We start from the raw sequence: 55556 nt of genomic DNA, 5'->3' as shown, positions 1-55556 counted from the left end.
GCTGGAAGTGCCGGGCGATGCGGATCCGCAGTCGCTGCATCCGCTGCTGCGTTTCGTCTGCGGGCCTGCCGCCCAGTACCTCACGGGGCAAACCCTCGTTGGCCGGAGCGTCGCTCCAAGGGAATCGCCATGAGCATGCCGGACAGTGCGGCCGATGCCGAGCGCGCGCAGATCAAGGAGTTCTTCATCGCCGAGCGCGGCTACTGGCGCCCATGGACCGAGACCCTGCTGCAGGCCTGCCCCGGCTTCGTGCAGCACTACGCACGCTATGCCGGCTACCCCGCGCGCACGGGGCCGCTGACGCAGCGCATGGTCGAGCTCATCTACGTGGCGCTCGACACCTCCTCGTCCCATCTCTTCGAGTCCGGCCTGCACACTCACATGAAGCGAGCACTCGAAGTGGGGGCCACACAGGCCGATATTGTCGATGTGCTGCATCTGGTGGCCGTGCAAGGCGTCGCGAGCGTCTGCCAGGCCGCCGACATCCTGGCCGAGTTCACCGACTTGACCCAGGTGGCGGCCATCGACGGGAAACTCCAGGCCCGCATCGACAGGCTCGGCCCCGCGCATGCCCTCGCCCTGACTTCCGTGGCGCGGCTCGACGCCGGCTTTGCCGAGGTGCTTCTCGACTTCGTCGAACAAGGCCGCCCCGGCGCGGGCCTGACGCCGGCAGAGCGCAGCCTGGTACAGCTGGCGTTGCATGCATGCTTCACGGCTTTCAACCCCGGCGCGATACGGCAGATCGTGGCCACCGCATTGGCGCAAGGGCTGACACCGGCCGAGCTGCTGCAAGCCATTCAGTTGGGCGCTCATCTGGCGGTCCATGGCACCGCGCTGGGCGTCAATGTATGGCGCACCATCGAGACCTCGACGGTGCAGACACACGCGCCGCTCAGCGGTTGCCGATCCGCGTCGCAAGGAAATCAAGCAAAGCCCTGAGTGCGGCGCTGTTGCGGCGGCGCTGCCGACCTTCGCGCTACAGCACCTGCTGCGCCATCTCCAGCATGCCGCCCATGCCGAAGGCCTCGCGATAGTGGCTGGGCGTCATGCCCGACATCCTCGTGAACAGGCTGCGAAAGTGCGCCACGTCGCCGTAGCCCACCAAGCCCGCGACCTCGTCCACGCCGTGCACGGTGGAGTCCAGCAAGTGCCGGGCGCGCTGCATGCGCACCTCCTGCAGGTACGCGAGTGGCGAGTAGCCGGTCGCGGCCCGGAAGCGACGCTCGAAGGTGCGGCGCGTCATGCCTGCTTTTTCCATCGCATCCATCAGCACGTCGGCATCGCCGAAGTTGCCGGCGATGGCGCGCTGGGCGCGCAACACCTGGGCATCGCCGTGGTCGCTGGGTGGCACGAAACCAGGACAGCAACGCTTGCCCTGATCGGCCAGGGACTGGGTCGAGAACAGGCGCGCCAGTTCGATCGACTGCTGCGCGCCGGCGAACCTTGCGACCAGCAGCAGCACGAGGGATTGCCAGGCCGTGCCCGCCGCGGTGGTCACCAGCCGGGAACCGGGTCCGGCGGACTGCAGGCCGTTGTGGTGCACGAACTCGATGCGGCGGTAGTTGGCCGCCATGGCTTCCATCATCGCCCAGTGCGTGGTCGCCTTGTGGCCGTCCAGCAGCGAGGTTTCCGCCAGCAGGGCGACGCCGGTGGAAATCGCCGCCACGAAGGCACCGCGCGCATGGCGCACCTTGATCCATTCGACGAAGGGGCGCCACGGCGTGGACCATCCGGAACGGCCGAAGCGCACCGACTCCTCGAACAGCGCGGGCACGAGGATGACGTCGGGCTCGTACCCCGCGTCGTCGAGCCCTGTTTCCGGCATCAGCCGCATGCCCTGGAAGCAGACCACCGGTTGGCCCGAGCGGCCGACGATGGCCACCTCGAAACGGTTCACCACACCCGATTCGCCCTGCAGCGAAGACCAGAGTGTTCCCGCGCTGTTGAGCATGTCGGCCGGGCCCATGATGGTCCAGCCCAATGCGTGTTCGGGCGCCAGGATCGCCACCCGGACGCGCCGGCCCGAGGGTGCCACGTCCGGCGTCATTGCCAGCGCAGAAGGCGTCTTTCGAGAGCCGTCATCGACCAGATCACGCCCATGCCCAGCAGCGACAGCACCAGCAGCACACCCATCACGCCGTTCATGTTGAAGGTGGAGCCGAGATAGGCCAGCGTCTGACCCAGTCCGTGTTCGGCCGCGATGATCTCGCCGCCGACCACGCCCAGCATCGCGTAGATCAGGCCCAGCCGCAGACCCGAGAAGATCACCGGCACCGCCCCCGGCAAAGTGACGAAGACGAACATCTGCGATGGCCGTGCGCCCAGCGTGCGCGTGAGGGTCAGGTGGTCCTGGTTGAGGCCGCGCATGCCGGCCACCGTGCTGGACAGCACGATGAAGAAGACCAGCGAGAAGCCGATCGCGATCTTGGAGGAAACGCCCAGCCCGAACCACAGGATGAACAGCGGCGCCAGCGCAATGCGCGGCATGGCGTTGATGGCCGACAGGTAGGGATCGACGAAGCGCTCCAGGCGCGGCATCGAGACGAAGAGCAGCCCCGTGAACAGGGCAGCGACGCTGCCCAGCACGAAGGAGGCGAAGGTGCCCAGCAGCGTCCAGCCGAGTTCGATCCAGAGCTTGGGTGACACCACCACGTTGGACCACAGGAACTGTGCGATGCCCGAGGGCTGGCCGACGAAGGTGGCATCGACCCAGCCGTGGCGCGCCGCGTATTCCCATAGCCCCAGCAGCACGGCCAGCAGGCTGCCGTGCTGGACCAGGCGAGCGAGCGTCGTCGTGCCGGTCGCGGGTCGGGTCTCATGTGTCATCGGAGTGCCTCCATCCTTGTTCGAGGGTCTGCCAGATCCTGGCGTAGAGCTCGTGAAAGTGCGGTTCCTTCTGCAACTCGCGAACACTGCGCGGGCGAGGCAGGTCGATCGCCAGATCGGCCACGATGCGGCCCGGGCGCGCGCTCATCACGATCACACGGTCGGAGATGGCGATGGCCTCGGCCAGGTCGTGGGTGATGAAGACGACGGTGCGCCGCTCCTGTTGCCACAGGTCGACCAGCAGTTCTTCCAGCTGCAGCTTGGTTTGCGCGTCCAGCGCGCCGAAGGGTTCGTCCATCAGCAGAAAGGGCGAATCCAGCGCGAAGGTGCGCGCCAGCGCGCAGCGCTGGCGCATGCCGTGCGAGAGATGCTTGGGATAGATGTCCTCGAACCCGGCCAGGCCCACGCGCTTGAGCAAATCGCGCGCGCGGGCTTCGCGCGCCTTCGGCGGCACGCCGCGGATCTGCATGCCGTAGCTGGCGTTCTGCAGCGCGGTGCGCCATGGCAGCAGCGAGTCGCGGGCCAGCATGTAGGCGATGCGATCGTCGCCCAGGCGGGGCGAGGTGCCGTCCAACCGCAGCGTACCCAGGTAGGGCGCGTCGATCAGGCCGGCCAGCAGGTTGAGGAGGGTGGTCTTGCCGCAGCCGCTCGGCCCGACGATGGACAGGAACTGCCCTTCGGGAATGTCGAGGGACACGCCGTCGATCACCTTGCGCTCGCCGAAGGCGAGTTCGAGCTTGTGCACTTCGATGGCGGTTCTTGGCATGGGGAGTTCCGTTTCCGTGGCCGGCGCTTCAGGCGCGTGGACGGCGGGAAACCGCGAGATGGGATGGACCGTGGCCATGGGAGGATGCCCGTGCGCGCTCAGAACAGGCGGGCGGCGTCGAAGCTCTTGTCGAGCTGGCCCGTCTGCTGCAGGTAATCGGCCGCGGCCTGCACGGCCGGCTTCTTCACTTTCACGATCATGTTGGCGCGAAAGCGGTCGAGCGAGCTCTTGAGGATCTCGTCGCCCTTGGGCATCTCGATGCGGTAGTACTTCAACGTGATCTGCAGCAGCTCGGCGCCATTGGCCGGGTCCGCGGTGAAGCGCTCGGCCTCGTTCAGCGCCTTGACGAAGGCCTCGACCGTGGCCGGGTTCTTCTGCGTGTAGTCGCGCCGCATCACGTAGAGGCCGCCTGCACCATTGAGGTCGGTCAGCACCTTGGGCCCCTCGCCCTTGGCCGGCAGCACGGCGATGCGGCAGGTCTTGAGCACGTCGCAGAAGCCATCGAAGGGAATGAAGCTCATCACCGCATCGACCTGCTTGTTCAGCAGCGCGGGATAGCCGGTGTTGGGCGAACCGACCGCCACGAAGGTGACGTCGTCCTCCTTCAGCCCGGCCTGCAGCAGCATGGACTTGATCTGGAACTCCGGCGCCGCGCCGCGCGAGGTGACGCCGATCTTCTTGCCCTTGAGGTCTTGCATGATCGCGGGATAGCCTTTGCCGGCGCTGGCGAGCAGGCCCGGACCCACGATCAGCATGAAAGGGCTGGCATCGAACATGCCGCCCACGATCTTGAGGTCGGCGCCCTTGGCTGCCGACTGGATCGCGACTTCCGACGGCGGCAGGGCCACCTCGATGCCGCCCGCCATCAGCGTCTGCACGCCGAGCGGCGCAGCCGGGATGGTGGTGAGCGTGCACTGAATGCCGTTCTTTGCGCAGTAGCCCTTCTCGACGGCCACGCGCGCCAGCGTGCCGATGATGCCGGGGTAGTCCTGGATGCGCAGGGTGGGGGTCTGTGCCTCGGCGGTGGCGCAGAGGGCGAGAGGCAACGCGGCGGTCAGCAACCAGCGCGGCAGCGAACGAATCATCAGTGTCTCCTGTAGATCGCCGGTTCGATTTTTGACCGGCGTTGCGTTCAGTGTAGGCACGGGCTTGCGATGCGCCTATTGCATTTTATTTTGCATTTTCATGCGCTTTCTGCACAATCTTCGGACCCCTTCAACTGCTTCGGCCCTCGCATGAATCTCCGCAAGTTCGCCCACTTCCTGGCCGTGGTGGAAAACCGCAGCTTCCGCAAGGCCTCCGAGGCCGTGCACCTCTCGCAGCCGGCCTTGAGCCGCAGCCTGAAATCGCTGGAGGACGAATTGGGCATTCCGCTGCTCGACCGCGCCTATGGCCGCCTCGTGCCCACCGCCTACAGCAAGCCCATCATCGACCACATCCGCCGCATGACGGCGGAGGACCGCGCGCTGAAGGATTCGGTGCGCCGCATCAAGGGCCTGGAAGAAGGCGAGATCCGCATCGGCTTCGGGCCTTTCGCGGCAGCGACGGCGCTGCCGTCCGTCATGCGCGACATGGTGTCGCGCTACCCGAAGCTGCGCGTGCGCATCGAGATCGCCAACTCCGGCCTGCTGCTCGAACTCCTCAAGCAGGACCGGCTGGACCTCGTGGTCGGCGACTCGCGCTATTCGGCCGACCTGGGCGAGGTCACGGTCATCCAGTTGTCCAAGCAGCAGATCGCCGTGGTGGCCAGCCGCAACCACGAGCTCGCGCGGCGCGCGGGCCGGCTGACGCTGGCCGACCTGAAAGACCGCTCCACCGGCGCACCGACGCTGCCGCCCGAACTGCTGCAGAGCTTCAAGGACCATGGCCTCGTCGACTTCCCCACGCTGACTTGCGACGACATGCGCGTGCTGGCCGAGCTGGCCGAGAACACGCAATTGATCGCGCTGGTGCCGCAGCTGGTCGTCGACGAACTGGCCGGACGCAACACGCTGGCGGTGCTGCGCGTGTCGACGCCCTTCGACCGCTTTGCCTACCCTTGCATCATGCACACGCGCGGGCGCACGCTGGGGCCGGCGGCCACGCTGGCGATCGAGCTGGTGAGCGAATGGTTCGGCGTGCCGCGCGCGAAGAAGCGCATCGGCTGAGCGCCGCTCACACCGTCTTCAGCGCGCGCCATTGCGCGAGCAACGCCGCCAGGCCAGCCGCACCTGCAAAAACCGCAAAGCGGAAGGCGAGGCCATAGTCTCCCGCGGCATCGCGCAGCAGCCCGCCCACCCAGGTGCCGGCACCGGCGGCGACGAAGCCGAGGAAGTAGATCTCGGCAATGCGCCGGCCGGCCTGACTCACGGGAAACAGTTCGCGTGCGAGCACGGCATAGCTGGGCAGATAGGCGCCGAAGCCCAGGCCGATCAGCGCCACGCCGATCGCCGTGGCGGCATAGCTGCCACTGAACGACAACCAGAGCAGGCCCGCCACATGCAGCACCGATGCGGCGACCAGCACGCGGTAGCGGCCGAGGCGCAGGCCCCATTGCGCCGTGCCGAGACGCGTGACGAGGCTGGCGCCGAGCATGACGGACAGCAGCGCTGCGGCGGCCGCCGGCGTCGCGCCCAACTCCTCGCCAGCGGCGGTGATGTGGCCCATCACCAGAAAGGTCGCCACGTTGAACAGTCCCAGGCATGCGCCCAGGCTCATGAGCAGGGCATGCGGTTCGCGGCCGATGCGCATCCGGTGGGTAAGGGAAGCCCACTCCTGTACGACGACGGCGCGATGCTGCTGCGCGCCGGCTGGCGGCATCCGGCGGAACGCGAGAGCGCAGGCCAGCAGTACACCCCCGGCCACGATGCCGAAGCCGAGCAATGCGGCGCGCCAACCGAGGTCGCGTGCCGCGATGCGCAGCAGCGGCGGAAACAGCAGACCGCCCGCACTCTGGCCGGTGGCAGCGCTGGCGATCGCCAGCGGCCGGTGACGATCGAACCACTGGCTGAGCGCTGCCGTCAGCGGACTGAAGAAGATGCCCTGGCCGCACGCGCCCACCAGCAGGCCGAAGGCCAGGTGCAGATCGCCGATGCCTTGCGCGAACGACGCCGCGATCAGGCCCGAGGCCGTGGCCAGCGCGCCGATCACGGCCAGCGGAAAGAAGCCGAAGCGGTCATGCATGCGGCCGAACACCAGGCCACCGAAGCCCGCGCCCACCAGCATGAAGGTATGGGCCAGCGCCAGAGCCGCCGTGCTCGCACCCCATTCCCGTGACAGCGGCTTGAGCAGGATCGGCACGCAGGTTGCCGCGCCGAATCCGATGGAGGCGATCAGCAGTGTCAGGGCTGCGAGCCACCAGCTGTAGGCGGTCTCGATCGAAGGCAGGGTTTCGCGTTGCATCGGGATGCCTTGGCGGCGTGAGGGATGCATCGACTGTGGCAGAGCAAAGGGCCGCGCGGTACGCAGCGGCCGCGTGCCGTGGCGCAAATGCCCCTGTGCATGCGGTGTCCGTGCCGTGTCCGCATCACGCCGCGCCTCGCTCGCAGGAATGCAACGCGATGGCGCAATCACCCCTCACGGCGCGTGCCTCGCGCTCCCCACAATCGACTCGACCCCCAGGCGCTTCGTCGACCTGCGAAGCACAGCAACAGGAAGCAATGCAATGAAGTACCGGCATATCGAAGTGACACGGATGACGCCCACCATCGGCGCTGTCATCTCCGGCGTGGACCTGAACGCGGTGAAGAGCCCTGCGGTCTATGACGAGATCCGCAGCGCGCTCTGGGACAACAAGGTGATCTTCTTCCGCAAGCAGCCGCTGACGCCGCAGGCGCATCTGGCGCTGGGCCGCTCCTTCGGCGAGATGGAAAGGCACGAGTTCTTTCCGCACGTGGAAGGCCACCCCGAGATCCAGACCATCGCCAACACCGGCAGGAAGTCGCCCGACACCGATCGCTGGCACGCGGACTGCACCTTCCGCGAAAAGCCCAATGCGGTGTCGATCCTGCGGGCCGTCGAGATCCCGCCCGATGGCGGCGATACCCTGTGGGCCTGCATGAACACCGCCTACGAGGCGCTGGACGAGCCGATGAAGAAGATGCTGCTCGAGCTCGATGCGGAGCACGACATCTCCTACGCCTTCCGCCGCATGGGCTACACCGGCGAAGCGCGGCAGCTCGATGCCGGCAACCCGCCCTATATCCATCCCGCGGTGATCAACCATCCGGTGACGGGCAAGCTGTGCCTGTTCGTGAATTCGATCTGGACCAAGCGCTTTACCAACCTCGTCGACCGCTACGGCGAGAACCTGCTCAAGCTGCTCAACGAGTGGATCATGAAGCCCGACTTCCACGTGCGCTTTCGCTGGGAGCAGGATTCCATCGCGATCTGGGACAACATGGCGACGCAGCACTACGCGGTGTTCGACTATGCCGGCCATACGCGGCGCATGCACCGCGTGACCTGCGAGCCGACCAAGGTGCGGCTCGATGCGCGCCCCGAAGCCTCGCGCCCGGCACCGATCGAGCGCTTTGGCGAAGCGCCGATGATGATGATGGATGTCAGGCTGCCTTCACCTCAGGAGCCGATGCAGGCCAACGGCGCCGGCGCGCAGGCGCAGCGCGGTCCGGGCATGTTGGACGAGGCGCGCATGCAGCGCCTGTCGGACACCGAGCGCCGCGCGGTGAAGGCCGTCTTCGACGCCATCAGCTCGCTCGACCTGAACGATATCGCTCGCCGCAGCGCGAACGTCTGAGGGGCATCGCGTGAACCCCGCTCTCGACGACGACCTGGCCGCGCTGCAGGAGGCGCGCACGCTGGTGGCACGTGCCGTGCCTGCGGCCCAGGCCTTCGCGCGGTTCGAGCCGGCCGAGGCCTGGCGCATCGCCGAGCGCGTCTGCCGCGCCTGCGAGGACCGTGCCGAGCACTATGCGCGGCTGGCGGTGGAAGAGACCCGCATCGGCCGCGTGGAAGACAAGCTGTTCAAGAACCTGCTGGCCAGCCGCGACCTGATGGCCTTCCACCGCCGCAGCGTGCTCGGCGGCGTGCAGGTCGATGAAGAACGCAGGATGCTGCTGATCGGCCGGCCCGCAGGCGTGGTGATGGGCCTCGTGGCATCGACCAGTCCGATCGCCACGCTCTACTTCAAGGTGCTGTCCTGCCTGATGACGCGCAACGCCATCATCCTGAGTCCGCATCCGCTGGCGCTGCGCTGCTCCATCGACGCGGCGGAGTACCTGCGCGACGTGGCACGCGAGGCCGGTGCCCCCGCGGACGCGATCCAGATCCAGGCCGCGCCGACGCTGGACGCCACGCACGCGATGATGCGCAACCCGGGCGTGAACCTGATCCTCGCCACCGGCGGCACGCCCATGGTGCGGGCTGCCTACAGCTCGGGCACGCCTTCCCTGGGCGTGGGACCGGGCAATGTCCCCGTGTACGTGGATGCCAGCGCCGACCTGGCGATCGCCGTGGACGAGACCATGGCGGCCAAGGCCTTCGACCACGGTTCGGCCTGCTCCACGCCCTCGGCGGTGTTCGTGCATCGCGATGCCGAGCGCGTCTTCACCGAGCGCATGAAGCGCGCGGGCGCCTTCTATTGCAACGCCGAACAGCAGCAACGCCTGGAGGCGTTCGCCTTCCCCGAGGGCCGTCTGAATCCGAAGATCGTCGGCCGTTCGGCCGCATGGATCGCCGAGCAGGCGGGTCTGTCCGGCGCGAGTCAGGCCAAGGTGCTGGTCGGGATGTTGAACGAGGTCTCGCGCGCCTCGCCCATGGCCAAGGAAAAGCTCTCTCCCATCCTCGGCGTCAAGCGCGTGGACGATCGGGAGCACGCGATCCGCGAGGCGCGAGCCATGCTGGCCGTCTCGGGCGCGGGACACACCTCGGGCATCTTCGCGGAAGACCTCGAGACCATCGCACTGTGGGGCAGCGCGCTGGACGTGAACCGCACGATCGTGAACAAGGGCACGTCCATGGGCGTGATCGGCGCCGGCACCGGCCTGGCGCCCACCTTCACCATCGGCACCGGCTTCGCGGGCCGCAGCTCCATCGCGGAGAACGTGGGGCCCGAGCATCTGATCAACTGGAAAAAGATCGCCTTCCCGATCGGCGCGGCCGCCGCGCGCGGCGAGGCAGCGGCGCCATCGCAACGCACCAGCGATGCGCAGGACGACCCCATTCGCGACACCGTCCGGGCCATCCTGGCCCTGGCCCTCGAATCCCGGACCCTCCCATGACCACACTGCGCTCTTTCGATTTCCTGGACCGCCTGCAGCCCCAGACCATGTGCTTTCTCGGCAGCATGATGCGCGGATTTCTGCCGCGGGCGAACGACGCGGCGATGATCGTCGAGATCGCGCCCGGCCTGGACGTCGAGTGGCTGACCGACATCGTTCTCAAGGAAGTCGACGTCAAGCCGGGCGTGCTCATGGTGGAGCGGCAGTTCGGCTATCTGGAGTTCCACGCGCGCCATGCTGCGTCGGTGAAGGCGGCAGGCGCTGCGATCCTGCAGGCCCTGGGGCTGTCGTCGCCGGAGCTGCCGCCGCGGCAGATCCTTGCATCGCGCCAGATCGATCGCGTCGACAGCCTCCACTCCTTCCTGGTCAATCGCAACAAGTCGGGCTCGATGCTGCTGCCGGGCCAGTCGCTGTTCCTGCTCGAAACCACGCCCGCCGCCGGCGCGCTGCTGGCGGCCAACGAAGCCGAGAAGGCGGCCGCCATCACGCTGGTGGACTGTCGCTTCATGGGTGCCAGCGGCCGCCTGTACGTGAGCGGCACCGAGTCCGCCGTGCGCGCCGCGAGCGAGGCCGCGATCGCGGCCCTGACGCCGGAGAACAGAAGATGAACACCTCGCCATCGCCCGAGCTCGAAGGCCTCGTCAGCGAGGCGGTGCGCGGCTTCATGCAGACGCGCCGGCCCGCTGCGGCGCCTGCGCGGGCCGTGCGGCTTCCGCTGGCGGTTCGCAATGACGAGGACCTGGCCGAACTGCTGCGCTGGTTCAAGCTGCTGTGTGCGAGCGAGGTTTTGCGCGAGCGCTTCCTGAGCGGCACGATCGAGCTCGACCTGAAGCTGGCGGCGCCCGCGTCCATGTCGGCGACCCGCCACGATGCGCCGGCACAGCCACCCGCGGAATCGCTGCGTTGCAGCGTCGCCATGACGCTCGACGAAGCGGTGGTCACCGAAGCCGTCCTGCGGCGGCATCGCGCCAGCGGCCAGGTCGTGCGCTTGAAACGGAGCGCCGTCATCACGCCGGCGGCGCGCGATTACGCCAGGACGGCGGGCCTACGAATGGAGCGCAGCGAATGAAGATAGGTACGGTGACCGGTCGCATCTGGGCGACCAAGCGGCATGAACTGCTTCCGCCGGGCGCCCTGGTGCGCCTGGAGATGGACGGCGGTGGATCGCTCATTGCACTCGACGGCTTCGGCGTGGGCATCGGCGACGACGCGCTGGTGATCCAGGGCTCGGTGGCGGCGCACTACTGCGGCAGTCCGGTCGATGCCATGGTGGTCGGGATCGTCGATCCCAGCGGCGAGCGCTAGGCGCCGCGCATTTTTTGATCGTAGTTTTTTGACAGGAGAGACGACATGTCCCAAGCAGTTGGTTTGATCGAGACGGTTGGCTACGTGGCGGCATACGCTGCCGCGGATGCCATGGTGAAAGCGGCGAACGTGACCATGGTCGGTCGCGAGCAGGTGGGTGCGGGGCTGGTGGCGATCACCGTGACCGGCGACGTCGGGGCCGTCAAGGCCGCCACCGATGCCGGCGCCGAGGCGGCGCGGCAGGTGGGCGAGGTCAGGTCCTGCCACGTGATCCCGCGACCGCACGTCGACGTGCTCAAGTATTTCGAAGCTGCCAAGAAGTGAGCGTCGTCCTTCGGGACGTGCCGCGAAAGCCACTATGCAGAACGAACTACGTGTCTATCTGACGCTCGATCGCCTCGAGCGACAGTTCGCCGCCTACCTGAGCTCGCCCACCGGCGGACGCGGCTACGTTCCGCTGGAAGGCATGAGCTCGCTGATCCTGGAGATTGCACCGGGACTCGCCATCGAGCGCGTGACCGACACGGCGCTGAAGGCGGCGCCCGAACTGGAACCCGGCCTGCTGGTCGTCGAGCGGCAATTCGGCGTGCTGGAAGTGCACGCCGACCAGCCGGCCGATCTGGCCCGCGCAGGCGAGGCGATCCTGGCATCGCTGGGCTTGCGTGCCGAGGACCAGCTCAAGCCGGAGATCCTGGTGATGGACGTGGTGGAGGACATCACCGATCGGCACGCCGTCATCATCAACCGCAACAAGCAGGCATCGATGGTGCTTCCCGGCGAGAGCATGCTTCTGCTCGAACTGGTGCCGGCGCTGTTCGCGTCCTATGCGGCGAACGAGGCCGAGAAGGCGGTGCCCGGCATCCGTCTTGTCGACCTGCGGATGATCGGCGCCACCGGGCGGCTCTATCTTTCCGGCTCGCGCGACGATGTGCTCGCAGCGGCTGAACACATCAAGGTGAAGCTCGCGGCGATTCCGGGGCGGGGACCGCGCGCGCAGAAGAGCCGATAGGGGATACGGCCGTAGCGCTGCACGTGCCTGGCAGGATGCGCGCGCTGCCGTCGGTCCCCTTATCGCGCCGCCGTCTTGAGCGCTTGCGCCAGCGCGGCCAGCGAAGCCAGCACGGTCTGCACCGACCGTGCCGCCTTGGCATCCTGGAGGCCGCCGGCCTCGTCGAAGGCCTCGTGCGCGCGGGCCAGGGCGAACTGCTGGGGCACGACCAGCATCGCGAAGGCCATCTGCAGGTACTGGCGCATGAAATTCATCGAACGCAGCGCGCCTCCGGGTCCGGGCGATGCGGACAGAAGGCCCACCGGCTTGTTGGCGGTGACGGCCAGGCCCGCGGGTCGCGATGGCGTCGCCGCGATCCGTGACAGCCAGTCGAAGGCATTGACGACCAGCGGCGTCGGGAATCCGTTGTACTCCGGCGTGACGAACAGGAGGCCATCGCTTTCGCGGATCGCCTGCGCCAGTTCATGGGCGCCTTCCGGCACGCCCGACGAAGCCTCGAGGTCGCCGTCGTAGAGCGGCAGCTTCAAGGCGCGAAGGTCCAGTTCGCGAACCCGCAGGCCCGCGTCGCTGGCGCTGCGTGCGGCAAAGGCGGCCAGCCTGCGATTGAGCGAGCCTGCGCGCGCGCTGCCGGGAATGATGAGGATGTCGAGCGCGTCCACGCGGTGTCTTTCGATTCGGGAATGCGCACCGAGAAGAACACAAGCCCGGTCCGTTGTCCAGCGGCGAGCTCGCGCATCAGACCGTTGGCACCGCCGCCGCTTCGCCACAGAAGACGATGCCTCGACGGACGAGTGCATCGAGCTCGGCACTGTCGACATCGGCGAAGGTTGACAGCACCTCGCGCGTATCCTGGCCGACCCGATGGCCGGACCAGCGGACGCTGCCCGGCGTGCCCGACATGAGCGGCACCACGCCGGCGAGCGTGACGGGGCCGATGTCCTCGTCGTCCACGACCTGCAGCATGTTTCGCGCACGGTATTGCGGATCCTGGAAGACGTCGGCCATCGTGAACACGCGGCTCGCGGGAACGTCCGCCGCCTGCAGGATGCGCTCGAGCTCGGCCAGATCCCGGGTCGAAGTCCATGCGCTCACGATGCCGTCCAGGGCATCTTCATGGGCATTGCGCGATGCCTGGTCCGCGAAGCGCGCGTCGATGGCCAGATCCGGTTGCGCCATCGCCGCCGCGAGCCGGCGGAAGATCGGGTTGGCCAGCGCGGCGATCAGGATGTGGCTGTGGTCGCGCGTGGGGTACAGGTTGTTCGGTGCGCTGTTGGGCAGACGGGAGCCCGTGCGCGATCCGATCTTGCCGAGCTTGTCGAACGCGGGCACGAAACTCTCCATGAAGCTGAATGCGGCCTCGGTGAGTGCCACGTCGATGGACTGTCCTTCGCTGGTTCGTTCCCGGTGCAGCAAGGCCATGACCGTGCTGAACGCGGCGTAGAGCCCGGCGATGTAATCGGTGAGCGGCACCGCGGCGCGCGAAGGCGGCCGGTCCGGTTCTCCGATCATGTGGCGCAGGCCGCTGACCGCTTCGCCGATGACGCCGTAGCCGGGCCGATGGCGGTACGGTCCGGTCTGTCCATAGCCGCTGATTCGCGTCAGGATCAGACCGGGCCGGACGCGGCTGAGTTCTTCATAGGACAGGCCCCAGCGCTCCAGGGTGCCGGGCCGGAAGTTCTCGACCACCGCGTCGAAGGCCGGCAGCATCTTCAGGATCAGCGCACGTCCTTCGGGGCGGCGCAGGTCGATCGATGCGATGTGCTTGTTGCGGGCGATGCTGGCTGCGTAGAGCGATTTCCCGTTGACGGTCTCGCCGAGATGGCGGATCGGATCGCCTTCCTCGGATTCGATCTTGATCACCTCGGCACCGAAGTCTCCGAGCAGCCGGGCGCAGAACGGCCCGGCAGCGGTAGATCCGAGCTCGAGCACGCGGTATCCGTTGAGCGGCCCCACGGATCAGGTCTCGATTCTGGCGACGACCTGGCCTTCGGACACCGACTCGCCCTCGGCAACCAGGAGCTCCTTGAGGATCCCGGATGCATCCGCGATCACGGGGATTTCCATCTTCATGGATTCGAGGATCATGAGGGGGTCATCCTCGGCGACGCGGTCGCCGGGCGCCTTCAACACTTTCCAAAGCGAGCCGGTGATTTCGGACTTGATTTCACGTAGGGTCATGCTGACGTCTCCTGGGTCTTGTCGAGATGGTTGTCGAAATTCAAATGACGCCGCGGCTGCGCAGCGAGGCGATGGTGTCGCGGCCGAAACCCAGTTCGCCGAGCACGGTGTCGGTGTGCTCGCCCTGGCGCGGCGAGGCCTTGGGGGCCGAAGGCGCCAACTCGCTGACGACGAAAGGCAGCCCGAGGCTCATCGCGGCGTCCGCGGCCGGTGCACGCACGGTTCCGCGCGATCGGAAATCCGGGTCCCTCAGCGCTTCCTCGAAGGACCGGACGGCCGTGACGCAGCAATCGAGCGGCTCGAGGACCGATAGCCAGTCCGCGGCGTCGCGGGTGGCAAAGGCGCGGCGCAACAGCCGCTCCACGTCGGGCGCCTGCGCGTCGTCCGGGCTGTGCAAGGGCTTGAGCTCGGGCAGTTCGAGCGCGTCGCAGAGCAGGTCCCAGAATTTCTTTTCCTGTGCGCCGACGGCGAGAAAGCGCCCGTCCCGGGCGGCATAGGTCTTGTAGCGCGCAGCCCCACCCGTGTGCGAGCCGGTGCCGCGCGCATGCACCGAACCCGATTCGTTGTACTCGGCCAGCGGCAGCACGTTGTGCGCCATGACGGCATCGGTCATGCTGACGTCGATGAACCGGCCTCGGCCGGTCTGACGCGCCTCGACCAGGGCGGCGAGGATGCCGGTCGCCGCGCTCAAGGTGCCTCCCAGGATGTCCGAGATCAGGAAGCCCGGGATGACCGGCGGGCCGCCCGCTTCGCCCGTCATGTCCAGAACGCCCGAGCGGGAGAGGTAGTTGATGTCATGGCCGGCGGCATGCCGCCGGGCACCGGATTGGCCGTAGCCGGAGATGGCGCAATACACCAGCGACGGCCGCCTGCGCGAGAGCTCGGCGTAGTCCAGGCCCAGGCGCTGCATCACCCCCGGGCGGAATCCCTCCAGCACGACATCGGCATTCGCCAGCAGCTGAAAGAAGATCTCGCGCCCTTCATCGCACTTGAGGTTGAGCGTCAACCCGATCTTGCCGCGATTCACCAACTGCCTCATCGCGGGGCGGGCATAGTCGCCCGCGCCGGGATCCTCGATCTTGATCACCGTGGCGCCCAGTTCGCACAGGTGCTGCGCACACAGAGGGCCCGGCAGCAGGCGGGACAGATCGAGCACCCGCACGCCGGCCAGCGGCGGCGGGCGAGGGGGGTCGCATGTCGGCAGGACGGTCATGGGCTCACAGCACGTAGTGCTGGAAACGCTTCAAGGTGACCACCGCACTGCGGATGTTCTGGCGGCGCAGCTGCTCGGCCTTTTCCGCATCGCCTTCGCGCATGGCCGCAACGAAAGCGCGCTGCTCGACCAGTCCCATGGCCGCGCGGCCGGGCAGGATCTGCACGCGGCGCATGATGACGCGCGTCTTTTCGAAGATGCTGTCCAGCATGCCGGCGAGCACCGCATTGTTGGCGGCCGCAATCAGCTCGCCGCGGAGCCGTTCGTAGTTCGAGAAGTAGCCTTCGATATCGCCGGACTCGATGAGCTTCTCCAAAGGGCCGCCGACCTTCAGTTGATCGACCCAGGACTGCCAGTACTCCGGCGGCTTGTTGAGCGTCGCCAGCCTCACGATCATTCCCTCCAGTCCTTCGCGCGCGTCGTAGATCTCGAAGACCTCGCTCAGCTGCAGGCGGGAAACGATCGCGCCCCGATTGGGCTCGCGCTTGATCAGGCCGCGCAGCTCCAGCTCGGTGAGCACCTCACGCACGCGGGTGCGCGATACCCCGAACTCCTCCGCGAGCTCGCCTTCGAGCAGCTTGGCGCCGGGCGGGATCTGGTGGAGGGAAATGCGATCTCGCAGGACCTGAACGATGTCTTGCTCCACCCGGGCGCTGCCGCGCTTCGGGCTCTCCGGTTTGACAGTTTTCTTCGCTTTCACTTCTTCGTCCTTTCGTGCGTGAGCTTCGCGCCGACGCACATGCCGGCATCGACCTGTTGCGTTGCGCTTCAAGAAACGCAGCTTAGCGGTATCGAATCGCGTCGATTGTAATAAACAAGATTGTGGACATTAAAAATTATCAGACTAGCGTTTTCAATGTTGACATAGTTGTCGACGATCTCGTACATTGAATTCACGACCACGGTGCTGCATGCCTGCGAGCAGGCAGCGCGCTGCAACGGAGACAAAAAACGCATGACGGACAAGAAGAGCGGCGGCCCCCTTGCGGGCGTTCGCGTGCTGGAGCTCGGCTCCAGCGTTGCAGGGCCTTTTTGCGGCCGCTTGCTGGCCGACTTCGGCGCCGAGGTCATCAAGGTGGAGGTGGCCGAGGGCGACGCGGTCCGCAGCATGGGCAAGCGGGCCAGCGGCAAGTCCCTCTATGCCGCGAGCATCTTCCGCAACAAGCGGATGATCTCCGTCGACCTGAAGAGCGACGAAGGCCGTTCGATCGTCGCGCGCCTGGCCGAGCGCTCCGACATCGTGATCGAGAACTTCCGGCCCGGCACGATGGAGCGCCTCGGGCTGGGCTACGACACGCTGAGCCGAAGCAATCCGGGTCTGGTCATGATCCGGATCAGCGGCTTCGGCCAGACCGGGCCCTATGCGCAGCGGGCCGGCTACGGCGCCATCGGCGAGGCCCTCAGCGGATTGCGCTACCTCACCGGCGACCCCGACCGCGCGCCGGCGCGGATCGCGGCATCCGTCACGGACGAGGTGACGGGCCTCTACGGGGCGCTCGGCGGCATGATGGCCCTCTTTGCGCGCGGCCGCACGGGGCGCGGGCAGGTCGTCGATGCGACCTTGTACGAATCGGCTTTCAGCCTGATCGAGCCGCACGTGCCGACCTACGATCAGCTGGGCGTGATCGCCGAACGCGCGGGCGCCCGGCTGCCGGACTCCGCGCCGAACAACACCTACGTCACGCGCGACGAGCGCCACATCCACATCACCGCGATGGGCGACGCGGTGTTCGCGCGGCTGGCGACGGCCATGGGGCAATCCGAGCTCGCCGACGACGACCGCTATCGGACGCAGCTGGCACGCTCTGCCAACGAAGAAGTGCTCGACGACATCATCGCCGGCTGGGTGCGGACCCACGTGCTCGACGACGTGGTGGCGGCGCTGAACGAGGGCGGCGTGCCGTCCGCCCCGATCTATTCGGTCGCCGACATCTTCAAGGACGCGCATTTCGAGGCGAGGGACATGCTGCTGCGCGTACCCGACGACACCTTGGGCACGGTCGTCCTCGCCGGTGTCGTTCCCAAGCTGTCCGAGACGCCCGGGGCCGTCAGGCACACCGGCCATGGCGTGGGCGAAGACACGGCGGACGTGCTGGCCGAGATCCTCGGCCTTGGCGCCGCCGAGATCGCCGAACTGAAGCGCGACCGGATCATCGTCGCGTCGCCCACCACCCCCTCCATCATCGAGAAAGAAGTGTCATGAGCAGCAGTTCTGCCAGTCCGTCGGAGTTCAAGAAGAGCCTGGACCAGGAGTTCGAGAGGCGCCGCGCCATCGCTTTGGCCATGGGCGGCGCAGCGAAGATCGAGAAGCGGCAGCTGGCCGGCGTCATGAACGCACGCTCCAGAATCGACCGGCTGTTCGATGCCGGCACCTTCTCGGAATCCGGCCTGTTCGCAACCTCGACCCATTCGCGCGAAGACGAGGACCGCACGCCGGCGGACGGCAAGATCACCGGCTACGGCAAGATCGACGGCCGTTGGGCGGCCGTGGTCTCCAACGACTTCACCGTGCTGGGTGCGTCGAGCGGCGCCACCAATGTGCGCAAGGTGGCGCACATGAAGCGCGTCGCGACGCAGCGCGGCATGCCGATCGTGTTCCTGGGCGAGTCCTCGGGCGCGCGCATGCCCGACACGATGGGCGCCCGCGGAATGGGCCTCGGCCTGGGCAACGATCCGGCGCAATACCAGCGCATGCGCGAAACGCCGTGGGCCGCATCGGTGCTCGGCTATTGCTACGGCTCCTCCTTTCTCTACACCTGCTGCTCGGACTTCAGCGTCATCCGCAAAGGCGCGGTGATGGCGGTCTCGAGCCCGCGCCTGATCGAGCTCGCGACCAACCAGAAGGTCGATGCGGAAGACCTCGGCGGCTGGCAGATCCACACCGAGCTCACCGGCCTGATCGACATGGTCGTGGACCGCGATGAAGACGCGATCGACGCGACGAAGCGCTTCCTCTCCTACCTGCCCTCGCACCACAACCAATGCCCGCCGGAGCAGCCGATCCCTGCAGGATCGGGCCGCAGGATGGCCGAGATCATGGATCTGGTGCCGCCGAATCGCGCCCAGGTCTACGACATGAGGAAGCTCATCGCCTCGATCGTGGATCTGGACTCGGTGTTCGAGCTGAAGCCGAAGTACGGCAAGACCCTGGTCACGGCGCTGGCCCGCATCGGCGGCAAGTCGGTGGGCATCCTGGCCAACAACCCCTTCTTCAAGGGCGGCGTGCTCGACGCGGATGCGGCCGACAAGGCCATCGCCTTCATGGTGATGTGCGATTCCTTCAATGTGCCGCTGGTGCTGCTTGTCGACACCCCGGGCTTCGTCATCGGCATCGAGGCCGAGAAGAAGAAGGCGACCGGGAAGATCGTCAACTTCATGAATGCGCTCCAGCTCGTCACCGTGCCCAAGCTGTCGGTGATCATCCGCAAGACCTTCGGCCAGGCCTATCTCAACATGGGCGGCGGCAAGAATTCCGACGAGGTCGCGGCGTGGCCCACCGCCGAAGTCAGCTTCATGACGCCGCAGTTCGCAGCCACCGTCGTGCATGGCACCCGGCCCGGCGACCCCGGCTTCGACGAGCAGCTCGCCGAGATGGAGAAGAACAACACGGCCTACGAGATCGCGCGCACCTACGCCGTCCAGAATGTCATTCGTCCCGAGGAGACGCGCGACTATCTCATCCGGATGCTCGAGGTCCATTCGCTCAAGCTCACCAATGGCATCGGCCAGCACCTGCTGCGCGCGTGGCCCACGAGTTTCTGAAGATGGCGGCATTCCACAAAGTCCTGGTGGCCAACCGAGGCGCCGTGGCGTCGCGCGTGATTCGCGCACTCCGGCAGCTCGGCATCGCGTCGGTGGCCGTCCATTCCGAAGCGGATCGCGATCTGCCCTATGTCGCCGAAGCGGACCAGTCGGTCGGCATCGGGCCGGCCGCGCCGCGCGAGAGCTACCTGTGCATCGAGAAGATCATCGACGCCGCGCGCGAGACAGGGGCCGATGCCATCCATCCCGGCTACGGCTTTCTGGCCGAGAACGCGGACTTCGCGCAGCGCGTGATCGATGCCGGCCTCTGCTTCATCGGGCCCTCGCCGAAGTGGATCCGCGAGATGGGCCACAAGACCCACGCCCGCAAGCTCGCGCAGGCCTGGGGCCTGCCGACGGGCCGCGGCACCGACGTGATCGGCGTCGACGACCCGGACCTGCACGAGCGCGCCGCAGAGCTGGGCTTTCCCGTCATGGTGAAGCCTGCGGCCGGCGGTGGCGGCATCGGCATGCTGCGCGTCGACTCGCTCGCCCAGCTCGACGACGCATTGCGCACCGCGCGATCGGCCGCCGAGCGCGGCTTCGGTGTCGGGGACGTCTACCTGGAGAAGCTTCTGGTGCAACCGCGGCACGTCGAGATCCAGCTGATCGGCGATGCGCACGGCAACGTGGCCCATCTCTTCGATCGCGACTGCTCCGTGCAGCGGCGCAATCAGAAGGTCATCGAGGAGGCACCCGCGCCGGGCATCGCGGCGAGCCGGCGCCTGCAGGTGATCACGCAGGCCGCGGCGGCGCTGGCGAAGGCCGGCTACGACAACATCGGCACGCTCGAGATGCTGCTGTCGTCGACCGGCGAGTTCAGCTTCCTGGAGATGAACACCCGTCTTCAGGTGGAGCACGGCGTGACCGAAGAGGTGACCGGCGTGGACCTCGTGGCGGCCCAGATCCGAAGCGCGGCCGGCGAACGCCTGCCCGACATCCTGCCGCCGTCGATCGATGTGCGGGGCCATGCCATCGAGGCGCGCGTCTGCGCCGAAGATCCGCTGCGCTTCTTCCCGTCGACCGGCACGCTCGCGACCTTCCGGCCGCCATCGGGCGAGGGCATCCGCATCGAGACCGGCTATGCCGAAGGCAATGCGGTGACGCCGTTCTACGACTCGCTCATCGCCAAGGTGATCGTGCATGCGCCGACGCGGGATGCCGCGATCGGCAAGCTGAGCGAGGCGCTGGCCGCGTTCGACATCGCCGGCGTCAAGACGAACATCCCTGCGATCCAGCTGGTGCTGGCCAGCGATGACTTCCAGCAGGGCCAGGTGCACACCGGTCTGATGCAGGCCTGCATCGACGCCGCGAAGAAAAGCAGGAGCAGCACGTGAGCGCAGAGAGCACGACATCCGACTGGACCGCCGAGATCGGGGAACTCGAACGGCGGCGCGCGTGGGCCGAGTCCCTGGGCGGCGAGGAATCGGTGGCCAGGTACACGGCCAGCGGACGCCTCACCATCCGCCAGCGCATCGGCAGCCTGATGGACGCCGGGAGCTTCCAGGAGGTCGGCAAGATCACGGGCACGGCCGACTACCAGGATGGCCGGATCCAGTCCGTCGTGCCGGCGCCCTATGTCATGGGCATCGGCCGCATCCGCGGCCGCGCCGTCGCGGTCGGGGGAGAAGACTTCACCGTGCGTGGCGGCGTCAGCTGGGGCGGCGATCGCCGCAAGGGCGGGCAGGGCGGCTTCATCGAGGACATGGCCGCCAACTACCGCATTCCGCTGGTCAACCTGATCGATGGTTCGGGCGGCAGCGTCGCCTCGATCAAGAAGCGCGGCCACGCCGTGTTCCCCGGCGTGCACGGCTTCGAGAAATCGGTCGAGCTGCTGGGCCTGGTGCCTGTCGTGAGCGCGGTGGTCGGCGTGGCCGCGGGCGGTCCCGCGGGCCGGGCGATTCTTGCGCACTGGTCGGTGATGGTGGCCGGCCAGAGCCAGGTCTTCGCGGCCGGACCGCCGATCGTCGAGCGCGCGATGGGCCGCAAGGTCACGCGCGAGGAGCTCGGCGGCGCGAAGATGGCCGTCGACGCCGCGGGCACGATCGACAACGTCGTGGCCAACGAGGCGGATTGCCTCGAGGCGATCGCCGACTTTCTTTCCTACCTTCCGCAGAACGTCTGGGAGATGCCGCCGGTCGTCGCCTGCGACGACCCGGTGGATCGCCGCGACGAGTTGCTCGCCTCCATCATCCCCCGCGATCGCCGCAAGCCCTACGACATGCGGCGCATCCTGCGCACCGTCTTCGACCGCGGCTCGCTGTTCGAGATCCAGCCGTCCTGGGGCAAGGGCATCATCACCAGCTTCGCGCGGCTGGGCGGGCGGCCGGTCGGCATCGTGGCGAACAATCCCATGGTGTACGGCGGCGCGATGGACGGCCGCGCCGCGCGCAAGCAAGGCCACTTCGTCGAGCTTTGCGATACCTTCCATATCCCGCTCGTCTACCTCGTGGACCAGCCGGGTTTTCTGGTCGGGCCCGATGCAGAGGCCGCCGGCACGTTGCGCGATGGGATGCGTGCCGTGTACATCGGCATGCAGGCCAGCGTTCCGGCGCTCACGCTGGTGGTTCGCAAGTGCTACGGGATGGCCGGCATGGCCGCCTGCGACAAGGCCGGGATCAACTTCAAGATCGGCTGGCCGAGTGCCGAGATCGGCAACCTGCCGGTCCAGGGCGGCGCGCGGGCCGCATTCCGCCGCGAGATCGAAGCGGCCGAAGATCCCGCTTTGCGCGAAGCCGAGATCGAAGCGGAACTGGCCGCGCTGACCTCGCCGTTCCGGATGGCCGAGGCCTTTGCGCTCGAAGACATCATCGATCCCCGCGAAACCCGCGCCTACCTCTGCCGCTTCATCGAGACGGCCTATTCGACGCTGCCGACCAAGCTCGGGCCCAAGGCCCGCTTCGGGGTTCGGCCATGAGACATCCGGTGTCAACCCTCTTGAGAGATTTCGATGCGACAAGCGCTGGAATGGATGGCCGGGTCGTAGAGAGTGCCGTTGGTCCAGATGCGCCAGAGCACACGGGTCCAGGCGCGAGCCAATATGCGCACTGCGTGCGGATGATCGCAACCGCGCTTGCGCGCGGCGTTGTAGACGCTGGCAGCCCATGGGCTGGCATGACGAGAGTTGTCTGCAAGGCAGGTAATGGCTCGACGCAGGCGATGGTTGCAAGCCCATCGGAAGGTGACGGCGCGACTCTTGCCGGACTCGTAGGTGACCGGTACGACGCCTGCCTCGGAGCACAGCTGCTGGGCGCTGGCAAAGCGCTCAGGTACGTCACCCAATTCGGCCAGGATCTGGGCGGCGCAGATGCAACCGGCGCGCGGCAGCGACATCACCGAGATGGCTTGCGGCAGCGCGGTCATGGCTTGGGCAATGTGTGCATCCAGGGCCTTGATCTGGACGCTCAGGGGCTTGAGCACGGCCACCAAGGCCAAGGCGGCCGTAGCGTGGGCCTGGGCGAGCGTGGGTTCGCACAGGCTTGGCGCGGCAGCCTGAAGGCGCTCGAGCAAGACACCGGCCGAACGCCGGCCGCTGTAGCCATGGCGCTTGCAAAAGGCGGCGATCTGGCGGGCGGTGAGTTTGCGCGCGGTAGGCCACTGCTCGATGAAGGCCAGTGCAATGGGCGAATCGACGGCGGCAAAGATGCAGGCGGCGCCAGGCCAATAGGCATCAAGCAGTGCGGTGAGCTGGTTGGCCAGGCGAACGCGCGTGGTCACCAAATCGTCGCGTGTGCGCACCAGGGCGCGCAAGCCGCGGATAGCCGCCGACTGGGGCTGCAAAGCGTGCCAGCGATGACCGTCGGTACGCAGCAAGTCAGCCAGCATGAAGGCATCTCCCGCATCGCTCTTGGCGTTGGTGCTGCGGTAGCGTGGGCGGCTGGCCTTGACGGGGTTGGGGTGGATTGCAAAGACCTGATGGCCGGCTTCAACCAGGGCATCGACGATCAGGCCCGAAGGCCGTTCAATGGCGATGGGCAAGGCCTTGCCGAAGGCAGCGAGCGCGTGCCGCAGCTCGCCCAGTCCTTGGGCGTCGTGGCTGATGGTCAAGTGCTTGAGCACGCTGCCCTGAGCATCGATCACGCACACCGCGTGCGAGCGGTAGGCCCAATCCAGGCCGACAAAGACACTACGAGTCATGGACAACCTCCATCGGTTTGGGTTAAGACTGTCCGTGTCGGAAGGCATGGCGGGACGCTCATAAATTGGCGCTCTGGCTGGGTAGGCGTAGCGCTACATCCGGTGGCCCGTCGTGGCCTTCCGGCACCTCGGGTGCTGCAGGTCTCATGCGGGCTGTCGAACAGCCAGCGCCGCGGGCAGTCACCACGAGGGCACGGAAGTCGGATCGCCACCTCAGCACCTGTCCAAGGCAGCGTCAAGCAGGAGGTTGCCTTATGAGCGCCGCGCCGGGCCGCCCCAAGCAAGCTCGCACCGCAGCCCGCAGGGCGGAGGGCGGAGGTTATCTGATGAATGCCGGACCTGTCGCGCAAACGCTGGCCGAGCGACTGGTCGCCGAGTGGTATTCGCTCGACGAGAGCACGATCCCGGCGCATGTCGATGCGGCCACGATCCGATGCATCAAGGACACGCTGGGCGTTGCCCTGGCGGCCCGCGCCCTTGGCGTCGGCATGGCCGGCGTGCACGTCGCGCTTCAGGATGCGAGCGTGCCGCAGTCGGCCTTGTGGGGCGCTGGCATGCGTGTCTCGATGGAGGATGCCGCGCTCGCCAACGGGATGCTCTCGCATGCGCTCGATTTCGACGACACGCATGCGGCGGCGATCGTGCATTCCAGTTCGGTGCTCGTCCCCGCGGCGCTGGCGGTCGGAGAAGCGGTGCAGGCATCGGGCCGCTCGATCCTCGCGGCGCTCGTCGTCGGCTACCAGGTCGCCGCGCGCCTGGGCCGGCTGGCGCCCGGGCCCTTCCAGGACAACGGCTTCCAGGCCACCTCGGTGCTGGGCACCTTCGCGGCGGCGATCGTCGCCGCCAGGCTCATGCGGCTTTCGCCGGACCAGGCGCTGAACGCCCTCGGCATCGCGGGGAGCATGGCGTCCGGATCGATGGCCTACCTGTCGGACGGCAGCGACGTGAAGCAGATGCACCCGGGCTGGGCGGCGATGTCGGGCATCCGCGCCGCCAAGTTCGCGCGCGCGGGTTTCCGCGGACCCCGCGCCATCTTCGAGCACCGGCTCGGGATCTTCCATTCGTTCGCGCGGGTCGACATCACCGACACCTGGCGCGACGCCTGCGGCGCGCCGTGGGAAGTGGCGCTCATGGGCCCCAAGCCCTATCCGGCCTGCCTGTGCGTGCACGCACCGGTCCAGGCCATGCTGCAGTTGCGCGGCGAAGGATGGGTGTCGCCGGATCGCATCGAGGACATCCGCGAGATCCGCTGCGAGGGGCCGCAGTGGTACCGGGAACTGGTGTTCGAACCGGCCGCATCGAAGATCGCGCCGCGCACACCCTACGAGGCGCGGTTCAGCGCGCCATGGTCGATGGCACGGGCGCTGCTGGACGGAGGCCTCGACGTGCGGAGCTTCTCGCCGGAGAAACTGTCCGACCCGGTGGCCGGCGCGCTCGCTGCGCGCACGGCTTTCACCGCGGAAGAATTGCCCGAGTTTCCGGCTTCCTTTCCGGCGCGGGTCACCGTGACACTGGCCGATGGCGCGCGGCGCTCGGCCTATGTCGCCCACAACCTCGGCGCGCCCGGAAACCCGATGACCGACGACGACATCGAGGCGAAGTTCCAGGCTTGCATGGCAGCGGTGCTGCCGCCTGCCCGCGCCGACGAACTCTCGCACTGCATCGCCGGACTCGTCGAGGGCAACGGTGCGCAGCAGTTGTTCGAGTGCCTGGGCCGTCTGGATCCCGCGGGCATGCAGTCGGAAATTTCAACCTACAAGGAGACAGAAAAATGCTAATTCATATCCGCAAGCTGGTGTTGGGTCTGGGCCTGGCCTGTGGCCTTGCGCTGTCGGCGCCGGCCCAGGTCGTCGAAGTCACGCCGGGGCTCTCGGTGGAGCAGATGCCGAAGGTCAAGGGGACCTATGTCTTCGCGCACGGCTTCGGCCTGATCTACGGCGCCATGCCGGTCGCGCGCCAGCTCGGCGTGGTCGAGAAGATGTTCCCGAACGCGAAGATCGAATGGGTCAACATCTTCACCACGGCACAGCAACGCGACGCGATGATGGCCGGACGCCTGAGTTTCGGTTCATGCACGCCGGGGCCTTTTCTGCAGGCCTGGGACAAGGGCGTCGGCATGAAGTGGCTGCAGACGACGGGTGGCTTCGATGCCTATCTGATGGTTCGGCCGGACGGTCCCAACTCGCTGCTGGACTTCGTGGGCACGACCAGGAAACTCTCGCCGGGCCCGAACACGGCGCAGTACTTCACGGCGCAGGAGGTGCTCAAGCGCGCGGGCAAGGACATCAAGGCATTGGACCGGAACTGGGTCAACCTGCCGCACCCCGATGCGATGCAGGCGCTGATCGCCGGGCAGCTGGACGGCCACTACGCGACGGCGGATTTCGCCCTCCGCTTGCAGGAGCAAGGCATGAAGAAGATCGGCAGCTTCAAGGAAACCTGGGGCTCGCTCTATGCGGTGGGGGCCTGCACGCTGGACAAGACCGTGTCCGAGCAGCCCGACCTGGTCCGCGGCTATGCGCTGGCATTGCGCAAGACGGCCGACTGGATGAACAGCCATCCCGAGGAGGCCGCCGATGCACTGAGCAAGTCGGTGGGCGGCAAGGTTCCGCCGGCGGAGTTCCTGAAATACCTCAAGTCCCCCATGTACCAGAGCTACACCACCGATGCGGATCTGAAGACGCAGGCGGAGGCCATGCGCAGTTTCGGCGCGCTCAACAACGCGCCCAAATCGGCGGCGGACTTCTACGCGTTTCCTGCGGATGCCGGATCGAAGTGGTAGGGAGGCGAGATGAGAATGCCGAATGAGCAAATGATCGCCGTCGCGGCGGGCACGAGCGATGCGCTGGTCGAAGTCGACCGCGTATCGATCCAGTTTCCCGGCTCGCGCGGCCGGGGCACGGTCGTCGCCGTCGAGGATGTCTGCGTTTCCATCCGGCGCGGAGAGAAGTTCGTGCTTCTCGGGCCGTCCGGCTGCGGCAAGTCGACGTTGCTCACGGCCATCGGCGGCTTCATTCCCGTCTCGTCCGGCGAGATCCGGGTGGACGGCAAGGCCGTGACCCGCCCTTCGATGAACCGCGTGCTCGTGTTCCAGGACTTCGCGCAGCTGCTGCCATGGCGCACGGTGGTCAACAACGTCGAATGGGCCATCGCCAAGCGGTGGCCGAAGATGGGCGCGAAGGAGCGCGCCGAGCGTGCGTGCCACTACATCGAACGGGTGGGCCTGGGCGTGCAGGCGCAGCAGTATCCGAACACCCTGTCCGGCGGACAGAAGCAGCGTTGCGCGATCGCGCGCGCGTTCGCGATACAGCCCGAGATCCTGCTGATGGACGAGCCCTTCGGCGCGCTCGACGCCATCAATCGCGAGAAGATGCAGCACGAGCTGAATCGCCTGTGGGACGCGGAGGACAAGCGCGTGACCATCGCCTTCGTCACGCATGACGTGAACGAGGCTGTGCACCTGGGGCATCGCGTGATGGTGATGAGCCGCGGGCCGGGCCGGCTTCGCGCGCTCGTCGACAACCCGAACGTCGGCAGTCCGCCGCACGACGCCAGCGCACTCAAGCTGGTCGATGAACTCCGAGAACTCCTGAAAGACACGCCATGACGACTTCCGCCAACACCCTGCGAGCGCCCGCTGCGCGAAGCCCGCTGTGGGGCAGGATTCTTGGCGCCGGAGTCGCCAAGAAGCTGATCGTGCTGATCTTTCTTTGCTGCCTGTGGGAAGGCGTGGTGCGGCTGCTGGGCGTCAACCGGCTGCTGTTTCCGCCTTTCTCCGAAGTGGCCGTGCGGCTCGCGGCCGGGCTGGGATTGAACGGCAACGGCGAGCTCTGGACCTACATCTGGGAGACGCTGTCGGTCATCCTGCAGTCCTTCGCGATCAGCATCGTCATCGCGATCCTCTTCACCGGATTCGCGGTCGCGAACAGCTGGGTGCGCGAATCACTCGGCGTGCTGACCGGGATCTTCCAGCCCCTGCCGTCGATCGCGCTGCTGCCGATGGCCATCCTCTGGTTCGGCTTTTCTCGCGAGTCGCTGGTCTTCGTCGTCGTGATGGCCATGGTCTGGCCGATCGCGTCGTCGCTGACCGTGGGCTTCGCGACCATCTCGCCCACCTTGTACCGATTGGGCCGGAACTACGAGCTGGGTCACCTGCGGATCATGACGGAGATCCTGTTGCCGGCGGCGCTGCCGATGATGATCTCGGGGCTGCGCGTCGGCTGGGGCTTCGGCTGGCGCACGGTCGTCGCGGCCGAGCTCGTCTTCGGCGCCACCGGCTCGGGCGGAGGCATCGGCTGGTACATCAACAACAGCCGCCTCTTCATGAACATCACCGATGGCTTCGCCGGCATCCTGCTGGTGATCGTCGTGGGCCTGTTCACCGAAAGCCTGTTCCGCCTCGTGCAGTACTTCACCACGCACAAGTGGGGGACCGAGAACTTCTGAGGCAGGGCGAAGTTGCTCGCGATGGCTGCGCCCCGGCGAATCGCCGCCTGTGCGCTGGTGGCCTTGTGGGTGCTGCAGGAAGCGCGCTTCATCGTCCCGTCGTCGACGTGGATCGACCATGCAGGCGTCGCGGGGCTCCTCGTGTATTTCGGCGCCGCCTTCATCGTTTCGCAGCCGGCGCTGCGTGTCGTGGTGGCGCTGGTCACGCTCAGTGCGGTCGGCGTGGCGATCTGGCGCGACATCCCGCTGGCCCTGGTCGACGGCGCCCGGTCCGCGATCCTGTTCTCGGCATTTCTTGCGGCCATGCAGCTTCTCAAGGTGTCGCTGGAAGTCGATCCGCGGATGCACCGATTGCGCAGCCATCACTCGGCCCTCGACGCTGGGCAGCAGCATGATTCGCTGATGCTGCGCACGCATCTCGTCGGCGCGATCTTCGGCGCGGGCGGACTGGCCGTGGTGTCCCCGATCCTGGCCCCCGAGCGTCCGCGCGACCAGCGCACGACCTCGGCGGAAAGCGCGCTTCAAGGGCTCGGCCTCGCGGTGCTCTGGTCGCCGTTCTTCGTGGCCATGGCGGTCTGTACGAGGCTGCTCGCGGGGATCGCGCTTGGCCCCGCCGTGCTGAACGGCGTGGCGATGGGCGCGATCGGACTGGTGTTGTCGCACGGCCTCTATGGCGGCCGGATCCGGTCCGCATGGCTCACGCCGCTTTTCAGGGCGCTGGTCGAAACACTGCTGCTCGCAGCGGCCATCGTGGCCTTTCATGAAGTCTGGGGCATCGGCAATCTCGAGGCCGTGGTGATCGGCGTACCGGTCCTGGCGCTGGTCATTGCGCGCCATGCCCTTCGAGCGCAGGCCATGAACCTGGCGGCGCGGTGGTGCAATTCACTGGAAGCGATTGCCGCCGAGGCGCTGGTGGTCGGCGCGGCGCTGGTGCTGGGTGAAGTGCTCAAGGCCCTGCTCGCGCAGGGCGTCATCGGCCTGCCGGCCGGCACCGCCGCGTGGCCGCTGCCCGTGCTGCTTCTCATGCCGACGGTCCTGATGCTGCTGACGTCCCTGATCGGCCTGCATCCGATCATCTCCGCCAGCCTGCTGCTGCCGCTCCTGGGTTCCGTGAACACCCTGCATCCCGTGGTCGCCGCGGGCAGCGTGCTGCTGGGCTGGATGATGTGCGTCGTCCTGTCCAGGTTCGTCGTGCCGGTGATGTACGCCGCGGGCCTCTTCGGCGTGAGCTCCAACGAACTGGTGCGCGGCCGCAACCTGCGCTTCTGCGCGCTCTATGTTCCGTTCGCGCTGGTCTACCTCTGGATCCTGAATGCCGTGCTGACCCATTCCGCCGGCTTTTTCCAATTGAAGAAGCTCCTGCCACTGACCGGGTAGTTGGGCCAATGGCTGGCGCCTGGGATGGGCACGACCGGGTGCGCGTGTCCGGGACCCGCGCTTTCAGCGCCAGGGACTTTTCGATCGGCATGGCGGCGCCGAAGCTGGCCTCGAGGCCGTGGCGCGCGCAATGGGGCGATCGTCGTCTCTTCCCGCCCAAATTGAAAAATCCATGTCCCAAATGGGCAAGGGCTTGTCGCCGATGCCCCGGATACTGCCTGCGTTGGTGCATTGGCATTGCAGGCAATGTTCCGCACCGGGTTCTTCCATTCGGTTCGGCATTCTCAATATTCATCTTTCAATTCGGAGACCCATCACCATGAACTTCCTTGACGGCCACCTGTATCCCGAGAACCAGCAGCCTCTGATCATCACCGCCGCTCCCTATGCGCCGGGCTGGATTCCCTCGGACTTCCCGGAAGACATCCCGGTCACGATGGAGGATCAGATCCAGAAGGCGGTGGATTGCTACGAAGCCGGTGCCACCGTGCTGCATCTGCATGTGCGTGAAGCCGATGGCAAGGGCAGCAAGCGCCTGTCGAAGTTCAACGAGTTGATCGCCGGGGTGCGCGCCCGCGTGCCGGAAATGATCATTCAGGTGGGTGGCTCGATCAGCTTCGCGCCGGAAGATGACGGCTCGGCCGCCAAGTGGCTGAGCGATGACACGCGGCACATGCTGGCCGAACTCACGCCGAAGCCCGACCAGGTGACGGTGACCGTCAACACGACGCAGATGAACGTGACGGAGCATGCAGGCATTGACGACTTCAAGGGCGTTTCGCGCGGCTTCCCGCACCTCTACGCGACCTACAAGGACATGATCGTTCCCTCGAATCCCAGCTGGGCCGAGGAGCACATCCGTCGCCTGACGGCCGCCGGCATCCAGAGCGAGTTTCAGTGCTACAACATCAACAGCTTCGAAACGATCGAGCGGATGATTCGCCGCGGCGTCTACAAGGGCCCGCTGGTGATGAACTGGGTGGCCATCAGCGGCGGCATGGATCAGGCGAACATCTACAACCTGGCCAACTTCCTGCGTGCTGCGCCCGATGGCGCGGTGGTCACGGTGGAAAGCTCGGTGCTCAATGTGCTGCCCGTGAACATGATCGGCATCGCCCTGGGCCTGCATGTGCGCTGCGGCATCGAGGATGTGCTCTGGAATCAGACCCGCACGGGCAAGATGAGCTCCGTCGAGCAGATCAAGCAGCTGGTGCGCATCTCGACCGAATTTGGCCGCCCCATCGCGACGGCGCAGCAGGCACGGGAGATCATGAAGATCGGCGTCTTCTACGAGACGGCAGACGAGACGCTTCGGGAAAACGGCTTCGCGCCCAACCGCAACGGTGGCACCCAGGGATTCCTGCGCAAGCCGACCTGAAGCTCCGCTTTGCGTCTTTGCGCCACGCGAACCTTGATCAAGAAAAGAAGAGATGACGACATCATTGACCCGTAGAGAGCTCGTGCTTGGAGCAGTAGCATCCCTGATGAGCAATCTGGCCGGCGCCCAGGCCGGCAAGAGCTGGCCCTCACGCCCCATCAAAGTCATCGTGCCAGGTGGCGCAGGCGGGGTGTTGGATGCCATGGCGCGGAAGCTCTACACCAACCTCGGGAAAACGCTGGGTCAGGCACTTGTCATCGAAAATCGCACGGGCGCGAATGGATTGATCGGCAGCCTCGCGGTCAAGACCGCTGCACCGGATGGCTATACGCTTTTGCACAGCACAGCATCGTCCATGGTGATGGCCGAGGCACTGAATCCAGACCTCTCGGTGAAGACTCTGCGAGACCTGGAACCCGTGGCGCTGACTGCCGTGGGTGGCGTGCTGCTTGCCGTGCACCCTTCGGTGCCTGCGAAGACACTCCCTGAGCTGGTTGCGCTTCTGCGAAGCGATCCCAAGAAATACCAATCGTATGGAAGTTGGGGCGTCGGTTCGAACGGACACCTGACGATGGAGTGGATCAAGCAACGGGCAGACCTGACCATCAACCACGTCCCCTATAAAACAACGCCTGCGTTGCTGACGGATATCATCGCCGGCGTGATTCCCATTGGCTGGGTCGACGTCGTTTCTCCGTTGGGCTTCATCACGCAAGGCAAACTGCGCGGCATCGCATTGTCGGGCACGGTTCGCAGTCCCAAACTGCCTGAGGTCAAGACGCTTTCCGAGCAAGGCTATCCATTTGCTGCGACCGGTTGGCAAGGTGTTTTTGCACCAAAGAAGACGCCATCGGAGTTGCTTGATCGTCTGCATGCAGCCATCAATCATGAATTGGTGCAGCCGGAGTTCGCTGAATCACTTCGCCAGTTGAACATCCCGCCTGCAACTCCCGTGAGCCGTCAAGAATTCACGAAGATGATCACGGACGACCTGGCTGCATGGCGGAAGGTCGTCGTGGACGGCAATATCAAGCCAGAGTGAGAGATCATGAAGATCGCCTCTCACGTCGACAAGATCAGTCGCCTTCTGCAATTGCGCGATCGACTCGACCCTCTTGCAGATTTCGAACTCTGGTACTGGACGTGCCTGACGGCGGGAACCAACATCTGGAACAGCTCGCTGCATGCGACAGGATTCACCAGTGAAGATCGCGCCTTTTCCACGATCCCCGGCGTGCACGTCGTACCTCAGAGCGACGGAAGCTGCCGCAGGGAACTGCGCGGTCCGGGTGATGTGAGTCATGTCGGCTGGCCCGCCATTCCTGGCGACATGCCGGAGCCCGTCCAGCGACTGGAGGCCGCGTTGCATGCACTGGAAGATCACCGCGATCCTTGCCTGCGTGGCGACCGAACGCCCACCCAGGCGATTGTCGATGACTGCCATCTCGCGCTATCGCAAGCCATATCCGTCTACGAAGAATTGGTCCGTCGGGACATGCATCCATGACCCCGGAAAATCATCGCGATAAAGCAGAGCGGATTGAACGATCGCTCGCCAAGCTCACCGACTCGGATTGGGAAATCCGGATCGAGGCTGCCATGCTGGCAGGTACGCACTGGGTCAACTATGTGCTGCATCAAAGCGGCGTCAGTGAGATGTCGGAAGACATGGCGCATGCATCCATGTGCACGGTCAGCGTCCTTCGCAAGTACAAGCTTGCCGAGCCTGATCTGATCGCACGACTTGAAGAAATCGAGGAGCTTCGTCCCCAGTTCGTCCGCGGAGACATGGACGGAGGCGCAAACGCTGCGAACAGAGCGCTCGAGTTGCTGGATCTGATAGGAGAACGAGCGCGAAAAATTGCCTGAGCCGATACGGCGACTGCGAAGCCACTGTCTACAGACGACTGGGCGATTCAGTCCCGCGTTCGTCAACAACGGCCATATCCGCGGTCAGCTTGCTCCATTGCGAGGCGCTGCAACCGAAAAGACTGCGGAACCAGCGGCTGAAGCTGCTGAGCCTGGAGAAGCCCAGCCGCTCGGCCACCTCGCTGAGGGGTATGTCACTCTCGCGCAGATGGCGCTTGACCAGATCCGATCGCACCTGGTCGAGCAGACGGCTGAAGGTGAGACCCTCCGCATCGAGTTGACGGTACAGCGTACGGCGATCGACGCGCAGGAGCCGTGCAACCTCCTGTGCATTGCAGGTGCCGCCCGGCAGCAGTGCCAGGATGATCTGGCGACAGGCTTCCTGCGCGCTTTCACGCCGATCCTTGAGGGCTGCTTCCAGGTATTTGCGCGCGAATCCCGCCGACACCTGGTCTCCGGACCCGCGCGGTCTTGACAGGTCGATCGCCATGCAGACCAGGCCGTTGAACTCCTGATCGAATTTGACGCGCCGCCCGAAGAATGCCCGATGTGCGGAGACGTCCTTGGGTGGGCGATGTGTGAAGCAGACTTCGAGCGGTTGCCAATGCGGTCCGATCAATTCGCTCAGCATGCGAAACATGCTGCCCACAGCGAGTTCCGTCGACTGTCGCATCGCCAGCCCGGGGCTTGGCAGCAAGTCTTCACGGATGATGACCATGCTGGCAGCGTCTTCAACCCGGATGGTCAGCGAGGTGTTCACCAGTTTCAGGTAGCGGCACAGCGTGTCGAGCGCATCCCTCGGCGTGGGCTCCTCCCTCAGCACGAGACTGATAGGCCCGAGGGCAGACAGCTTGCGCTTGGCTGCAAGACGCAGCGCCAGATCTTCGGTCTGCGTGGCACGGGCGGTGATCTCGAGCAACTCGCGCGCGGCATCTCTCGGGATCAGCGTCTCGGGGTCTTCGAGCAACTTCGCGTCCAGCCCCACGGTTCGCATGAACACATGGGGGTCCCGCCCGAGCGACTCCACCAACTCGACGTAGCCGTTCAAGGTGGCGCTGCGCACCAGTCGAGAGATTGGTCTCCTGGACTCACTCATGAGGCCCATTCTGGCACTGACCTGATCTCGGGAAAGTATTCCGGATGAGGTGATCTTCGAGGGCGGGGTCGCAGGCCCGATCGGTCGGGTCTCCGGATTACGAGAGTTCGCGAATGAACGCTTCGGCCTGCGGCCACTCGCCATGGCCCGAAGCCGGATTCAGATGCCCGACCGCGCCGAGTTCGACGAAGCGGCTGCCCCACGCGCGCGCGAAGTCGCGGGCGCGATCGAGGCGCGTGAGGGGATCGTTGCTGCCTGCCGCCACGATGCTCGGAAAGGGCAAGGTGGCGCGGGGGATCGGCAGCCAGCCGTTTTGCTCGAGTGCATCGGTCGTCGGGTAGCCCGCCGGCATCGGCGTCTCGAGGTCCGCAGGTGCTGCCAGCAGGGCGCCGCGGATTTCGCGTGTGGCATGCCGGGCCGCCCAATGGGCCACCATCATCGCGCCCGCGCTGTGCGCGACGATGACCACCGGCCCTTCGATGGCGGCCAGCGCGCGATCGATCGCGTCGACGCGCGCGGCGCAACTCAGCTTGTCGTGCTCGAGCGGGGCGACGCTGCGCACACGAGGCAGCCTGGCCGCCAGCAGGGTCTGCCAGTGGTCCGGCACGTGCTCGCGCAGGCCGGGGACGATGAGAACGGTGGGTACCGCGGAACTCATGTGCCGATCGTTCAGTACGGCAGGTCGCCGATGATGGCGGTGCGCTCCATCTTGCGATGGCATGCCGGGTAGTCCATCACCGCGTAGTGCTGGGTCGAGCGGTTGTCCCAGAAAGCCACGCTGTTCTTCTTCCAGCGGAAACGGACCTGGTATTCGGGGATATAGGCCTGGCTGATCAGGTAATTGAGCAAATGGCTGGCGCCCGGTGCCTTGTCCTGGCCGAAGCGAACGTTGGCCGGCGTATTGAAGTTGGTGAAGTGCGTCGTGAAGCTGCCGTTGACGAACAGCACCTTCTCGCCGGTTTCCGGATGGGTGCGCACGACCGGATGCTCGACGTCCGGAAACTGCGCCTTCAGCGCCAGGCGCTTCTCGATCGGCATGGCGGCGCCGAAGCTGGCCTCGATGCCGTGGCGCGCGCGCAAGGGGGCGATCGTCTTCTTGATGTCCTCGGGCAGTTGCCTGTAGGCCTCGACCATGTTGACCCACATCGTGTCGCCGCCCACGGGCGGGCATTCGACGCAGCGCAGCACGCAGCCGAACGGCGGCTTCTCGCGCCAGGTGGCGTCGGTGTGCCAGGAATTCTCGTGGCGCTCGGGTGGGCTTTCCGGTGTCTTGTAGATCTGAACCAGCCCTGGGTGGTCGGGATGGCTGCCCACCACGGGATGCTCTTCCAGCTCGCCGAAGCGGCGCGCGAACGCCACGTGCTGGGCGCGCGTGATGTCCTGGTCGCGAAAGAACACCACGCGGTGCTTGAGGAGAAGCGCCCGGATCTCGGCCATCAGCAGGTCGTCCTCGGCCGCCGCGCCGAGGTTGACGTTGCCGAGCTCGGCGCCGATCGTGCAGGTGAGCGGCTCGACCCGGATCGAACCGCCCAGAGAGGTCGCGCGGACCACTGCGGGAGCCGCCTTGAGGCCTTGAGTCATGAAGCTTGTCTCCTGGTGTCGGAAGGGGCCGATCGATGGGCCGGAGTGTGCTCGCACTCGCGTTCGCCCGCTTGACAATGCATGACAGGCACTTATCCTTCGATGCCAGATTCCACGCCGTTTTCCGATGTCGTCACTCGTCCGCGCTGCAAGCCTCACCAACTACAGCGAGGTCGCTCTGGCCGGCGGCCTGGACCCGGCGCGGATGCTCGTCGACGCGGGGCTGAGCCCGAGCGTCCTGCGCGAGCCGGACCTGCTGATCCCCGTCGAGCGCGTCGGGGAGTTGCTCCAGACCTCCGCCGTCATGTCGGGCAACGAGAGTTTCGGTCTGTGCATGGCCGAGTCGCGCCTGTTGTCCAACCTCGGCGCGGTGGGCATGCTGATCCGCGACCAGCCGACCCTGCGCGACTCGCTGAACGTGCTGATGCGCTACCAGGCGCTGCTCAACGGTTCGCTGTTGCTGATGATCGAGGAACGCGCCGGGGTGGTCGTGATCCGCGAGGAGGTCATGGCCGGCAACGCGCAGCAGCCCACCCGCCAGAGGATCGAGCTGGCGCTCGGGGTGATGTTGCGCTTGATGCGCCAGTTCCTCGGCGCGAGCTGGCAGCCGCGACGCGTGTGCTTCGAGCACTCCGCGCCGCGCGACCTCAGTGCGCACCATCGGTTGTTCGGCCGCTGCGTCGAGTTCGACTACGACTTCAACTGCATCGTCTGCGCGAAGGCCGATCTGGATACGCGCAACCCGTCGGCCGATCCGGCCATGGCGCGCTACGCGCAGCAGTTGCTGGACGCGTCGGCCCGACCGCAACAAGGGGCAAGAATGCTCGAGGACGTGCGGCGCACGATCCTGCTGTTGCTGCCCAGCGGGCGCTGCACCATCGAGCAGGTGGCCGAGCACCTGGGCGTGGTGTGCCGTACGGTCCAGCGCCGGCTGGCGGAACGCGACCAGAGCTTCTCGTCGATGGTGAACGACATCCGCAAGGAGCTCGTCACGCGCCATGTCATCGAGGGCGATCGTCCGTTGACCGAGGTGGCGATGCTGCTCGGCTTCTCCGCGCCGAGCGGCTTTTCCCGCTGGTACCACGCGCAATTCGGTTGCAGCGCCAAGGAGAGCCGGGCCGTGCGCGGCGCCGTGCACTCTCTGGCCGCCTGATCCTTTGCATCGCCCTGCGTGCGAACGCGGGCGACCGATGCCGAGGGCGTCGAGCAGCGCCCGCCGATGAGAAATCGGCAGGCTCACTGCACCGAAATCCGACATTGAAATTCAACGCGCGCGCCACGTCGAAGTAGGCCGTCCGCACGGCCGAACGTGCCGGCGTCCTGGTCGCGCGGCTTCATTCCTGCCGATGTGCTTCATGCCAGCTGGCGCGAAATGCTAAGCACTTGGCGTGAAATGGCAAGTCGCTTCCGAGCGGCCTGCCTAAAGTCGCGCTTCGTGATTTGGCGGGATCCATCACGCAAGACATCAGAAAAAAGGAGACGGCGATGAGAGTGGAACCTCTGACCTGCAGCATTGGCGCCGAACTGATCGGTGTCAAACTGGCAGATGCGGTGCATGATGCCGCGCTCTTCGATGAGATCAAGAAAGAGCTCATCCGCCATCGCGTGCTCTTCCTGCGCGACCAGGATTTCACCCGTGCAGAGCATGTCGCGTTCGCGCGCCGCTTTGGCGAACTGGAAGATCATCCCGTGGTCGGCAGCGACCCCGAGCATCCCGGGCTCGTCCGGATCTACAAGTCGCCCGACAGTCCGCCCGACCGCTACGAGAACGCCTGGCACACCGATGCCACCTGGCGCGAAAGGCCGCCTTATGGCTGCGTGCTGCGCTGCGTCGAATGCCCGCCCGTCGGCGGCGACACGATGTGGGCCAACATGGTCCTGGCCTACGAACAATTGCCGGACCACGTCAAGACACAGATCGAGGATCTGCGCGCGAGGCACAGCATCGAATCGACCTTCGGCGCGGCGATGCCGATCGAGAAGCGTCTGGCGCTCAAGGCGCAGTACCCCGATGCCGAGCATCCCGTGGTCCGCACGCATCCCGATACGGGAGAGAAGGTGTTGTTCGTCAATGGCTTCACCACCCATTTCACCAATTTCCATACCCCGGACCGCATCCGGTACGGGCAGGACGCCAATCCCGGCGGCGCGCTGCTGTTGAGCTACCTGATCAGCCAGGCCTACATCCCGGAGCACCAGGTGCGCTGGCGCTGGAAGAAGAACAGCGTGGCGATCTGGGACAACCGGAGCACCCAGCACTATGCCGTCATGGACTATCCGCCCTGCGTGCGCCAGATGGAGCGCGCCGGAATCGTCGGAGAGAAAGTCTTCTAGCCCCCGCGTTCACGCCATCTGCCTTTCACGTCGACCAACACTGAGGAGACCTTCATGAATTTCCTGGATGGGGATCACTTTCCCGAGAATCAGCAAAAGCTCGTCATCACTTGCGCGCCCTATGGCCCGGAATGGATGCCTTCGGACTTTCCGGAAGACATTCCCGTCACGATGGAAGCCCACATTCAGAAAGCGGTGGACTGCTACAACGCGGGCGCCACCGTGCTCCATCTGCACGTGCGCGAACTGGATGGCAAGGGGTCCAAGCGCCTGTCCAAGTTCAACGAGCTGATCGCCGGCGTGCGCGCCCGGGTGCCGGAGATGATCATCCAGGTGGGCGGGTCCATTTCGTTCGCGCCGGAGAGCGATGGCGAAGTCGCCAAGTGGCTTTCCGACGATACGCGCCACATGCTGGCGGACCTCACGCCGGCGCCCGACCAGGTGACGATCACGATCAACTCCAACCAGATGAACGTGGTGGAACAGATGTGCGCGGCGGATCTCGCGGGCACCTCACTGGCGGAGCCCGACATGTACCGCGCCTACCGCGAGATGACGATTCCGGCAGGACCGGAGTGGGTCGAGGAGCACATCCGGCGACTGTCGGCCAAGGGCATCCAGACGCACTTCCAGCTCGCCAACATCACGCAACTGGAAACCGTCGAGCGGATGATGCGCCGCGGCGACTGCAACGTGCCGCTGATCCTGACCTGGGTGGCGATCGGCGGCGGCTTCGACCAGCCCAACATCTACAACCTGGCCAACTTCGTGCGCGCCTGCCCCGACGGTTCGGTGCTGACGCTCGAATCGTCGATGCTCAACGTGCTTCCGCTGAACATGATGGCCATCACGATGGGCCTGCATGTGCGCTGCGGGATCGAGGACAACATCTGGACTCAGCGTCGCGACCGCAAGTCCGGCAGCGTGGAGCAGATCGAACAGCTCGTGCGCATCTCGCACGAATTCGGCAGAGATATTGCCAATGCCAAGGAGGCGCGCGAAATCTACAAGATCGGCACCTTCTACAAGAGCGCCGATGAAGCGCTCGCCGCGAATGGCTTTGCGCCGCGCCGCAAGTCGGCAGCGCAGGCCATGCCTCAGCGTATGGCGGCCTGAGCTTCGAATTCCTCACAGGAGACATCGCAAATGAAAAAAGAATCCATGTTCGCCATCGCCATGGCGCTTTCCGGTGCAGCGTCTGCCCAATCGTCGGTGACACTGTTCGGTGTGGTGGATGCGGGCGTGAGCCACTACTCGACCGTGAGTTCACCCTACGGCCTGAATGCGCTTGCCGCGCCGGGCAATGTCACTCAGAGTCAATGGGTTCTTTCTCCCTCCGGGTACGCGTCCAGCCGCATCGGATTTCGAGGCACGGAAGACCTGGGCGGAGGATTGGCAGCCAGCTTCTGGCTGGAGGCGCCGGTGAGCAACGACACCGGCGCGAGCGCCATTGCCAATTTCGGCCGCCGCTCGACAGTCAGCCTGTCCGGGACTTTCGGTGAAGTTCGCCTGGGCCGGGACTACACCGCCAGCTTCTGGAATGACGCCGTATTCGATCCCATGACCGTCAACGGCGTCGGCACCAATCTGATCGCCGTGGTCAACAGCAACCTGGCGAGCTATCGTGCGCTGGCAACCGGCGGCCTTCTCAACGGTGGACTCTCCGCGGGAACCGACAGCTATCTGCGCACCAGCAACTCGATCGGCTACTTCCTGCCGCCCGACCTCGGTGGCTTCTACGGGCAGGTGCAGTACGCTTTCCCGGAGAACGTGAAATCCACGCTGGCCACTGCGTCTTCGGGCGCTCGCGGACGCTACGTCGGTGGCCGCTTCGGCTGGACCAACGGTGCAGCCGACGTGGCCCTGGCCTACGGCGAGAGCACCGTCGCGGACACGGCGACGGCGGCAGAAAAGATCAAGACGGTCAACCTGGGAGGCTCCTACGATTTCGGTGTCGCCAAGGTGTTTGCGGAACTGTCCCGGGTGAAAGACCAGCGAGGCAAGTTTCCGTCTCCCCTGATCGACGACAAGTACAACGGCGCGCTGATCGGCGTGACGATCCCCATCGGGGCAGGCATGGTGCGGGCCTCCTATGGCAACGTGAAATTCGACAATGGCGCCTCGAGCCTGGACGCCGATGCCTCGGTCAACAAGCTGTCGCTGGGCTATGTCTACAACCTGTCGAAGCGGACGGCGCTCTACGCGACGGTGGCCCGGATCAATATCAAGGATGGCCGCAACAACCCCTCCGTCATGGGCGTGACCCCGTTGGTGCTGAGCAATCCGGCCATCTTTCCGCAACCGGCCTTTCTCTCGACGCCAGGCTGGCAGCCTCACAGCGCCATGGGCTATGACTTCGGCATTCGGCATGCCTTTTGATCGGCTGAGCCGATCGCTGAACCTTCAGATGCACGGAGCCCACGCATGACGGCCCGCATGACAACCCGCACGCAAGAACCGTGGAGACAGCCAGGGATCCATTCTCTGGACAGGGTCGTACCGACAGGCCAGGACGACTACCTGATCGGCAAGGGGCAAGCCTGGTTTGCCTTTGCCATGACCTTCGGGCTCATGCTGTTCGATTACATCGATCGGCAGGTGATCGTTTCGCTCTTCCCCCACATCAAGAGCGAATGGGGATTGAGTGACAAACAACTGGGTGCGCTGGTTTCCATCATTTCGATCGTTGTGGCGGTGGGTGGAATTCCGGTGTCCTTGATGGCAGATCGCGTGAGCCGGGTGAAGAGCATCGTTGTCATGTCGACCGTGTGGAGCCTTGCCACCATCTCCTGCATGTTCACTGCCAACTTCGGCCAGCTGTTTGCCGCGCGAGCGGCCGTGGGAGCGGGTGAAACCGGCTATGGCTCGGTGGGTGCGGCGTTGATCTCGACGCTGTTTCCCAAACGCTTGCGCGGAGCTCTTCTGGGGGCCTTCTTCGCCGCTGCGTCACTGGGTTCGGTGCTGGGTGTCGTGTTGGGCGGCGTGATCGCGGCCCGCTGGGGTTGGAAGGCCGCCTTTGGCGTGGTCGGTGTTCCAGGCCTTGTATTGGCCTTGCTCTATATGCTGGTGCCGGACTACAAGACCGTGGCGCTCACACCGCGGTCGAACCAGGCCGCCCAGTCGCTGGGAGAGACACTCAGGCACACCTTCGGCACCCTGGCGCGAACCCGCACCCTCCTGTGGGTCTGCGTGGGTGCTGCCATGCAGCTTGTCGTGGTCTCCGCCGTATGGTCGTGGCTGCCGAGCTATCTCAGCCGCTTCGACGGCATGGCGCCGGAGGCTGCTGCCAGGCAGGCCGCCATGGTCGTGCTGGTCGGCGCGCTGGGTTGCGTCTTCTGGGGCTTTGTGGTGGATCGAGTGGCGATACGCCATCCACGTAGAAAACTCGCAGCGTTGGCTGCGCTGTGCCTGATCACCGTGGCGATTTTCCTGACGGCCTTTGCCTCCTTCCCGCCGGGCGAGGCGCAATTCAAGCTGGTATTGCTGGGCGGCTTCTTCATGACCTGCACGGTGGGCGTGGTCTCCGGCGTGGTCATCGACGTCATTCACCCCGGCACGCGCTCCACGGGCTCCGCCGTGCTCTCGCTGTTCCAGAACCTCTTGGGCCTGGCCGTCGGCCCGTTCCTGGTGGGGGCGCTGTCGGACCGGTGGGGTCTGCAACACGCTCTGGCCGTGGTGCCTTGCTTCAGCATACTGGCCGCCGTGGCCTTTGTCTGGTGCGCGCGAAGCTATGACATGGACGTGGCCAGAGTGTCCGGCGTGTCGCTCTCGGTCGTCGACCATTGATTGCGCCGCTCTCCAATCCGTGAGCGGTTGCTGTCATGAAAAGCCAAGTGCCAGACGTGCAATGTCAAGCACGAAACAACGCAAAGCCGGACGATGCGGTCTTCACTTCAGACTTCCGGCATCCACCGCTTCAAGGAGACAACACACCATGGCTGTAGTCGTTAAATTTCACGAGACCGGCGGGCCCGAGGTACTTCGTTTCGAGGACGTTGCCGTCGGCGATCCGGGACCCGGCGAGGTGCGCCTGCGGCATGAAGCCGTCGGCCTCAATTTCGCCGACACCTACTTCCGCCGTGGCACCTACCCGGCTCCGCTGCCCAGCGGCCTCGGTAACGAGGCCGCCGGCGTGGTCGAGGCTGTCGGTGCCGGCGTGACCGATCTGGCGGTGGGCGACCGCGTGACCTACACAGGCTTCACGAACACGCTGGGCGCCTACAGCACCGAGCGGCTGATATCCGCCGCGCTGCTGATCAAGCTGCCGGAGGCCATCGATTGCGAGACTGCGGCGGCCATGACCATGCGGGGCTTGTCCGCCGCCTACCTGGTGCGCCGGATCTATCCCTTCAAGGCGGGCGACACGGTGCTGCTGCATGCCGCGGCCGGCGGCGTCGGCCTGATCGTTTCGCAGTGGGCCAAATTGCTCGGGCTGACGGTGATCGGCACGGTCTCGACCGATGCCAAGGCCGAAGTGGCGCGCGCCCACGGCTGCGACCACACGATCAACTACAGCCATGAGGATGTCGCCCAACGCGTGCGCGAGCTGACGGGCGGGGTGGGCGTGTCGGTGGTCTTCGACAGCGTCGGCAAGACCACCTTCATGGCCTCGCTGGACTCCCTCAAGCGCCGTGGCCTGATGGTCTGCGTCGGCACCGCTTCCGGCACGATCCCGCCCTTCGATCCGCAGATTCTGGCCCGCAAGGGATCGCTCTACCTGACCCGCCCGGGCCTGGCGGACTACATCGCCGATCCGGCCGAAAAGGCGGAACTCGTCGATGAGCTGTTCGGCCACGTGGCGGCCGGCCGCATCCGCATCGAGATCAATCAGCGCTATGCCCTGCAGGATGCCGTGCGGGCACATCAGGACCTGGAGTCTCGCAAGACCACAGGCTCCTCCATTTTCGTGATTTGAGTGCTCCACGCTTCAAGGTGAACGGCCATGGTTCAGAATTTATTGAAACTCCGACGCTTCGCAATCATTGCACTGTGCTGGTTCGCGGCGGTATCGCCTGCGCTGGCACAGCAATGGCCGGACAAACCCATTCGACTGATCGTCCCTGCGCCGCCCGGCGGCATCTCCGACGCAGTGGCCCGGCTGATCGCCGAACAGCTGCGGGCGAATCTCGGTCAGTCGGTGGTGGTGGAAAACAAGCCGGGTGGCTCGGCCGTGGTGGCCGAGCGGGCCGTCATGAATGCGCCTGCCGATGGGTACACCTGGATGGTCGGGCCATCGAGCGTGCTGTCCGACATACCGCTGACCGTGAAGACGCCGTACGACCCGCTCAAGACATTCACCTATGTGGCAGAGGCCAGCAGCATGCTCCATGTGCTGGTGGCCAACGCGAATTTCCCGCCGAACAATGTCAAGGAACTGCTGGACTACGCCAAGCGCAATCCCCGCTCGGTGAGCGTCGCGAACCTCAGCGTCGGCACGCGCTCGAATCTTCTCGGTGAAATGCTCAAGGAAAAGAGCGGCAACAACATGCTGGTCGTTCCGTACAAGGGTTCGGCGCCCGCCATGGTCGATCTGCTGGGGAACCAGGTTCAACTCACCTTCGAAGTCGTGAGCAACGTGGTCCCGCTCGTCAGGAGTGGCAAGCTGAAGGCACTGGCCATCGCCTCGCCGTCGCGCTCTCAGTATCTGCCCAATGTGCCGAGTTTCGGTGAAGTCGGGCTGCCTGATTTTGTCCTTCCCCACGCGAGCGTCGGTGCGTTTGTTCTGAGCAGCACACCCAAGCCGCTGATCGATCGGATCCAGAGCGAAATGGCCAAGGTCGTTCGCGCGCCCAAGTTCCGCGAAGCATTGACGGCGCAAGGCCTGGATCTGCCGCAAGAGGCCTCGGCAGACCAGCTTCATCAGATCCTGGCGACGACCATGGCCCACAACAAGGAAATCATCGAAAGGCTTCAGCTCAAGATCAATCCTGAGTGAGCTTCACGGCATTCCCGCTATCGAAGAGAAGCAAGCGCATCCGGCCGAAGCACATAGACCGAGCCGTCGGCCTTCTTCTGTATCAAGTCCTGTCTCTCGAACAACTCCAATGTTTGAGAAACCCATTGCCGGGTCGATCCAATCATTCCCGCCAGCTGGCCGTGCGTCAGGCGGATGCTGCGGCCGGTTCCGCTGGTTGCCAGCATCGCCAGCAGACGCGCCAGCCGTACCTTCATGGAGTGCGTTGCCAGAAGCTGGAGAAGCGCTGAATAGCATTCGGACTTGTGGACCAGCGCATCGAGAAGCGCAATGGCAAGGTCGGACCTTTGCTCGACCAGCTTTCTGAGTTCCTTGCCCGGCAGAAAAACACAGCGCGTCGGACATTGGGCTTCGGAGGTCCATGCATGCTGTCCTCCCCCGAACAATTGAGGGCCGCCGACATAGTTGCCCTCGCCCCAGAAGCCAAGGGTCAGTTCCCGGCCATCTTCCGACACATAGTACGAGCGCACCACGCCCGTCTCGATCACGAAGATTCCGTCGTGGCGATCTCCCTGCTTGAAGAGAAGGTCGCCTGACGCGAACGATCGATTTCGCCCCAGCAAGAGCAAGGCGTCTCGCGTGGGCGAACTCAGTTCCGAAAGCAAGGGAGACGCTGGAAGCGGGAGCCGTGTGGGCTGCGCAAGAAAGGTCGTCTGAGTGACGGCGGCAGGTGCTCGGCGAGCGGACTTCTCCATGGCCGCTGATTATGGCCCTGCACCAAGGCTTGCTCGAGTCAGCACGCGGATCGACTCCGCCGCTCACCGGCAATTAATTGCTTCCTCGCTCTGGAAGCGCGCCCGAAACTGCAAGTCCCCATCACCATTTCGTCGGAGCACGAGGTCCGTACAGTGAATATCCCTCTTCTTCAGAGCGAGCACGTCGGTTTCTCCTACGAGGGACATCAGGCGCTCACTGGCATGAACTTCACCATTCGAGAAGGTGAATTCGTCTGCCTGCTCGGACCGTCGGGCTGTGGAAAGACCACGCTGTTGAATCTGATCGCCGGCTTCCTGTTTCCCACGAGCGGCCGGCTCAGGTTTCGCGGCCAACCGATCACCCGGCCCGGGCCGGATCGCGCGGTCGTGTTTCAGAACGGCGCGCTGCTGGATTGGTTGACCGTGAAGGACAACATCACGTTCAGTCAGATCTGCCGGCGCATGCCGCAGCAGGCGAGGAACGTGATCAGCCGAAGAATGACCGCGCTCGTTGGGCTTTCCGGTTTCGAGGACCGTTACCCCTATCAACTCTCGGGCGGGATGAAGCAGCGCGTCGGAGTGGCAAGAGCACTCGCGACGGAGGCGCAGATCATCCTGATGGACGAGCCGTTCTCTGCCGTCGATGTGCAGACCAGAGAAAGCTTGCAGGAGGAACTCTTGCGCATTCATCGGAAGACCAGATGCACCGTCGTCTTCGTGACGCACAGCATCGACGAGGCCGTGTTCCTGTCCGATCGCATTTTCCTGCTCTCGAAGCCGGGCGAGGCTCCGATGGAGGAATTCAGGATCGACCTGCCGGCGCCGCGATGGGATGAAAACAATCGGCTGCACCCTTCGTTCCTGGCCGTGCGCGAAAAGATCTACCTGAAGATGCGGCGACAACACGCGGGCGATCGAGCTGTCGTGCCGCAAGGCATTGGCGTCGGGGAGGCTTATGCAGGCAGTTGAGCAGAGGCGATCTCAGCGCGTTCGCGCCGTCGCGGTCGTCATGTCGCCGATGGTGATCCTTGCTGCATGGGAACTGGCCACCCGCATCGGCCTCGTGCGAAGCGTTCTGCTGCCGGCGCCGAGCGATGTGGCACGCACCTTCATCGATGTGCTGTTCCATGGCTACGCGGGCGTCAGCATCTTCTGGCACATCGGCGCAAGCGTCGCACGGGTGCTGGCGGGCTTCATTGCCGCGGCGGTATTCGGCATCGCGATCGGCCTCGCGCGAGGCCGCTACAGCCTGGTCGACGCGGTGCTTCTGGTTCCCGCGGAAGTGGTGAGGCCGATACCTCCATTGGGGCTGATACCGCTCTTCATTCTCTGGTTCGGCATCGGCGAAGTCTCCAAGGTTCTGTTGATCTTCTACTACGTCCTGTTGATCGTCATGCTCAACACGGAAAGCGGCGTGCGAAGTTGTCCGCCGGACTTGATCAGGGCCGCCCAGTCCCAGGGCGCAACGCCGGTTCAGATCTTCCGCTATGTCATTTTTCCGGCCGCGCTGCCTCAGATCATGACGGGCCTTCGCGTCGGCATGGGAAGCGCACTCGCCATTCTGGTGGCATCGGAACTGCTGGGTGGCGATCGTGGCCTGGGATTCGTGGTTCTGGACGCCAGCAACTTCTTCCGCACCAATGAAGTGTTCGTGGGCATTGTCTTGATCGGACTGCTTGGCCTGATCAGCGATCGCGCCCTGAACTGGTTATCGCGCCGGGTCGTTCATTGGGAGCGAAAGAAATGAGGCGGTATTTCTTCAAGAAGAAGGAGCAAGGCATGCGGACTTTTCTGACTTTCGTTCTCCTCGGACTCGCTCAGTGGCTGCCGCTTCCGGCGGCCGCGCAAATGCGGATCGGCTGGCAAGTGGGTGATGTGAGCACGGTGCTCACGCTCGCGGTCGAAAGAAAAATCTTCGAAGCTCAGGGCCTGTCGGTGGAATTGAGAGGATTCCCCGCCGGCCCTGCCATGCTCCCGGCACTGGCGGCGGGCGAGATCGATGTGGCATGGATGGGTGAATTCCCGACCACGTCCGGCTACGCGAATGGACTGCCGATCGAAGTCATTCTGGTGCCGCACATGCACCGGACGCACATTCGGCTCATCGGCAATCCGGCCAACGGAATCCGATCGATCGCCGATCTGAAGGGCAAGAAGATCGGAGTGACGATCGGATCCACCAGCCATCATCACCTGATTCGCGCGCTTTCCATGGCGAAGCTCACGCCTCGGGACGTGACGATGGTCAACCTGGCGCCCGCGAACATGGTGCCGGCGTACGTGAGCGGCCAGGTCGACGCGATCGTGACCTGGGAACCGGGAGCGGGAGAAGTGGAGGCTCGCGGAGGGCTTCGTCTCGCGACGACCGAAAGCATCGGCAGCATCACGGGGATTCTCTGGGTCGCTCGCAGCGAGTACGTGCAGAAGCATCCGCTCGAGATTCAGAAGTTCCTCCACGCCTGGGAGAAGGCGACCGACGAATACCGGCGCAATCCGATGGAATCCATGAAGTACGAGGCGAAGCGATTGAATCAGTCGGTCGACGAGCTGGCGAAGTTGACCGAGAGGCAATCCATCGTGTTTCCGACCTACTCGGAGCAATTGAGCCAGAACTATCTCGGAAAGAAGGGAGAGCAGGCCGATGCCAGGTTGATGAAGCACATGCAGAGCGTTGCCGCCTTTCTCCACGGCATCGACCGGATCAAGGAAGTCCCCGGCGACTGGAGCAGGCTCATCGACGTCGGTCCGTTGACGACCTACCAGCAGTCGAAAGCCGGCAGCAACTGAGGATTTGCCATGGCGCGGCATATCGTCTGTCTGTCCTTCGATTTCGACGCCACGTCGATCTGGATCTCGCGCGGCATGGTCTCGCCGAATCCGATCTCGCGAGGAGAATTCGGCGTCATCGGTGCCGCGCGGATACTGGCGCTTCTCGACAAATACGGCCTGAAGAGCACCTGGTTCATTCCGGGCCACACCCTGGAGACCTATCCGGAGGCGTGCGAAGCCGTGGTGCGCGCGGGGCATGAGATCGGGAATCACGGCTGGACTCATCTGTCCCCTACGGCGATGTCTGCCGAGGAAGAGGAGGCGGAACTCGTGCGAGCCAACGCTTCGATCCGCAAGGCGACCGGAGGCGATCCCAAGGGTTACAGGTCACCCGTGTGGGATCAGACGCCGCGCACCGTGGAATTGCTGCTCAGGCACGGGTTCGTCTACGAGAGCAATCTGATGGGGAATGACTACACCCCGTACCGGGCGCGCACGCCCGACACCATCGACATTCAAAAGCCGTTGAAGTTCGGTGACGCGACGCCGCTCATCGAAATCCCGGTGAGCTGGTCCTTGGATGATGCGCCGCACTTCGAGCTGGTTCGAACGCCGAACTGGGTACAGCCGGGGTTGATGAACGCGACGAACGTGCTCGAGAACTGGGTCCATGACTTCCTGTACATGGCCGACACCACCGCATGGGGCGCGGTGACCTATACCTTCCATCCCTATTGCACCGGCAGAGGGCACCGAATGATCGTTCTGGAAAAGCTGATCCAGCAACTGATCAGGAAGGATGCCGTGTTCTTGCGGATGGATGAACTGGCCAGTGAGTACGATGAGCGAGCGCCATTCTCGCGGGCCGTGCACGCCGCGCAGTAGTGCCGGCAATTAGTTGCTGGTCAAGATTCCGCAGGCCGAAGAACAATGCTTCAGTCGTCCAACGATATCCAGCAAGGAGTCCTTATCTTGAGCACAGTCGAGAAGCCATCCCTCACTCTGACCCGCCGTCGCGCCCTCGCGGCCGTGGCGTCCGCCGCCCTCCCTTGCACCGGTGCATGGGCGCAAGGCGGATTTCCCTCCAAGACGATCACGATCGTCGTGCCCTATCCCCCGGGCAGTGCGAGCGATCTGCTCGCGCGCATGCTGCAGCCGCGGCTGGCGGACGCGTTCAAGCAAGCCGTGATCATCGAGAACAAGGGGGGCGCGTCCACGAACATCGGGACCGAGTACGTATCCAGAGCCGCTCCGGATGGACACACCATTCTCTTCCAGGCGCCCAATATCGCAACCAACGAGTTTGCCTTCGGCGGCCTGCACTGGAAGCGGGAAGACTTCGCGCCCGTCGCGCTCATGGTCCGGTGGTCGAATGTTCTGGTGGCGGGGCCCAGTGCGCCGACCCGCGACCTCCGGCAACTTGTCGCAGTGAGCAAGTCTTCGGACGGATTGAACTACGGCACGCCCGGCGTCGGTTCGCTTTCCCACCTCGCGGTGGAGATGCTGAAAGCTCGAACGGGGTTGCGAATGGAGCACATCACGTTCACCGGCACGGCGCCGATGATCACCGCGCTCGTCGGCGGCCACATTCAGTATGGCGTGACGAATCCGGCGTCGTTCATGAGCCAGGTCAAGGACGGGAGGCTGGCGCCGATGGTCGTTCTCAGCACCCAGAGGGACGCCACCACGCCCGATGTGCCGACGCTTGCGGATTTCGGGATCACCGGTATCGAATCGAATGGATGGCTCGGCGCATTGGTGCCTGCTCGCACGCCTGCATCGGTCATCTCGACGATCAACACGGAGTTGCTCAAGGCCCTGCGTGCGCCGGAGATCGTGGCGAAACTCCGGGACAACTACCTCGAGGTCACTGGAAGCACCCCGGCGGAGTTCGCGCATTTCATGGTCACCGAGAACGCCAAGTGGGGAGAAGCATTCAAGACGGCGGGCATCAAGCCCCAGTGACGCGGCAATGTTGAGGAGCGTATTCGTGAGCAAAGACAAGCGAGGTCGATGATGAAGACAAGGATCGAGAACGGGACGGTGGTGCTTTGGCGTCACGGCAGGCACGAAGTCGTCGAAGACGGCGTGGTGCTCATGGATGGTGGCTCGATCGCTGCGGTGGGAACCCGCGCCGAAGTCCTCGAGCAGGCCGGTGCCGACGCGGATGCGTTGATCGATGCTTCGGGGCGTCTGGTCATCCCGGGCTTCGTCAACACGCACCTGCATGTCACCGATACGCCTTTCACGCGGGGCTATCTGGAAGAAGCCACGAACTTGAGCGTCGATGCGAAGGAAACCAACTACGGGACGCTCTACAGGATGCTGCCTGCGGTGCGCCATGCGATCGATCCCGAGGCGCAGTTGATCGCCGCGGAATGCGCTCTTGCGGAGTTGGCGCGCACCGGCTCGACGACCGTGGTGGAACTTGGCTACGACTACGAGGTCGGCGGCGATGGTGACATCCGGATCACCGAGAAGATCGCCGAGACCGCCATGCGGGTCGGGCTGAGGATGTATTCCGGACCCCGCTATCGGGCCATGCATTACGGGCATGCACCGCAGGGAAAGGTCTGGTACGAGCACTACCCTTTCGAGGGCCGCAAGCGTTTTCGCGATTGCGTGGACTTCTGCACTTCCTGGGACGGACGCTTCGATGGCCGGCTGCGTACGCTGCTGGCGCCGGGCCAGATCGACACCTGCGATCCGGATCTGCTGCGGGAGACCCGGCGCGTCGCGAATGCGCACAAGCTGCTGATCCAGGTGCACGCCGGTCAGTCGCCCAACGAGTATCAGCGCATCGGCGCGGAATACGGCATGACGACTGTCGAGTACATGCAGCACACCGGACTGCTCGGGCCTGACATGATGATCGGCCACGGCCAGATCATGACGGCCGATGGGAATCTGGCATCGCTGAAGCCCGACGAAGTCGCCGCATTGCGCGATTCGCAGACGACCGTCGTGCACCTGCCGTGGGTCAAGGCCCGGCGCGGCGGCGTGATCAATTCCATTCACAAATACGCCGGGCTGGGCATTCGGCAGTCGCTCGGCACCGACACCTTCCCGTTCGACATGTTCAACGACATGCGGATGGCTGCGACGGTGTGCCGCATTGTCGAACACTCCGCAGACGTCGCGCAGTCCAGGGACATCTTCACCATGGCCACCGTCGGCGGAGCCGATGCGTTGGGGCGTCCGGATCTGGGGCGGTTGGCTGCGGGGTGCAAGGCCGACGTGGTCCTGGTGCGCATCGACACCTTCAAGGCCGCGCCTCTCTATGACCCGTTCAAGTTCCTTGTGCTTGCGGCAACCGGAGAGGACGTCGACCAGGTGATCGTGGAGGGTCGAACGATCGTGAAGGGCGGCGAGCCCCTGCATGTGAACAGGCGGGAAGCCGTTCGCCGGCTCAACGATGCGGCCCATGCCGTGCATCGGAAGATCGCCCAGGAACTCGGCTGAGCCGAAGAAAAAGCGAATGTGCCCATGCTGTGGATTTGCGCGATCACCGTGTCCGGATTCCTGATTGGTGCGACGGGCATTGGTGGGGTACTCGTCGTGCCGGTCCTTCATGAACTTCGGGGCATCGATTTTCGCGCGTCGATCGCGGCGGCATCGCTGGCATTCGGTCTTCCCGGCGTGATGGCGCTCTGGAGAATGCGAAGCGAGCGCGGTGTGCTCACGAAGGACGAACTGCTGCTGATCGGCGCCACCATTCCGGGCGCATTGCTTGGCGGACTGTTCGTGCATGCAGCCGAAACCCGCCTGCTGTTGGGTGCACTGGGGATCGCGACGCTCGCAAGCGGCTTCTGGGGATTGCGAAAGCAGAAAGCGACCGGGACCGCGCCGCCCTTGCCCGGAGCCCTGGCGTGCACCGCGGGATGTGCCGTGGGTTTCGGTTCCGCGTTGACAGGCACCGGTGGCCCGGTCGTCCTGTGGCCGGTCATGATGGCGGCGAGACAGGAACTGAGAAGTTCGCTGCTGGTGGCGCAGGCCATCCAGCTTCCGATTTCCATCTGCGCATCGGCCATCCACACGGCTTCCGGTGGCATCGATCTGAAGCTGAGCGCCATCGTCGGCGCCATCCTCGTCCTGGGTGCGCTGGCCGGCCAGACGGCCAGCGTGTTCCTGTCGGCCAGGCTGCTTCGAATGGCCGTTTGCCTGCTGCTCATCGCGACGGGAAGCTTCTACGTCTACCGTGTCCTGGCGTGATCCGCTCGGCATGAAATGGGCCACCCTACAATGCAGACACCATGATTCGCATCCGCGAAATCGACCATCTCGTTCTGCGTGTCGCGGATCTCGAAGCGATGCTTCGCTTCTATTGCGACGCCCTGGGATGCACCATCGAGCGCCGCCAGGATGCATTGGGACTGGTTCAACTCCGCGCCGGCAGTTCGCTCATCGACCTGGTGCCGGTCGATGGCGAACTCGGTCGCGCCGGCGGCGCCGCGCCGGGGCCGCAGGGTCGAAACATGGATCATTTCTGCGTGCGGGTCGAGCCCTTCGACGAGGCGGAAATCCGGCAGCATCTGGCCCGCCATGGCTGCGCCGCCGGCGCCCTGGCGCAAAGGTTCGGCGCCGAGGGAGAAGGGCCGTCGATCTATGTCACGGATCCCGAGGGCAATGTGGTCGAGCTCAAGGGGCCGCCGAGCCGCTGACCGAAACTAGACGAGGTGAGCGATGAGGACGAGCACGGATGCGGCCAAGGTCATGATGACGGCCAGGGCCCAGGTCTGGCGCTGATGGCGATTCGTCTCGCGGTCGCTCTCCCGGAGCTGTTCGGTGAGCGCGCTGGATGAAAGGGGCGTCGGCCCGCTGCGATAGCCCTCGGGATCGGGCACTTCCAGCGTGAAGGTTCCGCTGGGGATTTCCGTCGCGTCCGCGTCCGGATTTTCACTGCGGCCATCGACCGCGTCGCTCCGAGATGTCATCCCCTGAGTTTCGCCCAAGGCTGCCTATCAGCACATCAAAGTCCCTTGCCCTGCATCGAAAAAGGCCATTCCTCCTCCTGTCAGGCCGGCCTTTTCCATCCGAGGTGATTACAACGATATGTAATCAAATGTCAGATGCCGCGGCAGCCGGAGATCGCGTCGAAGTCCGACAGGCAACGGCGGCTTCAACGGGCAAAAGGCGGACACGCCCGGAGCCTTCGGCCGGAGAAAATCCCCGCATGATCTTCACACGCCGCCTGCGCGAGACGCTCGAAGGGATCGGCACGCGCGCGGGCATCACTTTCGCGGCCCGGCTGCCGGATGGCAGCGAGTTCGTCGCCGGCCAGGGCGCGCCGGCCTTCACGGCGGACTTTCATACCCGGGGCGCCGTGCTGGGCGTGCTCGCACGCGGCCACATGGGCTTCGTCGAAGGCTATTTCAATCAGACGATCGACGTCGAAGGCGACCTCGGCGCCGCGCTGGCCGCCGGCATGGTGTCGCGCTTCGACCAGAGCGGCGGGCTCAACGCCCTCGAGAACCGGCTGCACGAATGGCGCCACTCGAACCGGGACCCAGGCCGTGCCAAGGACAACGCGCGCGCGCACTACGGGCTGGGCACGCCGTTCTACAAGCTCTGGCTGGACGAGGCGCTGATGATGTACACCTGCGGCTACTGGCCCGAAGGCACGCGCACGCTGGAGGAGGCACAGCGCAACAAGGTTGATCATGTGTGCCGCAAGATCCAGCTCCGGCAGGGCGAGCGTTTCATCGACATCGGCTGCGGCTTCGGCGGCTTCATGTTCAGGGCGCACGAGACCTGCGGCGCCACCGGCGTCGGGCTCAATGCCGCCACCGAGCAGGTCGACTGGCTGCGCGACGAGATCGAGCGCCGCGGTCTCGGCGCCATCCTGCAGGTGCGCGAGGCGGATTTCCGCGAGGTGGACGGCCCCTACGACAAGGTGGTGTCGATCGGCACCCTCGAGCATGCAGGCCGCGACCAGATTCCCGAGGTGGTTCGCGCGCATGCCGATTTCCTCAAGCCGGGCGGCCTCGGCCTGCTGCACTTCATCGGCCATGTCGGCCGCTTCGAGACCGAGCTTTTCATCCGCAAGCATGTCTTTCCCGGGGGCTGGATTCCGTGCCTGGCCGACGTGATCGTCGAGATGGAGCGCAGCGGTCTCGAGGTGATCGACATCGAGAACCTGCGCCGGCACTACGCGCCGACGCTGGACGCCTGGGCCGAGCGCTTCGAAGCGCGGTGGGATGCCATCCATGCGCTGGACCCGAAGCGCTTCGACGAACGCTTCCGGCGCATCTGGCGCACCTACCTGATCGGCTGTGCCGAGATGTTCCGCTCCGCGAACGGCTACACGCACCTGTTCCAGATCGTCTTTTGCAAGGGCAACGTGACGCGCTCGAACTATCCGATGAGCCGCGCGCACCTCTATGAACGCTGAGGTCGATGCCCATGCCGAGCGAAGGCAGCGGCTGCTGTCTGCGATCGGCGGCGCCATCGCGGCCGGCGGTGCGCCGCTCGGTCTCGCCAAGCGCACGTCGAATCTTTTCCGGGACCGTGCGGAAGGCGCCAGGCAGCGGCTCGATCTGAGCGAGTTCGATCACGTCATCGAGGTGGACGGCGCCGCCGGCCTGGTGCAGGTCGAAGGCATGACGACCTACGAATCACTGGTCGCGTCGACGCTCGCGCGCGGCGCGATGCCGGCCGTGGTGCCGCAGCTCAAGACGATCACGGTCGGCGGCGCGGTGGCCGGCGTCGGCATCGAAGCGACCTCGTTCCGGCACGGCCTGGTTCATCACACGCTGAAGGAGTTCGACGTGCTGCTGCCCGACGCGAGCATCGTCACCTGCACGCCCGACAACGCGCACCGCGATCTCTTCTTCGGCTTCCCGAATTCGTACGGCTCGCTCGGCTATGCACTGCGGCTGGTGCTGCGCACGCTGCCGGTCAAGCCTTGCGTGCGCGTGGAGCATGCGAGGCACGCGAACCCGGACGACTTCTTCGCCGCGCTCGCGCGTGCATGCGAAAGCGATGCCGACTTCGTCGATGGCGTCGTCTTCGGGCCGCAGTCGCTGGTGCTCAGCACGGCCCGCTTCGTGGACGAGGCACCGTCGCCGAGCGACTACGGCTTCGAGCGCATCTACTACCGCTCGCTGCTCGATACGCCGGTCGACCACCTGCGCACGCACGACTACCTCTGGCGCTGGGACACCGACTGGTTCTGGTGCTCGAAGAACTTCGGCGCCCAGCATCCGTGGGTGCGTCGCCTGTTCGGCCGCTCGCATCTGAACTCGCGCACCTACACGCGGCTGATGCGGCTGAACGCGCGATGGGGTCTGACGAAGCGGCTGGCGCACTGGCGCGGCGTGGTCCCGGAGTCGGTGATCCAGGATGTCGATATCCCGATCGCTTCGGCACCCGGCTTCCTCGATTTCCTGCTGCGCGAGATCGGCATTCTCCCGATCTGGATCTGCCCTGTGCGCGCGCCCGACACGACATCGCCCTTCACGCTGTATCCGCTCGATGACGGCCTGTACCTGAACTTCGGATTCTGGGACGTGATCGAGAGCCGCGAGCCGCACGAGGCGGGCCACTTCAATCGCCTGCTCGAGCAGGAAGTGCTTCGGCTCGGCGGCATCAAGTCGCTCTATTCGGACAGCTTCTTCACGCGCGACGAATTCGCGCGCGCCTACGGCATGGCGTCCTATGAGGCGTTGAAGGCGCGCTACGACCCCGCGGGCCGCGCGCCGCATCTCTACGACAAGTGCGTGCTGCGCGCGTGAGGCCGGCTTGTCGGCTCGGCCGCTTCCGCCGCTATTTGTAGCGGCTGCCTTCGGTTACCGCATTGGTGTCCTTGAGCGCCGCGATGGACTTGCCGACATGCTTGACGGCGAAGCGCGAGTACATCACATCCGTCACCAGCAACTGCGCCATCTTCGACAGCATGGCTTCGTGGTACGGCGCGTTGCCGACCGCGGCCTCGGTGGTGTTCGTCAGCAGCGTGATGCTCGCGGTCTGCGCCAGGGGCGAGTCCGGATAGGACGTGATGGCCACCGTCACGGCACCGCGCGCACGCGCGGCGCGCAGCGCTTCGACCACCGGGATCGTGCGGCCTGAATTGCTGATGGCGAAGGCGATCGAGCTCTTGGCCAGCGTGGTGGCCGAGATCTGCTGCACGCCCTGGTCCTTGTAGAAAAGGCAGCGCTTGCCCACGCGCATGAAGCGCATCACCGCGTTCTCGGCCGCCAGCGTCGAGGAGCCCATCGCGAAGAAGGCCAGCGTGTCGCTGCGGTCGATCGCGGTCGCCACCTTGTCGAGCAGCTTCAGGTCGAGCCGTTGCGCCGTGTCCTCGAGCGCGCTGATGTTGCGAAAGAGGATCTTCTTGACGATCTGCGCATTGGTGTCCGACGCGGAGATGTCGTCGTAGACGAAGGCGTCGTGGGGCGCCGGCGCGCCCTGGCCGTGGGTCGACAGCGCCTCGGCGATGCCGATCTTCAATTGCTGGTAGCTGGGCACGTCGATGGCGCGCACGAAGCGCGTGATCGTCGACTCGGACACTTCGCACACCTCGGCAAGATCCTTGATCGACTGCGTCTTGACGATGTCGGGATGCTTCAGCACATGGCCGGCGATG

The 55556-nt window shown here is 65.4% G+C and carries 57 protein-coding genes (2 of these 57 cut by a window edge); 40 read left to right on the top strand and 17 right to left on the bottom strand.

All coding sequences use genetic code 11. The annotated features are described in order from the left end of the window. Together WDLP6_RS24130 and WDLP6_RS24125 are read left to right on the top strand one after the other, a co-directional pair. Nucleotides 1-133 carry the final stretch of an SDR family oxidoreductase gene (locus WDLP6_RS24130; protein WP_162594392.1) on the top strand. 1091 nt of this gene lie to the left of the window's left edge, so the window shows 133 of its 1224 coding nt (coding positions 1092-1224); its start codon lies off the left edge, out of view; the stop codon is at nt 131-133. Further along, on the top strand, nt 130-939 hold the full coding sequence (locus tag WDLP6_RS24125; protein WP_162594391.1) for a carboxymuconolactone decarboxylase family protein: 810 nt from the start codon (nt 130-132) through the stop codon (nt 937-939). The genes WDLP6_RS24130 and WDLP6_RS24125 overlap by 4 nt, the downstream gene beginning before the upstream one ends. Before the next feature lie 37 nt (nt 940-976). Here the strand turns inward: WDLP6_RS24125 and WDLP6_RS24120 are convergent, their stop codons facing one another. The 4 genes from WDLP6_RS24120 to WDLP6_RS24105 all read right to left on the bottom strand — a co-directional run bounded on the left by WDLP6_RS24120 (nt 977) and on the right by WDLP6_RS24105 (nt 4677). After that, complete coding sequence (locus WDLP6_RS24120; RefSeq protein WP_162594390.1) at nt 977-2047, bottom strand: GlxA family transcriptional regulator; 1071 nt, start codon at nt 2045-2047, stop codon at nt 977-979. After that, complete coding sequence (locus tag WDLP6_RS24115) at nt 2044-2826, bottom strand: ABC transporter permease (protein ID WP_162594389.1); 783 nt, start codon at nt 2824-2826, stop codon at nt 2044-2046. The genes WDLP6_RS24120 and WDLP6_RS24115 overlap by 4 nt, the downstream gene beginning before the upstream one ends. Next, nucleotides 2816-3592: an ABC transporter ATP-binding protein gene (locus tag WDLP6_RS24110; protein ID WP_162594388.1), complete on the bottom strand. Its 777-nt coding sequence runs from the start codon at nt 3590-3592 to the stop codon at nt 2816-2818. The genes WDLP6_RS24115 and WDLP6_RS24110 overlap by 11 nt, the downstream gene beginning before the upstream one ends. A 98-nt stretch (nt 3593-3690) precedes the next feature. Further along, on the bottom strand, nt 3691-4677 hold the full coding sequence (locus tag WDLP6_RS24105) for an ABC transporter substrate-binding protein (protein ID WP_162594387.1): 987 nt from the start codon (nt 4675-4677) through the stop codon (nt 3691-3693). A gap of 150 nt (nt 4678-4827) precedes the next feature. On the opposite strand from WDLP6_RS24105, the gene WDLP6_RS24100 reads away from it, so the two are divergent. Further along, entirely contained in the window at nt 4828-5739 is a 912-nt protein-coding gene (locus tag WDLP6_RS24100) for a LysR family transcriptional regulator (protein ID WP_162594386.1), read from the top strand. Nucleotides 5740-5746: 7 nt separating this feature from the next. Here the strand turns inward: WDLP6_RS24100 and WDLP6_RS24095 are convergent, their stop codons facing one another. Beyond that, nucleotides 5747-6973: an MFS transporter gene (locus tag WDLP6_RS24095; protein WP_162594385.1), complete on the bottom strand. Its 1227-nt coding sequence runs from the start codon at nt 6971-6973 to the stop codon at nt 5747-5749. Nucleotides 6974-7265: 292 nt separating this feature from the next. Here WDLP6_RS24095 and WDLP6_RS24090 point away from each other — a divergent pair, with 292 nt between their 5' ends. From WDLP6_RS24090 to WDLP6_RS24060, 7 genes are read left to right on the top strand one after another with little or no spacing between them, the layout of a single operon-like run. Beyond that, the gene (locus WDLP6_RS24090) at nt 7266-8327 is read left to right on the top strand and encodes a TauD/TfdA dioxygenase family protein (protein WP_162594384.1); all 1062 of its coding nucleotides are present in this window, start codon (nt 7266-7268) and stop codon (nt 8325-8327) included. A gap of 10 nt (nt 8328-8337) precedes the next feature. Continuing rightward, nucleotides 8338-9810, top strand: a complete 1473-nt coding sequence (locus WDLP6_RS24085; RefSeq protein WP_162594383.1) for an aldehyde dehydrogenase family protein — start codon at nt 8338-8340, stop codon at nt 9808-9810. After that, nucleotides 9807-10418, top strand: a complete 612-nt coding sequence (locus WDLP6_RS24080; protein ID WP_162594382.1) for a BMC domain-containing protein — start codon at nt 9807-9809, stop codon at nt 10416-10418. Before WDLP6_RS24085 ends, WDLP6_RS24080 begins: the two co-directional genes overlap by 4 nt. Then, nucleotides 10415-10879 (top strand): hypothetical protein, encoded by a 465-nt coding sequence (locus WDLP6_RS24075; RefSeq protein WP_162594381.1) that lies wholly within the window; start codon nt 10415-10417, stop codon nt 10877-10879. The genes WDLP6_RS24080 and WDLP6_RS24075 overlap by 4 nt, the downstream gene beginning before the upstream one ends. After that, on the top strand, nt 10876-11115 hold the full coding sequence (locus tag WDLP6_RS24070) for a EutN/CcmL family microcompartment protein (RefSeq protein ID WP_162594380.1): 240 nt from the start codon (nt 10876-10878) through the stop codon (nt 11113-11115). Before WDLP6_RS24075 ends, WDLP6_RS24070 begins: the two co-directional genes overlap by 4 nt. Nucleotides 11116-11160: 45 nt before the next feature. Continuing rightward, nucleotides 11161-11439, top strand: coding sequence for a BMC domain-containing protein (locus tag WDLP6_RS24065; RefSeq protein WP_162594379.1), 279 nt, complete (start codon nt 11161-11163; stop codon nt 11437-11439). Between the two features lie 34 nt (nt 11440-11473). Then, nucleotides 11474-12124 carry a microcompartment protein gene (locus WDLP6_RS24060; RefSeq protein ID WP_162594378.1) on the top strand — a complete coding sequence of 217 codons (651 nt, stop codon included), beginning with the start codon at nt 11474-11476 and terminating at the stop codon, nt 12122-12124. A 59-nt stretch (nt 12125-12183) separates the two neighbouring features. On the opposite strand, the gene WDLP6_RS24055 is transcribed toward WDLP6_RS24060, so the two are convergent. The 5 genes from WDLP6_RS24055 to WDLP6_RS24035 all read right to left on the bottom strand — a co-directional run bounded on the left by WDLP6_RS24055 (nt 12184) and on the right by WDLP6_RS24035 (nt 16287). Then, complete coding sequence (locus WDLP6_RS24055) at nt 12184-12783, bottom strand: NADPH-dependent FMN reductase (RefSeq protein ID WP_232077272.1); 600 nt, start codon at nt 12781-12783, stop codon at nt 12184-12186. A 76-nt stretch (nt 12784-12859) separates the two neighbouring features. Then, nucleotides 12860-14077, bottom strand: a complete 1218-nt coding sequence (locus WDLP6_RS24050; protein ID WP_162594376.1) for a CaiB/BaiF CoA transferase family protein — start codon at nt 14075-14077, stop codon at nt 12860-12862. 3 nt (nt 14078-14080) lie between these two features. Next, nucleotides 14081-14302, bottom strand: coding sequence for a biotin/lipoyl-binding carrier protein (locus WDLP6_RS24045; protein WP_162594375.1), 222 nt, complete (start codon nt 14300-14302; stop codon nt 14081-14083). Nucleotides 14303-14342: 40 nt separating this feature from the next. After that, entirely contained in the window at nt 14343-15515 is a 1173-nt protein-coding gene (locus WDLP6_RS24040; RefSeq protein ID WP_162594374.1) for a CaiB/BaiF CoA transferase family protein, read from the bottom strand. Between the two features lie 4 nt (nt 15516-15519). Then, nucleotides 15520-16287 carry a GntR family transcriptional regulator gene (locus WDLP6_RS24035; RefSeq protein WP_162594373.1) on the bottom strand — a complete coding sequence of 256 codons (768 nt, stop codon included), beginning with the start codon at nt 16285-16287 and terminating at the stop codon, nt 15520-15522. A 183-nt stretch (nt 16288-16470) separates the two neighbouring features. Here WDLP6_RS24035 and WDLP6_RS24030 point away from each other — a divergent pair, with 183 nt between their 5' ends. Genes WDLP6_RS24030 through WDLP6_RS24015 form a run of 4 tightly spaced genes read left to right on the top strand, consistent with a single transcriptional unit; the run spans nt 16471 to nt 22233 of the window. Further along, a complete protein-coding gene (locus tag WDLP6_RS24030) occupies nt 16471-17718 on the top strand; it encodes a CaiB/BaiF CoA transferase family protein (protein WP_162594372.1) in 1248 nt (415 codons plus the stop codon). Continuing rightward, a complete protein-coding gene (locus tag WDLP6_RS24025) occupies nt 17715-19277 on the top strand; it encodes an acyl-CoA carboxylase subunit beta (RefSeq protein WP_162594371.1) in 1563 nt (520 codons plus the stop codon). Before WDLP6_RS24030 ends, WDLP6_RS24025 begins: the two co-directional genes overlap by 4 nt. A 2-nt stretch (nt 19278-19279) precedes the next feature. Beyond that, a complete protein-coding gene (locus WDLP6_RS24020) occupies nt 19280-20653 on the top strand; it encodes an acetyl-CoA carboxylase biotin carboxylase subunit (protein WP_162594370.1) in 1374 nt (457 codons plus the stop codon). After that, on the top strand, nt 20650-22233 hold the full coding sequence (locus tag WDLP6_RS24015) for an acyl-CoA carboxylase subunit beta (RefSeq protein WP_162594369.1): 1584 nt from the start codon (nt 20650-20652) through the stop codon (nt 22231-22233). The genes WDLP6_RS24020 and WDLP6_RS24015 overlap by 4 nt, the downstream gene beginning before the upstream one ends. 11 nt (nt 22234-22244) lie before the next feature. On the opposite strand, the gene WDLP6_RS24010 is transcribed toward WDLP6_RS24015, so the two are convergent. Beyond that, nucleotides 22245-23453, bottom strand: a complete 1209-nt coding sequence (locus WDLP6_RS24010; RefSeq protein ID WP_174259898.1) for an IS110 family transposase — start codon at nt 23451-23453, stop codon at nt 22245-22247. A gap of 326 nt (nt 23454-23779) precedes the next feature. On the opposite strand from WDLP6_RS24010, the gene WDLP6_RS24005 reads away from it, so the two are divergent. The 9 genes from WDLP6_RS24005 (at nt 23780) to WDLP6_RS23965 (ending at nt 32523) form a co-directional block, all read left to right on the top strand. After that, entirely contained in the window at nt 23780-25231 is a 1452-nt protein-coding gene (locus WDLP6_RS24005; RefSeq protein WP_162594368.1) for an MmgE/PrpD family protein, read from the top strand. After that, complete coding sequence (locus WDLP6_RS24000) at nt 25225-26235, top strand: ABC transporter substrate-binding protein (protein WP_162569584.1); 1011 nt, start codon at nt 25225-25227, stop codon at nt 26233-26235. The genes WDLP6_RS24005 and WDLP6_RS24000 overlap by 7 nt, the downstream gene beginning before the upstream one ends. Before the next feature lie 15 nt (nt 26236-26250). Beyond that, nucleotides 26251-27060 carry an ABC transporter ATP-binding protein gene (locus WDLP6_RS23995; RefSeq protein WP_162594367.1) on the top strand — a complete coding sequence of 270 codons (810 nt, stop codon included), beginning with the start codon at nt 26251-26253 and terminating at the stop codon, nt 27058-27060. Next, complete coding sequence (locus WDLP6_RS23990; protein WP_162594366.1) at nt 27057-27899, top strand: ABC transporter permease; 843 nt, start codon at nt 27057-27059, stop codon at nt 27897-27899. Before WDLP6_RS23995 ends, WDLP6_RS23990 begins: the two co-directional genes overlap by 4 nt. 21 nt (nt 27900-27920) lie before the next feature. Further along, nucleotides 27921-29276, top strand: a complete 1356-nt coding sequence (locus WDLP6_RS23985) for a hypothetical protein (protein ID WP_162594365.1) — start codon at nt 27921-27923, stop codon at nt 29274-29276. Between the two features lie 319 nt (nt 29277-29595). Continuing rightward, entirely contained in the window at nt 29596-30654 is a 1059-nt protein-coding gene (locus tag WDLP6_RS23980) for a 3-keto-5-aminohexanoate cleavage protein (RefSeq protein WP_162595235.1), read from the top strand. 106 nt (nt 30655-30760) lie between these two features. Next, nucleotides 30761-31696 carry a Bug family tripartite tricarboxylate transporter substrate binding protein gene (locus WDLP6_RS23975; RefSeq protein WP_162594364.1) on the top strand — a complete coding sequence of 312 codons (936 nt, stop codon included), beginning with the start codon at nt 30761-30763 and terminating at the stop codon, nt 31694-31696. 6 nt (nt 31697-31702) lie between these two features. Continuing rightward, nucleotides 31703-32161 carry a hypothetical protein gene (locus WDLP6_RS23970; protein WP_162594363.1) on the top strand — a complete coding sequence of 153 codons (459 nt, stop codon included), beginning with the start codon at nt 31703-31705 and terminating at the stop codon, nt 32159-32161. Next, on the top strand, nt 32158-32523 hold the full coding sequence (locus tag WDLP6_RS23965; protein WP_162594362.1) for a hypothetical protein: 366 nt from the start codon (nt 32158-32160) through the stop codon (nt 32521-32523). The genes WDLP6_RS23970 and WDLP6_RS23965 overlap by 4 nt, the downstream gene beginning before the upstream one ends. Nucleotides 32524-32551: 28 nt before the next feature. On the opposite strand, the gene WDLP6_RS23960 is transcribed toward WDLP6_RS23965, so the two are convergent. The 3 genes from WDLP6_RS23960 to WDLP6_RS23950 all read right to left on the bottom strand — a co-directional run bounded on the left by WDLP6_RS23960 (nt 32552) and on the right by WDLP6_RS23950 (nt 35140). Next, a complete protein-coding gene (locus tag WDLP6_RS23960) occupies nt 32552-33619 on the bottom strand; it encodes an AraC family transcriptional regulator (protein ID WP_232077270.1) in 1068 nt (355 codons plus the stop codon). Between the two features lie 97 nt (nt 33620-33716). Then, on the bottom strand, nt 33717-34277 hold the full coding sequence (locus WDLP6_RS23955; protein WP_162594360.1) for an RBBP9/YdeN family alpha/beta hydrolase: 561 nt from the start codon (nt 34275-34277) through the stop codon (nt 33717-33719). 11 nt (nt 34278-34288) lie between these two features. Then, nucleotides 34289-35140: a TauD/TfdA dioxygenase family protein gene (locus tag WDLP6_RS23950; RefSeq protein WP_197910246.1), complete on the bottom strand. Its 852-nt coding sequence runs from the start codon at nt 35138-35140 to the stop codon at nt 34289-34291. A gap of 187 nt (nt 35141-35327) precedes the next feature. Between WDLP6_RS23950 and WDLP6_RS23945 the strand changes: the two genes are divergently transcribed. The 7 genes from WDLP6_RS23945 (at nt 35328) to WDLP6_RS23915 (ending at nt 43469) form a co-directional block, all read left to right on the top strand. After that, nucleotides 35328-36353: an AraC family transcriptional regulator gene (locus WDLP6_RS23945; protein ID WP_162594358.1), complete on the top strand. Its 1026-nt coding sequence runs from the start codon at nt 35328-35330 to the stop codon at nt 36351-36353. A gap of 332 nt (nt 36354-36685) precedes the next feature. Beyond that, complete coding sequence (locus WDLP6_RS23940) at nt 36686-37534, top strand: TauD/TfdA dioxygenase family protein (RefSeq protein ID WP_162594357.1); 849 nt, start codon at nt 36686-36688, stop codon at nt 37532-37534. A gap of 54 nt (nt 37535-37588) precedes the next feature. Then, nucleotides 37589-38650, top strand: coding sequence for a 3-keto-5-aminohexanoate cleavage protein (locus WDLP6_RS23935; RefSeq protein WP_162594356.1), 1062 nt, complete (start codon nt 37589-37591; stop codon nt 38648-38650). A 30-nt stretch (nt 38651-38680) separates the two neighbouring features. Continuing rightward, nucleotides 38681-39913 carry a porin gene (locus WDLP6_RS23930; protein ID WP_162594355.1) on the top strand — a complete coding sequence of 411 codons (1233 nt, stop codon included), beginning with the start codon at nt 38681-38683 and terminating at the stop codon, nt 39911-39913. Nucleotides 39914-39958: 45 nt separating this feature from the next. Beyond that, entirely contained in the window at nt 39959-41320 is a 1362-nt protein-coding gene (locus tag WDLP6_RS23925; RefSeq protein WP_232077268.1) for an MFS transporter, read from the top strand. 148 nt (nt 41321-41468) lie between these two features. Next, a complete protein-coding gene (locus tag WDLP6_RS23920; RefSeq protein WP_162594354.1) occupies nt 41469-42449 on the top strand; it encodes a quinone oxidoreductase family protein in 981 nt (326 codons plus the stop codon). A 27-nt stretch (nt 42450-42476) separates the two neighbouring features. Further along, nucleotides 42477-43469 carry a Bug family tripartite tricarboxylate transporter substrate binding protein gene (locus tag WDLP6_RS23915; protein ID WP_162594353.1) on the top strand — a complete coding sequence of 331 codons (993 nt, stop codon included), beginning with the start codon at nt 42477-42479 and terminating at the stop codon, nt 43467-43469. 17 nt (nt 43470-43486) lie between these two features. Here the strand turns inward: WDLP6_RS23915 and WDLP6_RS23910 are convergent, their stop codons facing one another. After that, nucleotides 43487-44077, bottom strand: a complete 591-nt coding sequence (locus WDLP6_RS23910; RefSeq protein WP_232077266.1) for a Crp/Fnr family transcriptional regulator — start codon at nt 44075-44077, stop codon at nt 43487-43489. Nucleotides 44078-44425: 348 nt separating this feature from the next. Between WDLP6_RS23910 and WDLP6_RS23905 the strand changes: the two genes are divergently transcribed. The 8 genes from WDLP6_RS23905 (at nt 44426) to WDLP6_RS23870 (ending at nt 51633) form a co-directional block, all read left to right on the top strand. Then, nucleotides 44426-45172 (top strand): ABC transporter ATP-binding protein, encoded by a 747-nt coding sequence (locus tag WDLP6_RS23905; protein ID WP_162594351.1) that lies wholly within the window; start codon nt 44426-44428, stop codon nt 45170-45172. Nucleotides 45173-45212: 40 nt separating this feature from the next. Then, nucleotides 45213-45950 (top strand): ABC transporter permease, encoded by a 738-nt coding sequence (locus WDLP6_RS23900; protein WP_197910196.1) that lies wholly within the window; start codon nt 45213-45215, stop codon nt 45948-45950. 32 nt (nt 45951-45982) lie between these two features. Beyond that, nucleotides 45983-46990: a taurine ABC transporter substrate-binding protein gene (locus WDLP6_RS23895; RefSeq protein WP_162594350.1), complete on the top strand. Its 1008-nt coding sequence runs from the start codon at nt 45983-45985 to the stop codon at nt 46988-46990. Nucleotides 46991-46999: 9 nt separating this feature from the next. Beyond that, nucleotides 47000-47857 carry a polysaccharide deacetylase family protein gene (locus WDLP6_RS23890; protein ID WP_162594349.1) on the top strand — a complete coding sequence of 286 codons (858 nt, stop codon included), beginning with the start codon at nt 47000-47002 and terminating at the stop codon, nt 47855-47857. 87 nt (nt 47858-47944) lie between these two features. Continuing rightward, entirely contained in the window at nt 47945-48937 is a 993-nt protein-coding gene (locus WDLP6_RS23885) for a Bug family tripartite tricarboxylate transporter substrate binding protein (protein WP_162594348.1), read from the top strand. A gap of 51 nt (nt 48938-48988) precedes the next feature. Further along, nucleotides 48989-50434 carry an amidohydrolase family protein gene (locus tag WDLP6_RS23880; protein ID WP_162594347.1) on the top strand — a complete coding sequence of 482 codons (1446 nt, stop codon included), beginning with the start codon at nt 48989-48991 and terminating at the stop codon, nt 50432-50434. A gap of 24 nt (nt 50435-50458) precedes the next feature. Next, nucleotides 50459-51184, top strand: a complete 726-nt coding sequence (locus tag WDLP6_RS23875) for a sulfite exporter TauE/SafE family protein (RefSeq protein WP_232077516.1) — start codon at nt 50459-50461, stop codon at nt 51182-51184. Between the two features lie 41 nt (nt 51185-51225). After that, on the top strand, nt 51226-51633 hold the full coding sequence (locus tag WDLP6_RS23870; protein ID WP_162594346.1) for a VOC family protein: 408 nt from the start codon (nt 51226-51228) through the stop codon (nt 51631-51633). A gap of 6 nt (nt 51634-51639) precedes the next feature. Here the strand turns inward: WDLP6_RS23870 and WDLP6_RS23865 are convergent, their stop codons facing one another. After that, nucleotides 51640-51906 carry a hypothetical protein gene (locus WDLP6_RS23865; RefSeq protein WP_232077264.1) on the bottom strand — a complete coding sequence of 89 codons (267 nt, stop codon included), beginning with the start codon at nt 51904-51906 and terminating at the stop codon, nt 51640-51642. A 239-nt stretch (nt 51907-52145) separates the two neighbouring features. Between WDLP6_RS23865 and WDLP6_RS23860 the strand changes: the two genes are divergently transcribed. Next, nucleotides 52146-53363, top strand: coding sequence for an SAM-dependent methyltransferase (locus WDLP6_RS23860; RefSeq protein ID WP_174259896.1), 1218 nt, complete (start codon nt 52146-52148; stop codon nt 53361-53363). Then, nucleotides 53353-54705: an FAD-binding oxidoreductase gene (locus WDLP6_RS23855; protein ID WP_162594345.1), complete on the top strand. Its 1353-nt coding sequence runs from the start codon at nt 53353-53355 to the stop codon at nt 54703-54705. Before WDLP6_RS23860 ends, WDLP6_RS23855 begins: the two co-directional genes overlap by 11 nt. A 31-nt stretch (nt 54706-54736) precedes the next feature. Here WDLP6_RS23855 and WDLP6_RS23850 read toward each other — a convergent pair whose 3' ends face one another. Next, a protein-coding gene (locus WDLP6_RS23850) for a MurR/RpiR family transcriptional regulator (RefSeq protein WP_162594344.1) crosses the window boundary here: on the bottom strand, nt 54737-55556 show its 3' portion. It continues 80 nt past the right edge of the window; 820 of the gene's 900 nt are visible here — the last part of the coding sequence; its start codon lies off the right edge, out of view — the gene reads right to left on this strand; the stop codon is at nt 54737-54739.

Source organism: Variovorax sp. PBL-E5 (assembly GCF_901827185.1).
Classification (GTDB): Bacteria; Pseudomonadota; Gammaproteobacteria; order Burkholderiales; family Burkholderiaceae_C; genus Variovorax.
The sequence above is the reverse complement of the archived record's forward strand: the minus strand, read 5'-3'. Positions and strand labels throughout refer to the sequence as shown.

Coding starts and splice junctions, on each gene's coding strand:
- WDLP6_RS24125 (WP_162594391.1), top strand. CDS start 130: ATGAGCATGCCGGACAGTGCGGCCGATGCCGAGCGCGCGCAGATCAAG.
- WDLP6_RS24120 (WP_162594390.1), bottom strand. CDS start 2,047: ATGACGCCGGACGTGGCACCCTCGGGCCGGCGCGTCCGGGTGGCGATC.
- WDLP6_RS24115 (WP_162594389.1), bottom strand. CDS start 2,826: ATGACACATGAGACCCGACCCGCGACCGGCACGACGACGCTCGCTCGC.
- WDLP6_RS24110 (WP_162594388.1), bottom strand. CDS start 3,592: ATGCCAAGAACCGCCATCGAAGTGCACAAGCTCGAACTCGCCTTCGGC.
- WDLP6_RS24105 (WP_162594387.1), bottom strand. CDS start 4,677: ATGATTCGTTCGCTGCCGCGCTGGTTGCTGACCGCCGCGTTGCCTCTC.
- WDLP6_RS24100 (WP_162594386.1), top strand. CDS start 4,828: ATGAATCTCCGCAAGTTCGCCCACTTCCTGGCCGTGGTGGAAAACCGC.
- WDLP6_RS24095 (WP_162594385.1), bottom strand. CDS start 6,973: ATGCAACGCGAAACCCTGCCTTCGATCGAGACCGCCTACAGCTGGTGG.
- WDLP6_RS24090 (WP_162594384.1), top strand. CDS start 7,266: ATGACGCCCACCATCGGCGCTGTCATCTCCGGCGTGGACCTGAACGCG.
- WDLP6_RS24080 (WP_162594382.1), top strand. CDS start 9,807: ATGACCACACTGCGCTCTTTCGATTTCCTGGACCGCCTGCAGCCCCAG.
- WDLP6_RS24075 (WP_162594381.1), top strand. CDS start 10,415: ATGAACACCTCGCCATCGCCCGAGCTCGAAGGCCTCGTCAGCGAGGCG.
- WDLP6_RS24070 (WP_162594380.1), top strand. CDS start 10,876: ATGAAGATAGGTACGGTGACCGGTCGCATCTGGGCGACCAAGCGGCAT.
- WDLP6_RS24065 (WP_162594379.1), top strand. CDS start 11,161: ATGTCCCAAGCAGTTGGTTTGATCGAGACGGTTGGCTACGTGGCGGCA.
- WDLP6_RS24060 (WP_162594378.1), top strand. CDS start 11,474: ATGCAGAACGAACTACGTGTCTATCTGACGCTCGATCGCCTCGAGCGA.
- WDLP6_RS24045 (WP_162594375.1), bottom strand. CDS start 14,302: ATGACCCTACGTGAAATCAAGTCCGAAATCACCGGCTCGCTTTGGAAA.
- WDLP6_RS24040 (WP_162594374.1), bottom strand. CDS start 15,515: ATGACCGTCCTGCCGACATGCGACCCCCCTCGCCCGCCGCCGCTGGCC.
- WDLP6_RS24030 (WP_162594372.1), top strand. CDS start 16,471: ATGACGGACAAGAAGAGCGGCGGCCCCCTTGCGGGCGTTCGCGTGCTG.
- WDLP6_RS24025 (WP_162594371.1), top strand. CDS start 17,715: ATGAGCAGCAGTTCTGCCAGTCCGTCGGAGTTCAAGAAGAGCCTGGAC.
- WDLP6_RS24020 (WP_162594370.1), top strand. CDS start 19,280: ATGGCGGCATTCCACAAAGTCCTGGTGGCCAACCGAGGCGCCGTGGCG.
- WDLP6_RS24010 (WP_174259898.1), bottom strand. CDS start 23,453: ATGACTCGTAGTGTCTTTGTCGGCCTGGATTGGGCCTACCGCTCGCAC.
- WDLP6_RS24005 (WP_162594368.1), top strand. CDS start 23,780: ATGAATGCCGGACCTGTCGCGCAAACGCTGGCCGAGCGACTGGTCGCC.
- WDLP6_RS24000 (WP_162569584.1), top strand. CDS start 25,225: ATGCTAATTCATATCCGCAAGCTGGTGTTGGGTCTGGGCCTGGCCTGT.
- WDLP6_RS23995 (WP_162594367.1), top strand. CDS start 26,251: ATGCCGAATGAGCAAATGATCGCCGTCGCGGCGGGCACGAGCGATGCG.
- WDLP6_RS23990 (WP_162594366.1), top strand. CDS start 27,057: ATGACGACTTCCGCCAACACCCTGCGAGCGCCCGCTGCGCGAAGCCCG.
- WDLP6_RS23985 (WP_162594365.1), top strand. CDS start 27,921: ATGGCTGCGCCCCGGCGAATCGCCGCCTGTGCGCTGGTGGCCTTGTGG.
- WDLP6_RS23980 (WP_162595235.1), top strand. CDS start 29,596: ATGAACTTCCTTGACGGCCACCTGTATCCCGAGAACCAGCAGCCTCTG.
- WDLP6_RS23975 (WP_162594364.1), top strand. CDS start 30,761: ATGAGCAATCTGGCCGGCGCCCAGGCCGGCAAGAGCTGGCCCTCACGC.
- WDLP6_RS23970 (WP_162594363.1), top strand. CDS start 31,703: ATGAAGATCGCCTCTCACGTCGACAAGATCAGTCGCCTTCTGCAATTG.
- WDLP6_RS23965 (WP_162594362.1), top strand. CDS start 32,158: ATGACCCCGGAAAATCATCGCGATAAAGCAGAGCGGATTGAACGATCG.
- WDLP6_RS23960 (WP_232077270.1), bottom strand. CDS start 33,619: ATGAGTGAGTCCAGGAGACCAATCTCTCGACTGGTGCGCAGCGCCACC.
- WDLP6_RS23955 (WP_162594360.1), bottom strand. CDS start 34,277: ATGAGTTCCGCGGTACCCACCGTTCTCATCGTCCCCGGCCTGCGCGAG.
- WDLP6_RS23945 (WP_162594358.1), top strand. CDS start 35,328: ATGTCGTCACTCGTCCGCGCTGCAAGCCTCACCAACTACAGCGAGGTC.
- WDLP6_RS23940 (WP_162594357.1), top strand. CDS start 36,686: ATGAGAGTGGAACCTCTGACCTGCAGCATTGGCGCCGAACTGATCGGT.
- WDLP6_RS23935 (WP_162594356.1), top strand. CDS start 37,589: ATGAATTTCCTGGATGGGGATCACTTTCCCGAGAATCAGCAAAAGCTC.
- WDLP6_RS23930 (WP_162594355.1), top strand. CDS start 38,681: ATGAAAAAAGAATCCATGTTCGCCATCGCCATGGCGCTTTCCGGTGCA.
- WDLP6_RS23925 (WP_232077268.1), top strand. CDS start 39,959: ATGACGGCCCGCATGACAACCCGCACGCAAGAACCGTGGAGACAGCCA.
- WDLP6_RS23920 (WP_162594354.1), top strand. CDS start 41,469: ATGGCTGTAGTCGTTAAATTTCACGAGACCGGCGGGCCCGAGGTACTT.
- WDLP6_RS23915 (WP_162594353.1), top strand. CDS start 42,477: ATGGTTCAGAATTTATTGAAACTCCGACGCTTCGCAATCATTGCACTG.
- WDLP6_RS23905 (WP_162594351.1), top strand. CDS start 44,426: ATGAACTTCACCATTCGAGAAGGTGAATTCGTCTGCCTGCTCGGACCG.
- WDLP6_RS23900 (WP_197910196.1), top strand. CDS start 45,213: ATGTCGCCGATGGTGATCCTTGCTGCATGGGAACTGGCCACCCGCATC.
- WDLP6_RS23895 (WP_162594350.1), top strand. CDS start 45,983: ATGCGGACTTTTCTGACTTTCGTTCTCCTCGGACTCGCTCAGTGGCTG.
- WDLP6_RS23890 (WP_162594349.1), top strand. CDS start 47,000: ATGGCGCGGCATATCGTCTGTCTGTCCTTCGATTTCGACGCCACGTCG.
- WDLP6_RS23880 (WP_162594347.1), top strand. CDS start 48,989: ATGAAGACAAGGATCGAGAACGGGACGGTGGTGCTTTGGCGTCACGGC.
- WDLP6_RS23875 (WP_232077516.1), top strand. CDS start 50,459: ATGCTGTGGATTTGCGCGATCACCGTGTCCGGATTCCTGATTGGTGCG.
- WDLP6_RS23870 (WP_162594346.1), top strand. CDS start 51,226: ATGATTCGCATCCGCGAAATCGACCATCTCGTTCTGCGTGTCGCGGAT.
- WDLP6_RS23865 (WP_232077264.1), bottom strand. CDS start 51,906: ATGACATCTCGGAGCGACGCGGTCGATGGCCGCAGTGAAAATCCGGAC.
- WDLP6_RS23860 (WP_174259896.1), top strand. CDS start 52,146: ATGATCTTCACACGCCGCCTGCGCGAGACGCTCGAAGGGATCGGCACG.
- WDLP6_RS23855 (WP_162594345.1), top strand. CDS start 53,353: ATGAACGCTGAGGTCGATGCCCATGCCGAGCGAAGGCAGCGGCTGCTG.